We start from the raw sequence: 57,671 nt of genomic DNA, 5'->3' as shown, positions 1-57,671 counted from the left end.
ACGCTGTCGGTTACCCGTAGGGATTATGGTTCGTTTGGTACAAAAGTTTTGCCAAATTTGATTTCTACAAAAAAAGGGAACGAAAGTTTTATTGATTGGGGAGAATTTGATTATTACTCCAATGGTAATATCAAAACATCCAAACCTATCGATGGTCCGAGCACTTATTATATCTGGGGCTATGACAATCAATTGCCCATAATGACAATTACCAATTTTGATGATAGTGACGCATCTTCTTTACAGTCGTTAATTTCCGCTTGCCAGTTGGCATCCGATTCAGATGATGGGACAATAGCAACAGAAAATGCTCTTAGAAACGCTTTTGAGAACTTAAGGGCAGCATTACCAAACGGATCCTTAATGTCAAGTTATACCTATGATCCGACCATTGGGGTGACCAGTACTACGGACCCTAGGGGATACACCACATTTTATGAGTATGATGAGTTCAATAGGTTAGAAGCCACAAAGGATGATGACCTGAAAATGTTGAACGATTACCAATATCACTACAAAGGACAAAATTAAAATATACCATATGAAATTTTACAGTTTAACCACAACTGTATTATCCTATAAATGGGTAATACTTATAGCCCTATTATTTTCAATTTTAAATGGGCAAGCGCAAGATGGAAATGCCACGGATAACAATTTAATAGGTTCTTGGACACTAAACCTGTCAAGTTCTATGGCAGGAATGGCTCTTGAGGACAAGGAGTCCTTGGATGCTTCACCGGAGGTTAAAAATAAGATATTTCAAAGATTTTCTAACAGAACTTTGGTATTTGATGCAAACGGGAACTTTAGCCAAAGTGACGGATTGGGCAACCAAATGTCCGGAACCTGGAATTTGCAGGGACAGACTTTAGTGGTTACCAGTCCAACTGGAAATCAATGGGTTCAGCAAATAATACAATTATCCAGAGATCAACTTGTTCTTCAACAGCAATCAAAAGGAATAGCGACACCAATCTTCCCCCAATTATATCTAACCAAAAACCAATAAGATGTCAACCTTAAAGAGAATAGTATCAAATAATTTTTTTGGATGTGCCTTGTTGTTGGTTTTGGTATTTTTTATACCAAATGGCACAAGTGCCCAGTATAGCCTTACAGGTCCGTCCAGTGCAAATACTGGTGAGTCCAAAACATATTACGTCAATGGCCCCAATATAGCAACATTGAATTGGTCAGCCACTAACGGTGCTAACGTAGGAGGTCAAAATCCAAATTCGAATGGGTATCCAGCCAATGTTACATTTAATAATACAGGAACTACCTTGGTTTCTTGTCAAATTGGAGATGAGTTTTTTAATGTTTACAATGTCAAAAAATCTGTTAGTGTTTGTAGTACTGTAAATGCAGGTAACATTAATGGTGGAGGGCAATATATTTGTTATGGAGGAAATCCAACTACCTTGGGAAATGCCACTTCCGCTTCCGGTGGTTCCGGAAGAATAAGTTATCAATGGCAATCTGCTACGTTTCCTGGTTCGTGGAGTAACATCACAGGGGCCACTTCATCATCCTATAATCCTCCCAATGGGCTTACTTCGGATAGGTACTATCGAAGGGCCGCGTCTTCTTGCGGTAATGTTGCTTATACCAGTTATATAAAGGTAGATGTGTACGATGAACTCAATCCTGGTATTGTGGGCGGGGAATCTTTTATATGTTCTGGAGGAAACCCCAAGAATATTCGTCTCGCTGCATCTTCTTCAGGTGGGGATGGCAATTACAGCTATCAATGGCAATATTCGAATAATGGGACCAGTGGTTGGACAAATATAAGTAGTGGTGCAACGGGATCTACCTACGATCCTCCAGGTGGTCTTACCACGAACAGGTGGTACCGAAAACGGGTTCAATCCTGTGGACAGACGAAATATACAGGGAGTCACAAAGTAACCATATATCCGGAACTTTCCAGTGGAAGTATAAATGGTGGTCATACCATTTGTTATTCAGGTAATCCCTCGACTCTAGGCAGTAGTTCATTACCCTCTGGAGGGAGTGGAACCTATGCTTATCAATGGCAATATTCCGACAATGGCAGTAGTGGATGGGGGGATATCAGCGGAGCCACATCGACGACCTACAACCCGCCCAGCGGTCTTTCCGCTGATAGGTGGTACCGTAGGGAAGTGGTTTCATGTGGGCAAACAAAATTTACCTCTTCCATAAAAGTTACAGTTACGGCTCCACCAATCTGGTATGCCGATATCGACGGGGATGGTTTTGGTGATGATTCCGAAACCGTGGCATCCTGTACACAACCTAGTGGGTTTGTTTCCAACAATACGGATTCTTGTCCATTCGAATTTGGCCCATCAACTGGATGTGATTATCAATCGGTGACCTTTAGTGATGAAAACTATGTGTATTCAAGAACATATCAACGGGAAAAATCGAGTGCTGCACAAATCAATCGGAGTAGTGATGTTATGGAAGCCATTGCATATTACGATGGCCTTGGCAGACCAATGCAGCAAATAGCAATCAAGGGCTCCCCCGTAGGAAAGGATATTGTAACTCACATCGGATACGATGCATTTGGGCGAAGTGACAAAGAATGGTTGCCCTATAAAGCTTCCAACGGTGCTACGGGGACGTACCGCTCATCCGCTGAATCAGATACAGAGGCTTATTATGTTGCAAATTATGCATCAGATATGGGAAGTACGCCAAATCCATTTTCACAAAAGGAAATGGAGTCCTCTCCATTGAACCGCATAATCAAACAGGCATCACCTGGCGAAGATTGGCAATTGGGCAACGACCACGAGATCGAATTTGAATATAGTACCAATATCACCAATGAGGTCAGGCTTTTCAGCGTAACGACCAGCTATACCAACAATATCTATGAGCCTTCACTGATTGATGGCTCAGGTAACGTCTATTATAATGCAGGTGAATTAAACAAGTACATTACCAAGGACGAAAACCATGACGGTACCTTGAGCAAACTGCACACCACAGAAGAATTTACCGATAAGCAAGGAAGGGTAGTGCTCAAGCGGACCTATGCTCCTTTTGACACCAATGATAACAATAATACCTTGGATCCTGGGGAGGACGAGGTGGCGCATGACACATATTATGTATATGATAACTTTGGAAACCTTACCTATGTACTGCCACCAAAAGTAAAAACATTCGATGGCGTATCCATCGCCGAACTCAATGAACTAAGCTATCAATATAAATATGATGGCAAAAACCGATTGGTGGAAAAGAAGATACCGGGAAAAGGCTGGGAGCACATCGTATACAATAAAATGGACCAGCCGATAATGACGCAAGACGCCCGATTGAGCGGACAGGGCAAATGGCTGTTTACCCGATATGACGCCCTTGGGCGCGTAGCCTTTACCGGTATGGTAAATGGGGGTAGCAGGCAAGCAGAACAGAGTGCTGCAGACAATGCTTCTTTGCAATGGACAGAACAGTCGGGCAGTGGTACTACTGTGGACGGTGTTTCACTTTATTACAATGGCAACGGATATCCAACATTGGGCTCATTAACGGAGTTACATACTATTAATTATTATGACGGGTACGATTCCACCAGGGATGGAATCACCCAACCTGCAGGCCAGGTATTGGGCCAAGACCAAGCCACAGATGTTACCGGTCTGGCCATGGCTTCAAAAGTTCGTGTGTTGGAGAATTCCCTATGGATTACGACCTTAACCGTTTATGATAAAAAGGGAAGGGCCATTTGGGTGCAAACCGAGAATCCTTATTTGGGAACCACCGATGTTGTAAAAACTGAGTTGGATTTTGCTGGAAAGCCGTTGGAACAACAAACGGTGCATACCAAAAGTGGAATCCCTACCATAACTACAATAGATACTTTTGAGTACGATCATTCAGGGCGTTTGGTACTTCAAAAGCAAACACTTGATGGTAATACAGAGACTCTTTTCTTTAACGAGTACGATGCCCTTGGGCAACTGGTTACCAAGAATGTGGGAAATGCGTTGAGCAATCCGCTACAGAAGGTCGATTATGCTTACAATGTTAGAGGGTGGTTGAAGTCCATCAACGATTCAGGTTCATTGGGTAGCGATATATTTGCTTTTGGCATTAATTATAACCAGACGGAATACGGTGGTCAACCCCTCTTTAATGGAAATATTGCCGAGACAGACTGGAAAACGGGTAATGACAATGTATTGAGAAGGTATCGCTACGAATACGATGCATTGAACCGAATTCAATTGGCGGCCTTTAATATTGGTGATAATTCACAAGCTCACAGGTATTCTGAGTCTGATATTGCCTATGATAAAAATGGAAATATTGAAAAATTGAAGCGAATGGGCCATACCAATAGTGGGGCCACTAGTTTTGATCTAATGGATGATTTGGTCTACTCTTATGACAGTGGAAACAAATTGTTATCGGTTTCAGATGCCACAAGTGTTGGCTATGGTTTTAATGATGGAAACACCTCTGGTAACGATTTTGCCTACGATACCAATGGCAATATGATCATGGACCTCAATAAAGGAATACAAGCCAATGATATAACATATAACCATCTGAATCTTCCTACGGAAATTGTAACAGGTTTAGGAACAATTTCGTATGTTTATGATGCGATGGGTGCCAAATTGGAAAAATCTGCTGCTGGTTCTGTAACACAATATGCCGGTAATTATATATACTCTGGGGCTTTGGGTAGTGAAAATTTACAATTCTTTAGCCAACCTGAGGGGTATGTAACCCCGGACGGTCAAGGCGGTTACGACTATATCTATCAATATAAGGATCATTTAGGTAATGTAAGGTTGTCATACGTAAATCAATCTGTTGATGATCAATTTTATTTTGAAACAGAAACTGGTGGATGGTCCCCAAGCGGTACCACAACACTGAATAATGCCAATCAAAAACTGAACATCTCAATTACCAATCGTTGGAACAGTGCAAGCAAGTACTATAACATTACCCCAGGTATCCCGATTCACATCGAATTTGATTTTGAACAAGGGAATATGGTAACCCCGACTTTCTTTGTTCGAGAACGGATTAACGGTGTGTGGGAAAATAACGCTGACCGGGATAGGATAGTAGGTATGGAAGATGGACATTATGAATTGGATCTGACCTTGACAGGCGAATATATACGGGTTTATTTTGAGAAGTCCACAGCTAGTGATGATGGCACGACCACCACCTGTTATGTTGACAATTTCAAGATTTATCAAGAGGACATCGAGATAGTGGAGGAAAACAACTACTATCCCTTTGGACTTGAACACAAAGGATACAATAATGTCGTGAACGGTACGGAACATAAGTACAAATACAACGGAAAAGAGCATCAAGAGGAATTAGGTTTAAATATGTATGATTATGGAGCAAGAAATTATGATGCAAGTTTAGGAAGATGGTTCGGTGTAGATGGGTTGGCTGAAAAATATTTATCTAATTCGCCTTATCATTATGCTAATAATAATCCTGTATTGAACTATGATGTTGATGGGAACTACTTTGTGAATTTCCAATCTCTTTTTACAGCGATGTCTTTTCAAAGAAATTCTAGACAGCAGATGGATAAGAATAATAAAAGTATTGAACAATTACAAGGTTTAATTGATGATGGTGGACTTTCTGAAGATGCAGTTGCTAATTTAAACGGTTTAATAGGTGGTTTAGAAGGTGCTAATTCAGAATTGCAAGGTTCTATAGATGAAGTGAATACGTTAATGGGCTCTAATCAAGGTTATAATATTGAAGATGCAGGAGCTTTTGCATCAAGTGGACAAACTACATATAATTTTAACACAGGAGTTGTTAATATAAAAGCACCTTTAGGAAATGGATTTGGTTTATTAGGACACGAAATCAAGCACGCATACCAATTTGACCAAGGACTTACTGGATTAAATGATGGAAGCCCTACAACTACAAGTAAATTAATTGGTGTTGATTTGGCTGATGAATGGAATGCTTATAGAAGGCAAAATGCTATTGAGCCAGGAACATCTTATGACACGTATAATGAGTTAAACAATGATGCTAATTCTCCTTATGCTAATCATCCTAGAACACCACAAAGTGTAAGTGAACATGCTAGAATACAAATATATCTTAAACTTAAAGGAACTAAAAAACAAAAAAATGAGGCATTAAATAAACTAGCATCTAAAAATGGGCATGCCTTTAGAATTAATGGAAAAACATATGATGGTAAAAATTAAAATTTTTAGTCTAATCTTTTTATCATTACTTATCTCTTGTTGTAGTGTTAAAAAACAGATACAGGCTCAAGAAGATATACAAATTGATAATATATTAGGAAAATATATTAAAGATGATTCTCCATATAAAACCCCAAATAGCGAGGAAATTATTTTACTTCCTAACAATGTTGTTAGCTACAATCTAGAAGTAGAGTTTTATGGGAAGCAGTCATTTAAGGGTATTTGGAGTCTAAAAAAAGACACATTGAATTTATCTTTTAATATACCGCCCGAGAAAATTGATGGCAAAATTGATGTGTTGTATGGAGAGAGAGTAACGGATACAATCAATTTAACTTTAGTTGATAAAGAAAATGATTTTCTGGTAGGAGATTCTTTATTTATCAATAGTAAAGAAAAATATATTGTTCAGTTTTCAGGAGAAATAAAAACGAAACCACAGTTTATTGATAAAATAAAAATAGTTACTCCTACTTCGGAGATTTATGATAAAAAAATCGATAAGTATGTTAATACTAATATGAAAATAGTTTTAACACCTAATAAATACAGGAATGCTTTATATGATTTAATTAAAACAAAATGGTTAGTTCAAGGGCATAAATTAGTTGCGATAAATAATCATAAAGTTGACCAAAAGTATTTTTTAATAAAAAGTAAATAAGATATAAAATGAAATATAAAACCACTTCGGTAACGTAGTAAAATAGTTGTTTTATTTATTACTGAATTTAAATAATTAAAAGCCAGTATTTTGGAATCTCTCCAGATACTGGTTTTTGGCAATGTATGGGGTTCTTTGTACTAAGAAAATTCATTAAGCCTTGCTATATAATGCTTCATTTCATTATCGTGTGGTACATTAGTGGATGGAAAAGAAACGCTGCCCCAACTGTAATGGATATGCCATAAAGAATGGAAAACAAAAAGGCAATCAGCGCTACAAGTGCAAAATATGCCAAAAGTCATTTCAATTGCAATACAAATACAAAGCCTATGAGCCCCAAGTGGATTCACTTATTAAAACCTTGTTAAAAGAAGGTTGTGGCGTACGGAGCATTTCAAGGATCTTGGACATTTCGACCAAAACGGTACTCACCAGAATAATAAAAATAAGTAAGTGTATAAAGTCGCCATGCATAGCAAAGCATGGTGGTATTTACGAAGTTGATGAGCTATGGAGTTTTGTAGGGCAAAAGACCAACACAATTTGGGTGACCTATGCCATTGAAAGAGAAACAAAAAGAGTCATTGATTTTTTTGTTGGGAACAAAACCAAGGCAAATATTCAACCACTCATGGACAAGATACTATCATTGTATCCCAAAAGGATTTACACCGACAAATTGAACATCTACCCACGTTTAATTCCCAAAGAAATCCATAGACGTTTTCAGTATTGTACAAATCGTATAGAACGGCATAACCTAACCATACGAACCCATATCAAGAGGTTGTCAAGAAGAACTATTTGTTTTTCAAAAAGCAAGATTTATCTAGAGGCACATTTACGGATTTATTTTTGGGGATAAGCCATTTCTTGCATGTAAAATCAATGGCGCTGTCAGCTGCTTTTCAATGTCTTGTTTCTGCTTGATCTGTATGCCTATAAAGGGCGCATTATATAGAAAAACTTTGGGACATTGAAGGAAAAATCCTATTTTGCTTTAATAATACTAACCATATCTACTTGAACCTACGAAAAATTACATTTTGCTCCTCTCTTTTTTTGTTGCTATCATCCGTTGGGGCACAAGCACAGAATAGGGCCAACCATTGGTATTTTGGGTATAATGCAGGTGTGGATTTCAACAGCGGATCTCCAGTTGCCGTTACCTATGGTCAGCTGTTTACCGACGAAGGTTGTGCCACAATTTCAGACAATGGGGGCAATCTACTTTTTTATACCGATGGAATCAATGTTTACAACAAAGACCATCAACTTATGCCCAATGGTACAGGACTGTTTGGGGATTCCTCCAGTACCCATTCCGCAATAATTGTGCCCGTTCCTGGTAGTCTTACACTATATTATATCTTTACCGTGGATGTTATAATAGTTGGGGCAACAATTGTGCCCACGGATGGTTTACAATATTCAATAGTGGATATGTCCTTGGATGGAGGCCTTGGAGATGTTTCCGTTAAAAACATCCAACTTATGGACAAAATTCCTGAAAGGGTAGCTGCGTACAAAAAAAAGGATTCTGATGATTATTGGGTGATTTCGCAAAGGTATGACAGTAATGAGTTTGTGGCATTTGAGGTAACTGCTACAGGCATAAGCAATACACCAGTGATAAGCGCAGTCGGAGCTGGAAACGGTCCGTATTACAGGATTACTGGGCAAATAAAGATATCGCCAGATGGAACCAGGCTCGCGACAGCCAATGGATGGGAAGTGGAAATTTTCGATTTTGATGAGACCACTGGCGAAATATCAAACCCTGTTACCGTACCAGTAGTTAATCCTTATGGTGTGGAATTTTCGCCAAACAATAGACTGTTATATGTTAATTACTACGAAGGTGTTTGTCAATTTGACCTAGAAGCGGGCACTGAATCTGATGTTCAAAACTCCAAAGTAATCCTCAAGGAGAGATTGGGAGAATCCTTTGGTTCCCTCCAGTTGGGGCCGGATGGCAAAATATACGGGGTAAAGGTGCGCAAAGAGTATTTGGATATAATTCATAATCCAAATGCGCTGGGAACGGCTTGCGATTATAGATATGATGATTTGTACCTGAATGGTATGAAGGGTTTTTTGGGACTGCCCACGTTTATCTCCAATATCAGTTCACTTAAAGGAAATATTGATTTTGAGAACACCTGTTTGGGAGAGCTGACCGAATTTTCTACTGCAATAGACAACCCTTTGGCAACGTTTCTTTGGGATTTTGGTGACGGTAACACATCTATCGATACCAATCCATCCCATACCTATGCCGCTACGGGAACCTATGATGTCACCTTGACTGTTACCGAGGGCGCACGGATCAATACGGAATCCATAAAATTGACGATTTCCGAAGTCCCTGAGGCAATTGCCGTCACTGACGTCGAGGTATGTTCGCTATCAGACACACATATATTTGATTTGAGCACTTTGGATGCACAGGTCTTGGACACCCAGGATGCCAATGCTTACCAAGTTACATATTTTGCCAATCAGAGTGATGCGGACAACAATGTGAACGCCCTTCCATCTGAACTGGAATTTGACCGGGGCACAATAACCGTTTTTGCACGTGTGTCCAATGGCAATGATTTTAGCTGTTTTGATACCACAAGCTTCGATGTCATTGTAAAACTAGCCCCTCAATTGTTCAATCCTACGGACTGGATTGTTTGTGATGATGACTCGGACGGGACATACTCCTTTGATTTGGCAGCCAAGGACGTAGAAATTTTAAACGGGCAGGATAAAAGTGTTTTCAATGTGTCCTATTACGACTCACAATCCGATGCGGATAACGGAACCAATCCCTTGAATGCCGATCATAGTGTTTCGGTCATGAGCGAGACCATTTTTTACCGAATTGAAAATACGACCTATCCCGAATGTTTTGAAACGGGGAGATTTACCGTAGGGGTCATCGACCAAGTGGTGGCCAACAAGCCAACCAATTTGGAAATTTGTGACCCGGACAATGATGGAACCGCTCAATTTAATCTTTCTGATGTCGATAGTGAAGTTTTGGGAACGCAAAGTGCAAGTAGCGTAATTCTAAGTTATCATGAATCCCAAGCAGATGCAGATGGCAACATAGCCCCGTTACCTAACGTAATTACAAGCAATCAATATCAAAAAACGATATATGTCCGTGTGTCCAATGCCCAGAATATTTTGTGTTATGATACAAATTCGTTCCAATTGAACATTTATGATGTGCCGGAAGTGCCAGAGGTCTCCAATTGGCTGGTCTGTGACAATGACAACGATGGCCAGTACACTTTTGATCTGGACCAAAAGGCCGATGAGATTGCCGCAAGTCTAAGCGGTACCTCACATGCTTTTTATGAATCAGAAGCCGATGCAAGCTTGGAACAAAACCCCATTTATGGCAATTATCAAAATACCTCGAATCCACAAACCGTATATTTTAGATTGAACAATTCCAACAACACTGCTTGTTATGCAGTGGGCAGTTTTGATATAGAAGTGTTTGATGCACCAACGGCATATCCACCTTCGGATATAGTTTTATGTAACGATGCTGAAACGGGAAGTTTTGCAATCGATTTATCCCAAAAGGATAGTGAGGTGTTGAATGGACAGGACATATCCACCTACGAAGTTACTTATTATCCCACCGAACAAAATGCGATAATCGGGGGGGAGAAGCTTGCCAAGGAGGAATATTTCAACGTGGCCATGACGGAAACGATTTACGCAAGGGTAGAACACAAAGATTTGTCCTCTTGTTATGACATCACCAATTTTGATCTTATTGTAAATCCTTTGCCCAGCTCTAATTTGCAGGAAATATTCGTGATATGCCCTGATAGTCCCGATTTGGTATTGGATGCAGGTACGTTCGAAAGCTATCTATGGGAATATGCAGATGGAAATGTAATCGGGAATGGACAAACGCTCAATGTGAACCAATTGGGCACCTATTTTTTGACAGTAACCGAAACGAAAAACGGTGTAAGTTGTTCCAGCACGGTATCATTCGAGGTTTTGTCATCTGGTGCCCCAGAAAGTTTTGAAGTGACTACTGATGGTTTTTCAGATAGGGTTACCATGACGGTGGAAGCTTTTGGCACAGGTGATTTTGAATATTCCATCGACGGTTGGACCTACCAAAGCTCAAACCAATTTGAGGTGTTCCCCGGGGAGTATACGGTCTATGTTCGAGACCCCTTGGGTTGTCGAACAATCAGTGAGGAGGTCATTGCCATAGGATATCAGAAGTTTTTTAGTCCCAATGGGGATGGCATCAATGAAAACTGGAACATCATAGGCGGTGAACTCTATTCAGATGCCCAATTGTTTTTGTATGACAGATATGGCAAACTTCTTGTGCAACTATCCCCCCAAGGCTCGGGTTGGGATGGAACCATCTTGGGAAGGCCTATGCCCTCAACCGATTATTGGTTCAAATATGTGTATGATAACGGAAAGACCTATACCGGGCATTTTTCATTGCGAAGATGAGGTAGGAAGCTTAAGTCTTTTCATACAACAATCTAGAGAATAATACGTTAAAACCTTACCAGAATCTTATTTTATGAGACCTACACTAACCATAATCCTAATGGCATTATTGCTACAGGCCTGTGGCCCTTTGCGTCAAGCGCAAAAGGTGCAATCACAAGTCCCGATACTGGGCTCCGTTGGCCTTTACCAAACGACACTTTTTGAGAAAGGTTTTCAAAAAATGGGTGAACCGGAATTTGGGCGGCCGATAAGCGTGGCCATAGAGCCCACTTCCTTTTCCGGCAATATGAGGTCGAAATATGACAAGTATCGCGAACATATTGGTAAAGCACCTTTGGCGAAAGCTATGGATAGCACTCAAATGGAGGACCTAAAATACTATCAACTCAGCATAAGCGATGTGGTGTCTTTGGTAGGGGAGCTTAATAAGGAAAGTAATTCCAATCTTAAAAAATATCTTCAAGAGGATACCGGCTTGGTGTTATTATCGTCCATGTCCTTTGTTGCCGTAGCTGAATTATCCATGAAATTGGATACTACTGAGAAACTGTATTTAACAACCGATAGAACAGGGGCTTTGGTCTTATTGATTGGAGGAGCTAATAGCGGTTACCCCATCAAACAGTCAGCATTGGAAATTTTTGATTTTGAAACATCCGCTTTTTGTTGGCAAAAGGATAAAAGAGGGAAATTGGATATCGCCCATATTTTAATGGACGGAGGCAAATGCCCTGGCACTACAGAAGCCAATCCCGAAAAGTTGAACAAAACACCGGATTATTTAAAGCTATGAGTCTAAAAAAATTTATAATTGCCCTAGTTTGTTCGATAGGATTTTTGAGTTGCGAGGATATTTTGGAGGTTCCTGATATTTCTCAGCAGTCCGTGAATCTTTTGGCCCCTTCGGACGGGTCAATTTTGGACGTTAACGCTATAAGTCTAAACTGGGAAGATGTCGATGAAGCTACGGGTTACAGTGTTCAAGTGGCAACCCCCAATTTTGAGAATGCCGCTCAAATAATTCTGGACAGTGTTATCGAAATAGATACTTTGGGATATTTGCCCACACAGTTACAACAAAGCCTTTTCAACGGTTCTTATGAATGGCGCGTAAAAGCTTTTAACAGTGGTTTTGAGACACTATATACAGGCAATGCATTTCAAGTGAATGGGGATGAGGATTTGGATTTGACCCCTCCCAACACCCCACAATTGGTATCCCCTGGTAATGGGAGCGATACTTCGAATACCGAAGTGGAATTTACTTGGAACAGGGAAGATGTTTCAGGAACAACGGAACGTGACAGCATATTCATTTATTCCGATGAAAGTCTACAGGACCTGACCACAAAGGCATTGGGAGCCAACAAAGCACATACAGGGAGCTTATCGGCCGGGACGTACTATTGGTTTGTACAGGCTTTTGATGCAGCCGGGAATGAAAGCAACGCAAGCAACACTTTTAATTTTACAGTTAACAATTGAGCAATAATATAAAAACATATCTGCTTTTGGGTGTGGTACTTCTTGTATGGGGCATCATTGGTTTCAAGCTGATCAAGGCTTTATCAAAAGAACCGGAGTTGCCAATGGTTCAGCAACCGATATCCGCATTGCCAAAAAGCATCAAAAAGAGGGATACTTTCGAGTTGATGGCCAATTACCGGGATCCTTTTTTGGGAACACTTCCCGCAACCAAGAAAAAAGCCGTAAAACGAGCTGTTAAAAAGGAACCTGTTTCGAAAAGGAACATTATATACTCGGGGCTGGTTGCACAAACAGGATCGGGAAACACCATGTTCTTTGTAACTATAGAAGGCCAGCAGTATATTATGTCCAAAAGTGAAGAAATCAACGGGGTGAGACTTTTAAATGGAAATGGCCAAAGCATCAAAGTTCGCTATGATGGCAGGACTGAAACCATTGTACTCCAATGATTCTTTTTTCAAAAGTAAAGGCCGGCGCACTACAGTTTGTACTTTTCATAGGGACAATCATTGTTCTATTCCTTTTTGCCTTTATCCTGATGAACCAGAGCCATTCGCTGTTGGGCAAAAAAACGGATATCATCGTCGACCTTGTTCAAACCTCGGATAAGGTATTGATGAAATCCCTTTTAAAACCTATGAAAACGGGTGAAAACATAAGTATGCCGGATAATGATTTGGGGATCCAGACCAAGGTTTTTAAAGAGTATTGGGGGCTTTTGGAAAAAAGAACCGTCACCTCTGTAAAAGGAAAACTTCGATTTCAGAAAACAGGCTTGGTCGGAGCTATATACCAAAATCGTCCCGCACTGTACATTAAGGATGATAATCGCCCCATGGTCATTGTAGGCGATGCCAAAATATCAGGCGATGCCCATTTGCCCGAACGAGGCATCAAAATGGGAAATATCCAAGGGTATGGATATATAGGAAGCCAATTGGTGTACGGGAAGATACTCAGAAGCAAGAATCAATTACCGAAACTACATAACGAGGTTTTACAACGGTTGAAAATGCTGACAAGTACCGCTTATATGCCCAAAGGAAACACGGTTCCTCTAAAACGGGAATTGTTGTTAAAAAACAGTTTTCAAGAGGAGACCATCGTTGTTCAAGGTACCTCTATTGCTCTGGAAAATGTGTCTCTCACAGGAAATATTGTGGTGTGGGCAACTGACAAGATCCATGTGAAATCCACTTCCCGTTTAAGGGATGTGATTCTTATTGCCCCAACCATCGAAATAGAGGAGGGGGCACGAGGTTCTTTTCAGGCGATTTCGGGCAAAGAAATTTTGGTCGGGAAGAATTGCGAATTGGATTACCCGACCATTTTAGCGGTACAAGGCAATACGGTATCCCAAGAATTTGTAAACAAATTCAGAGAGCCGAGAATTAATATTGGGAAGGGAACAAGCATATCAGGTAGCGTTCTCTATTGCGACAAAAGGGAACCCAAAGGGCAGCCTTTATTTATTACAATTGACCAAGGAGCAATAGTACATGGAGAACTGTACTGTGAGCAAAGTCTTGAACTTAAAGGCAGCGTGTATGGAAGTGTGACCACAGGTTCTTTTGTCGCGTTTGAAAATGGAAATACATATTTGAACCATTTGTTCAATGGTAAAATTGAGGCTCAAAGGTTGCCACAGGAATACTGTGGCCTCGCTTATGAAAATAAAATTGCAAACGGTGTGGTGAAATGGCTCTACTAAAAAAAATAAAGGCCTCGACCCTAATGGAAACCTTGGTAGCCACGGTATTGATCGTGGTTGTCTTTATGATGGCCAGTATGACCTTGAACGCATTGTTTGCCACTAGCATTCAAAACAACGATGGCCCGGCACGACAGGAGTTACTGTTTTTACAATACAGGTATGGATATGGAAAGCTATCACTTCCCTATTATGATAAACTGGATGCATGGGACATCAAAGTGGAAGAACGCGTTTGGCAAGGGACGGAACAGGTGATTTTTTCAGCTGTGAATACATCGAACGATAGGGAACTAAAATTTTCTGTGAACCATGAGTGATGCAACCAAAAAAATAAAGGCATTTACCCTGCATGAAATGTTGGTCGTACTGTTAATCACTGTCCTTGTCGTTGGAATGGCCTACAGTGTTTTACGATTGGTGCAAACACAAATGAACGGGATTTCATCAAATTATGAAGAGATGACCGAGGTGCGGCTTTTAAAGCAGCGTCTTTGGATCGACTTTAACCAATATGATAGGGTTTGGTACAACGCAGCAAACAGGGAGCTCCTCTTATGCAATGAAATAAGTGAAGTCGAATATCAATTTCAAAAGGAATTGGTCTTGAAAGGGCAGGATACCTTTCATTTAAAAACCAAGGAACTATTGGCCTACTTTGAGGTCGGCATAATCAATGAAGGAGAAATAGATGCCATAGATCTATATGTTGGAGGAGGAAACGGAACACGACTTTTTGTATTTAAACGAAACTCGGCAACAAGTTATATCAATCGATAATGGGATTCAAACTGGACCAAACACTGGAGAAAACGACTACCATCCCTTCCCAAAAGGAGGGGCTGGATAAGTGGCTGAAAAAAGAGATAACCTTATTTGGGTCCTTTTTTAATTCCAAGAGAAAAGAAGGGTTTTACAGTGAATTGGCCATTTTGATAAAAGCAGGACTGCAATTGCGTGAAGCTTTGGAATTGTTGTCGGGCAACCAAAAAAAGGAAAAACTGCAACTTTTTTTTGAGGACATGGTCAAGGAATTGGATCACGGTCTGAGTTTTTCAGAAGTTTTAAAGAAACGACAAGAGTTTACGGAATACGAATATTACTCAGTGGAGATTGGAGAGGAAAGCGGCAATTTGGGAACGATTCTCCAAGAATTGGCGACGTTCTATTCGCAGAAGAACGAGCAACGTAGAAATCTTATAAGTGCCCTTACCTATCCATTGATCATACTTTGTACCGCTATTTTGGTGGTTGTTTTTATGCTCAGGATGGTGGTTCCCATGTTCGAGGATATCTTTAAACAGAATGGGGTGGAATTACCGACCATTACCCAGTGGGTCATTGGTGCCTCCAATGTCATTGAGCGTTATGGTTTGGTTGTGCTTCTGGCAATTTTCACTTTGATATTTTTGAGAAAACCGTTGATGAAGAGGGAATCCATCAGGAGAAAGTGGGATTATTTTACTTTGAAAATCCCATTCCTGGGCAATTTTATACGATTGGTCTATATGGCCCAATTTACCCAGGCCGTTGCCCTGTTGACCACTTCCAAAGTGCCAATGCTGAATAGTGTACAAATGGCAAAGAAAATGTTGCAGTTTTATCCATTACAGGATGCATTGACGACCATGGAATCGAGAATCCTAAAGGGAACAAGCCTTCATCAGAGCCTACAGGGAAATAAGATGTTCGATCATAAAATCATCTCTTTGGTGAAGGTAGCCGAAGAGACCAATCAAACGGAATATATATTCAAAAAATTGAACCAACAATATGTAATTGAAGTGCAACAGAAATCCAAAATGTTGTCGACCATTATGGAACCTATAATTATAATTATCATCGGTGTTTTTGTTGGTGTGATTTTAGTGTCCATGTACTTGCCTATGTTCAGACTCAGTAGTGTTTTGGGAGGATAGTAGGTGTGTTGAATCTGATTAATGATATTAAAAGAAAATAGTTGCTTTTAAACACTCAATGCATGCCTTTTAAACTATTGTCCGGAAAGGAATGAATTCTAAAAGCTTGGAAATAAAGTGATTTTTTCAAAAATTTCATTAATTTTACTTTGTAAAGCTCCCATAAGTTTTGCCACTGAATGTACTGTTTTGACGACAGTTTAGAGTTCGGTTAATCAGCTTTTCAGGATAGTGTAAAATATTGATTGTTAGATAGTTATTTAATCGACTTTCTTCCTGTCATCCCGACGAACCATGGTTTTATGACACTAAGTAAAACCTTAATTAATTGAAAACCAGAAAATTAATTTTTTCTGGTTTTTTTTATTTCCATCTGAAACCATCGATGAGGATGTCCTATAGAGTGTCCTATTTTTGTCGGGAAAAATTCCCTAAATTGTACTTCCGTAATTGATTTTTCGTGTGATTTGACTTTCGCTTAATCCAAAGTTTAACTTAAAGCGAGAACACATGAATACCTCTAACGCCTTCAGTATCAGTTTTTGGCTGAAAAAATCAGGAAGAAAAAAAGATGGACGTTTTCCAATTTATGTCCGAATCAGATGTAAAGGAAAAAATGCAGATCTCAGTGTCCATCGATCAACTTTTGAAGAACGATGGTGTCCTATTTTGGGAAAAATGGACCATAGGGCCAGTGAATCCGTTGTTGTCAACAAATATTTGGACGACGTCCGGGCAAAATTACTGGAATGCCATCGACAACTCTGTGCGGAGAGCAACTTTATAACGGCACAATCCATCAAGCTTAGATATCTGGGGAAGGACAAGGTGATGCTCACCCTATTGGACCTTTTGGAGTATAACCGAACCTATGAGTTGCCCAAACTGGCCAAAGGGACAGTCAAGAACTATTCTTCTACAGAGACCTACCTGAAACGTTTCATTGCCAAAAAATATCGGGTGCCCGATATTGGGTTGGCCTCCATTGACTATGCCTTTTTGATTGAATTTGAAAACTTCCTGCGGAACTGCGAACCCATCAAGTCGTTCCAAACATTGAACAACAATGGCATCATGAAACATATGCTACGGTTCAAGAAATTGGTGACCATGGCCTATAAATTTGATTGCATCCCCAAGAATCCCTTCAACCTCTATAAAGTGAAAATGGAGGATTATGACAGTGCTTTTCTGGAAGAGGAGGAAATCTTGGCACTGGGCCAATTGAAATTCGAGGAAAAGGGGATGGAACTGGTCCGCGATATTTTCCTTTTTGCATGCTATACTGGACTGAGCTACATTGAGATCAAACTTCTCAAACCCAACGGTATCGTATCCGGCATCGATGGGGAACTATGGATCGATGTAAAGCGCCAAAAGACCAAGACCGAAGTCAAGGTCCCCCTATTGACCAAAGCCAAGAAAATCTTGGAGAAGTATGCGGATTTTCCCAAAAATGAAGATATTGTTCTTCCTGTGTACTCAAATCAAAAGGTGAACCAATACCTAAAGATCATTGCACAAAGGGCAAATATTGATAAGCACCTAACGTTCCATGTGGCCAGACATACCTTTGCAACAACAATCACCCTTATGAACGACGTACCCATAGAGACCGTTTCCAAGCTCTTGGGGCATACCAAGCTTTCCACGACCCAAAAGTATGCAAGGGTGGTGGAAAAGAAAATCAGTAAGGACATGGCCCAATTGAAAAACATATTGGATGAGAGCAGCCATAAAATTCAAGATAACAGTGGGGTTCCCAATTTGAGAATTGTACGGTAGAGCTGTAGGGGTATTGTTATTTCTATTTAGAATACCTTTTTAGGAAAGCAGTTTTTGCTGATTTTCGGGTTGTTTTATGCGCAATATCGAATGCAGTTCGACTTCAACATATAAGACAGGACACTTAGTTTCAAGGGGTCAAAAGTCAGCTGTCGCGGAAAGGGACTCTACTTCAACGCTACTTTAACATTTGAGTCCTGTTTCTGGGCTATTTGAGAACAATTGGAATCAAAATGAACTAGGCTGAATTAAACCTATCTCTCAAGCCGGTCAGCTTGTTGATTAAATCTTTAAAGCTTTCCGTTTTACCATAGAACATGCTCTCTTTCATCTCCGCATAATCTTCTTCCCATTCCGCCATAACTTCTTCAGGTGGAATGAAATTCAAAGTTTCATAACCATGCTTTGAATAATCGATCCAAGATATTCGTGCATATACTTCTCGGTGTGCCACAATTTTGTCGTACAATGCTTTGTCCTTTATTGCCGATTCCCCAAATCCTGTATCCATCATTCTGGATACATCATATAAATGCCTTGTCATTCGATGACCTCTTATTGGTCCCCGTTCTTTTGGTTTCTGAAATTCCTCATGCAATAGGAACAGTTTTTCCAAAAATGTGCGTTGAGGCAAAACTGTGGGTATATTAACGGCTTTATCAGCAAAGGATAGGCCTCTGTACATTTCCCCAATAAACGATATAACTTCTCTATTTTCAAAGGGTCCCCGAAGTGACCTGGAGCTTATTTCAACCAGTATTCTTGGTTCTAAATAGGGAACCTTGTCGACCAATGACTTATAGCGGATTTCAATGGCCAAGGGATCAGTATCTGATTCTTCAAAATCGCGGACATGGATGGTAAAATCCTTGATGCCCATTTCATGAAGCTTATCCTCTAAATCTTGCGGCAGTATCTCGCTCACAAACTTGCATGATGCCTTTCTAAGTTTTTTAACCTGTTTTCGGGAAAGATCTCCCTCAAATTCAAAAAAGGATTTATCCATACCCAGATCTATGTCCTCCGAAAAGCGCTCAATAAGTCTCCATGCTTTGCTCAAGGATGTACCTCCTTTGAAAACCAGGTGGTTTGAATATTTGGTTTCGAATAGGGTGCGAAGGACAGCGACCACCCACCAATCCTTTTCTATGGCCGCCTGTGAAAGGCCTTTTAAAATACTTGTTTGAACAATCACTTCTCTTCTGTCCTGTTCGGATAAATCAAACCATTCCTTCATGTCGGTTCCCTTTTTGATAGTGAATTTTGCATAATTTCAGAAATCCAAACAGGAGCTAGTTTCATATCATGAACTATTGATTCTCTGTCAACCTTTTGGAGTATCATATTTATTTTTTCCAAGGTTTTGTCATCTATATTGTGTTTGCCCAATTGGCGCAGGGCTTGCATGATAAGGATATTGGTCTCACTCTTGACGGCTAGAATTTTAGGGGAAGCCTTTTTAAACTTTATTGTATTTTCCCCAACGGATATGGTACGGGAAGTTCCGTCCGTTAAGTAAACTAAATTCAAAGGTACCTGTGTGGAAAGCCCCAGTTGGTTGAGTGCCTGAATCCCAGTGGGAATAATTCTGGCCTTATCCCTTTTAGAGATTGCTTTGGCAATTTCTTCCAAAGACGGATATAACGTCCCAAGTAGCTTGTGTTCTTTGGGATATAGATAAATGCCTTGGGCCAATCGGATCAAAAAACCTTTGTCCTCTAACCTTTTCAATGCTTGCCTTATCGCTTCAGATGTACCGAATTTGGAAAAGTTTTTCGGGAAAAAAATTTTTCCACGCTTATGGTTCGAAATTGAATTTTTTATAAGTTTTTCAGTGGGTATGGGCATTTTGTCACTTATTTTCCGTCACAAATTTAGTAAAAAAATGTGACGAATAAATTTTTGGGGAGACAAGAGTGAAAATCACAAAAGATGGAGGGTGTAAACCTAGTGCTGTTGGTCTTGACCAACAGCACTAGGCAAATTTTCCACATGGTAAACATCGGTGTTCATGAGCTATTTTGATATTTCAAGTGAATTGTGAACACCGATGTTTACCATGTAGTGAAGTTAGTTTTTTCCAGGAAGAAAGTCAATGGGGTAGGGGCTTTGTCGACGGTGTGTTATAAACAAATTAATGAACAGTGTGCTCTTGGGCCAAAATTCTTAAACTTGTCTATATGCATGGTAAGGGCAACCATTGGGTTCCCAAGGAGCGCTTTTGAAACCATTATAAATCACATCAGGTACCAACGCTTGAATTTTGCCTTATAACTTTTATTTTCTTACCAATATTCCCGAAAGTTAAGCTCGCACTATTTTCTCGGACAAGGGACGGCATAAAACCGTTCCGATGGTCACTGTTTATTCCGTTTCCTTGCCGCTCCAAAATTTTGTCTTCCGCTTGGTTTCCGCTCAAATATTGTTTAACCAAAAATCCAAAAAATCATGGAAACACAAACAAAACAAAGAGCGACAAGCAAAAGGAATGCGGACCAATCATCAAAAGCAGAGCGACCCACACCGCAGAAGGAACGGAACTCTGTTCCACAGATCCAGATGTTGGAAATCGGTTTGGTTTCGCCAGATCCGACACAACCCAGAAAAACCTTGGATGAACAAAGTCTCAATCATTTGGCACAGAGTATTGCCGAGCATGGTGTATTGCAGCCCATCACTGTGAGAAAATCTGATGACGGCTATATCATCATCATGGGTGAAAGGCGATTTCGAGCCAGTAAATTGGCAGGATTGCCTACTATTCCAGCCATGATAAGGGAATATGCGGGCTCTGAAATTTTGGAAGTCCAGATCATCGAAAACCTCCAAAGGAAAGATGTGGAACCTACTGAGGAGGCCGAGGCCATCCAATTTTTGTTGGACCGTTACGAACCCGTTGAGATTGCCAAACGTCTCGGGCGTTCGGAGAACTATGTCCGCCAGCGTATCAAATTGGCCGGTTTGATCGAGGGATTCAAGGCCTTTGTCCGAAATGGGGAAATGACCTTGTCCTTGGGAGTCGCAGTGGCACTTTTTGAGCCCGGCGAACAACAGATGTTATTGGAAAGCCTGGAAGGGAAATTTCAGGAACATCGGATTAAACGGATGATCGAGAGCCGAACCTTTGACCTGACCAAGGCCGGCTTTGATGTGACAGATAAGACCTTATTGCCCAAAGCAGGGGCATGTGTTGCCTGCCCTTTCAACGCTGCCAACCAAGGCAACTTGTTCGGGGAAGGGAAGATGGTCTGTACCCGGACCTCCTGTTTTGAGAACAAAAAGACAAAGACCTTTTTGCAACTCCTGAAAAGAGTAAAAAAGGAAGGATTGAAACTGGTGCCCAACATCAACAAATATTGGGTGGACGAGGAACGCAACCAGTGGGTCATGGCCCAAATGGAAAAAGAAGGTCTAGAAGTACATTTGACCAATGAATTCGAAATTTTAAAGGAGCCTGTTGAGCCTACCATGAAAAGCATTAAAGAAGAGCACCGGCACTATGAATACACCGAGGAAGAATTGGCTGAATTCCTTGACGAAGCTTTGGAATCCTTCACCGAGGAAAAGGAGGCATGGGACAAGGCCGTGGAAAATGGATTTGAAAAGGGTATTCTACTGGAAACGGATACCTACTTGACACAGTCCATTTTTGTAAAGGTCAGGGAAGAAACCAATAATGGAAGTTCAGGTGCCAAGTCCTTGGAGAAACGGAAGATGGCTGAATGTTCCCCAGAGGAACAGATCATCAAGATTCATACACGGGAACTTAGGAAAAAACAGATCGAGAACAACCACCAGTTCAAGGAAGTGGTGGATATGATCCGGGAAACGGATTACATCAATAGGAACAAACCTTTGACCACGGATGAAATGGTGGCCATCTCCATCTCACTGTTTGAGAACAACATTGGATATTATAGTCAAAGGGAACATTTTGAGGGGTTCATTGGGGAGGATTCCAAATTGTCCCGAGAGGAGCTGGTGGCCCGGTTCAAACAAAACTTCAAGAAAGAGACCTTCTATAAACTGATACGGTTTTTGTTGACCCGACAGGTACACCTTGGGGAAAGCAACCATACCAATGACCTGACCAACCAATCCTTCTATGTGGCGATGCTATCCTTTTACAAAAAAAAGATCTCGGCCATTGAAGAAACATATGCAGAAAGTCGTCAAAAGCGTGAAGCACGGATCAAGGAAAGGATTATAGTTCTGGAACGGCAGGCCAAGGCAATTGAGGATTAACAAAGATTGATGGAAGGGGCCTGTCACCAGGCCTCTTTTTTTTTTGGACATCCATTGTTTATCTACATCGTTATGTAAGCTATAATGTCCAACTGATTATTGTGCTCCCAGGGTTCTACTGAATGGACCAAGGTAATGGGATAGCTTCCTTTATCCCTTCCCTTAATTAAACCTATGGTTCCATTATGGGCATGGACACCAAAAAAAGAGTGGGGAACATGTTTTTTATCTAGGGTATTACTTTTAAAATTCTTTTTTGCCAAACTCACTATCAATGAACCGCGATTTGTTCTTAGCCTTACTGAAGGAATAGGATAGACTTGGGATAATTATGTCCACCACAATGATATATTTGATGGTGGTAAAAAATTCCCCTTCCCCAAAGGTCGTGAAAGCTACTCTTTGCTGCCCAAAAGCAAAAGATTGATATTTTGCCACCGCAAGGTGGTGCTCAGGCGATTGTCCAAAAAGGTCTTTCGAAACGTTAGGTCGAGGGAATTTGGTTTAAAAATAAACGGGACAAGAGCATACTATCCTTTTTTATCTGCCGTTGGGTAAATATGGAATTACATGTAAGAAAGAGATTTTGTTCCATTTGTTTAATGGGATTGCTTGGTATTTTGGGTCTTGGCTGCAGTGCCGACTCGGGACAAGCGGATGATGGAAATGGATTGAACGACACAATGGATGTTTCACAGAACCGTAAGTCCGTCGGGGATTCGGCCGCAGATCTGTTGGATGGTTCCCGTTTTCCAGCACTGCACCTTGAAATATTCTATGTGGAAGGTCTAAAGCCCAGTGCAACAACCTTGGACAATTTTGAGTCCTTCTTGATGGAACGGCTCCATAAACCCGATGGGGTTACCATTGCGCTTACAGAGATTTCATCCCCAGGGCAGGCCGTTTATTCCATTACGGATATCAGGAACTTGGAGGATGATATACGTACAGCCTATAACCAAGAGGGTATCCTAAAGGTTTTTGGCCTTTTTATTGATGGGGAATATTCCGAGAACACGGAAAACGGTTCCGTATTGGGGGTAGCCTACAGGAACACCTCCTTTGTCATCTTTGCGGATACCATCCGGGAATTTAGCGGACAACCCTTGGCCCCGAGCACTGCGGTTCTGGAGACCACGGTCCTTGACCATGAGTTTGGACATCTATTGGGATTGGTAAATGCCGGTACCCCATTGCAAAGTACGCATCAGGATGAGCCACACGGAAAGCATTGTACCACTGAGGATTGTCTGATGTATTGGACAGCGGAAACCGGTGAGGGGCTCATCAATATGATCAGTGGCGGCACCATTCCAGGATTGGATGCCGCCTGTTTGGCAGATTTACAGGCCAATGGTGGCAAATAAAACCTTTGACAATAAAAAAAGCCCCGTTCTGGGGCTTTTCTTGTTATAATCGATGGGATTGCCTATAGCGAAGCGGTCCCGGTCACGGTGACATTGGCGCTCAACTGTAGGGCCGATGTGATATTGATGGCCCCCAGGTCGAGACCTGTGGTGGACTCCACTTCCAATTGTGAGTTGAAATAAAACTCAGTACCATCTTGGGTATAGGAAGCAAAGATGAGTTCATACTCCCCTTCGGCCAAAAAGTTAAGGCTATAGGAGTTGTTGATTCCGCCCACTTCAGCACTGGTCACGGCATTGGCGAACCTGATACTGCTCTCACCCTGGCCCTGGGTCTCCACTTCGGCATTGTATGTGCCCTTTTCATAGGCATACACCACAATTTTATCGGAAGTATCTTGGGAATCGTTGACCGTACCCGAAATCTCTCCCGTCGCTTCTTTGTTTACGGTCCGAATACCTGCGGAAAGCTCTGAAAGCGTCACGAAATCAAAGTCTGATTCCAAGGTCCCCTGTTCTTCCTTTATGGTCTTTCGCAGGTCGAAATCGATGATGATCTCATTGGTATTGGTGGCAAAGACCTCGAAACTATCAGTGATATTGATGGACTGTGAGGTCGACGCGATCTTGTCCTTGGTCCCATCGGCCATTTCCACATAACATCCCGGGGCATTGCCATCCATATCGGAATCATAGTCCAGTACAAGTTCCAAATTGGAATAGGTTCCCGCTTCCATGTCAAGATTGCCCAAAGTTTTGGTCTGCCCGTTGACCAAGGCCGAAAGGTCAAAAGTGGTCTTGGAGAACCCCTCAATGGAGTTTCCGTCCACCTTTACATCGGAGACCGTGATGAACACAGCTTCCACGTTCGCATTGTCAATGGGTGCATCGGTCATTTTAAGGGTTGTTTGATAAGATTCCTTCTCTACATTGTCATTTTCATTGTTGTCACTACAGGATACTATCAAAAGCATTGTTCCAAAGATAATTCCCAAGTTTTTCAAAAGGGTCTTCATAAAAATTAAGATTTAAGGATTTATTATTTGTTTCAGTAATATAACAATTGGCATACGTCAAACCCTACTTGGGTCAAACAGGCCCAATACAATGCCGACTTCATGGAATGATGGTTCGGACTCCCTACGATAGGGCTCACAGATGATACGGCATACTTAGAAACACATTGGATTTTTTTGATTAAAGAGGTCAAGGGTCCTGGTCCGTATACGTAGAACAATGGTTCTGATATTTTAAATCAATGAAGGTTCGATCATTTACGTTTTTCGATTGGATTGTTCAAACAACAAGCGGGAAAGTGAACCTTGAAATTTGGGACAAAAACATGATTCTGGGAATCTTGTTTTCAGTAATGGCTTAATCGGTTTCCCGCTCAGTTTAAAGGATGGTCGTTTTGTAAAGCGAACTTTTTAAGGAACAAGTGAATTGTCCAATGTCCCCACTATTTTCTGGACCAGATTAAAATTGCGTTCTCCTTAAAATTCGTGCTGTATAGGTATTCCCCGTCGAATTGCACATCCGTTGGATACTTGATGCTTTCGGTCAAGACTTGCCGCAATGATCCATCAAAGTTGTAAATCAACACCCGGCCATTTTCTTGGTCGGTAATTGCGAACTCCCTTCCCCCCATTGCAATACCGGAAGCGACGTTCATTTTTTCATTTCCACCAATGGTTTTTAGGTGTGTTCCATCGAACCCGAAGACCTGTATTCTGCTGTTGTACGCATCGGCCACATATATCCTGTTATCCTTCATCTTTACGTCTATCGGATAGTACAGCTCCCCATCTTTGTGCCCCTGCCTACCAATAGTGAAGCATTCATTCGGTGTCTGTACGATGATTCGGTGGTTATAAAAATCGGCTACAAGAACTGTATCTCCGTAAATGGAAACCCCTGCTGGGGCCTGTGGTCTTTTGGATAGTTTCAAAGGCCATCTTTTGTCATCTCTATATTGCCAGATGGTGTCCGTCAAAAATTCGGGAATAAACAGGGTGCCATTGTCAGTATGGATGTTCATTGGTCGCTGGATACCAGTAATCGAATCCAACAGCTCTCCGTCCCGGTCGATCTTGTAAAGCCTAAAATAATCAGGATCGGAAAACCATATCGCATCACCATCTTTGGCCAAAGCCAAGGGTCGGGCTTTCTCGGGCAGCATGATCTTCCGTTCGAACTGCCATTGTTTCTCGGGCTGCTCACAACTTGACATAAGGGACAGTAAAAAAACAACCTGAATAATATGTGCGGGTCTAATATTCATATCCATAGTTTACTATCGTAAGTATTAAAACCAGAAATGTAACGGTCCAAAGCGTCCACGAATTAATGTGGTGCTTTTGTCCATGGTTTTGACAAGGACCTGCATTCCCACATTTCCTTTCATTTTTGATGTTTTTAAAATGGGCGAACCCAAGCGTTCCTGCCGAAATAGTGGTCAGATAGGGCTGCACGGGATGTACCCATTCAAAATTCCCACCCAAGAAACCCAGTCCCGCCACGACCGACAACAAGGTCGGGGCCAAACAGCACATTACCGGAAGAAGGGCCGCTACCAAGCTGGTGCCCAATACCATTTTGAGAATTACTTTCATAAGGCCTATTCTATTTTGGACAGTATGATCTCCCATTGGTCCGAGAGATTATCATCATCTTCATCCTGTACCGTGCCACTTAGCGTTGTCCTGCCCACCGCCAATTTTTGAACCAATTCGATTGATGTATCCTGCGATACCGCAAACCGTTCGTTATCGGTCTCGATGTACCATTGGCCATCCTCTTTCGTTGCGTTACCCATTAGAACCACTTCGGCTTTCTTTGCCGAAAAACCGTTCTTTTTGACCTCTTCCTGAATGCTACGTAAGGTAAGGTCATTTTTTTCGGCCAATCCCAAATACGCTTTTCCATCGTTCAGGCTGACGCGAACCTCCTGAAGCCCGTCCATCTTTTTCAACCCGCGTTCCAATCCATAGGCACAGGGCGCGCAGTCCATTCCATAGACTTCTTGGTCAACCCTGGCGATTTGGCCGCTTATCGTGCCTATTCCAAGAATACCGATCAGGGCCATCATTTTGATGTTTTTCATTATATGTGCTTTTTAATTTATACTGTGTTTACAACCAATAACTTAAATTTACGGCAATCCGATACCTTTCTTTTACCCAACCGGGTGTCAAATCCTGTACTACTGGAACCATCGCACCAAAGGATATGCCCCAAGCACCGTAAAGTCCTAGGAAAGAAGGTCCCACCAAAACCTTTGTACTGCGCGTATCGCTCAAATCCAGTTGTCCATCAATTTTATTGACTCCAGGGAATTCGGCCAATGATTCGATAAAGATGCGCCAATCGGGTTTTGGGTAATCACCCAAAAAGATATTGGGCCGGTACCCCACAACGGCACTCGCATAGGGCAGGTCGCCCAATCGTTCGTCATCTCTTTCAAAATAATATTGGTAACCGCCACCGATCCATGCATACCAAGTGCGTGAGGCATAGCCCGTGGAAATGGCTGCATGTATAGCGTTGCCGACATTGACCTGTCCCCTGACATTATCGGTAGGAGTGGAAACACCCACGATGGCAGTGGACTCAAACCGCTTTCCCACACCAAAGGCGTTCGAGAAAAAACGGTACCAAAGGGAAGCCTCGATATCCCCATTGGCGGGCATATTGCTATTGCCCCGTGTCCTTGGCGTCTCGCCCAACCGTTCTATCAGTGTGGGCGTGGTAAGGTTTACCTGTAGATCTTCTGTAATGCCATAGGAAAATAGGTAGCGCAACATATAGGAGGTTTCGGTTTCTGTGCCTAGGCTCATCCCGGCCACGTTCAAATCCACACCGCCTTTGGCAAGGGTCGGTGTCTGTAGCCCATAGAGGGGGCCGTGGCCCTGGGCCATCACCGATCCTGATATGGCCAATAGCAATATCAATTTGACATAGCGAATGTTCAGGGATATTCTGCAAATCATATGCAAACACTTTTCAATTATGACTGCCCAATTCCTGCTTCCACCAATTCCATTTCGGTAATGGCCGAATCCTTACAGCATTCCAAGAGCTCACCGTTCACGACCACAGCAGGCACTTTCTTGATGCCGTATTCATCCAACTTATCAAGACAGGTCTTGTCCTCACATAGCCTGACCAGATCATAGGTCGTTACCTCACATGTATCGCAGGCCAGTTCCTTTATCTTTTTGACCACGGGGTCACAGACCGGACAATTGGCCGTAAATACTTCTACTTGACGTTTCATGTTTCTGTTTTTTAAATAGTTTAAAATTTCCTGTACGCGACATGGAATTCAAACAATGCATCAAAGGTAGAATGGTGGGTAGGGTGGTCTCCAAATAAAATTTCAAAAAAAAAAGCCCGCATCGTGCAGGCCATCCAATCGGTAGTGATTATGGGGAGGTCAAGCATTTTTGTAGTTTTCGAGTTTGGCCTTGAGCGCATCTATTTCCTTCATCTTTTCCGTTAGGCTGTCCAATTCCAAATCTGGAAATTGCTTTCGTATAAATTCGATACGTTCTTCATTGCCGCAATTTCCTGGACAGGCCTCGACAGTCTCGGATATCTTGATGGCGAGGGTCTTTCGATAGGTCTCATCGAGGAGCAGGTGATGTGCCTTGTCCAAGGCGTTCTTCACTGCTTTGAACTGTACCAAAATCTTCTCGGGGTCGGAACTTTCGTCCAATAACCTGACCAAACCGTTTACCTGTCCATTGATGCTTTGAAGTCTCGTTTTGATGTCCTGGCTTAAATCTTTTGGTATCATAATTTATATTTTATCTGCAATATATGGTTGTGAAAAGGGTGGTCTACCACTATTCTCGTCAACAACAGGAAGATTTATTCTGTATGGGTGGACAGGCGACAGAGCCATAGGAACAAAAAACACAGCAATCGCCTTCTTTAGGTCGAATTACTTCGTGACAGTTTTTACATTCATAAAAGTACTGGCAAGCATCGGTTGGCATTTCTTCCTCTTCTTGGTACCCACATTTGGGACAGGTAATGGTAGATAATATTTTTGTATCCATATTATTCGGAAACGTTATAGCCCGTATTGTTGATGGCCTTTATGATTCGTTGCTCCGTAACTTTGGTACGGTCATATTTAACTGTAGTATTGCTTTTTTCATAGCTTGCTTTTACTGAAACGATACCGTCCAATTTGTTGACCTCGCTCTCAATGTGGTTTTCGCAGCCGGAACAGGTCATTCCTTCCACTGTAAAGGTTATATCTACCATGTTGTCCTGCTGCACATATATGATTTCCTTGGTCGGTTGGGCATAAAAAAGCCCTGAGAAATATGGAAATGCCAGCATCAGTCCCGCAAAGAGGGTAACAAATAGCAGGAACCTTTTTGATTGTAGAAAGGAAGGTTTTACATCATTTTCACAGGCACAATCAATTTCTTGCTGCGATTTTGACTTTAGCTTCTGGTACCAGGCAAATCCAAGTACCAATACGGTCAGGCCTATAAAAAATGGTCTGAAAGCTTCCAGCCATGCAAAGGTAGATGCCATTCCGCTGGTGCCCGCAATCAATGCAAGCACAGGTGTGATGCAGCATAATGAAGCTGTGATCGCTGTAAAAACTCCAGTGAACATTGCTGAATATGATGATTTTTCTATGTTCATTCTATGCAACTTTTTTGTTTTCCTGAAGCCTGCTGAAGATGCCTTCCAACACCTCGCTTTGGCCTTTTACCAGTGAGTAATACAAGGTTTGACCTTCCCGTCTGGAGGTAATTAGACCAGCATCCTTCATCTTACGGATATGCTGCGAAATTGCGGGTACGGTCATTTCCAGTATATCTGAAAAATCACAAGGGCAGAGCTCACCTTCCTTGTTCAGCAGGAAAAGAATCTTCAATCTGGTCTCATTTCCTGCTAGGGCCAGTACCTTACCAATAGTGTTGATTGAATTCGAACTCATCCGTAGTGTCTCGCGACAGCGCATCAACTGCTTTTGGTCCGCCTCGGCGCGGGTGCAACTTAATTCAAGGGCCATGATAAAAATTTTATTAAAGATAAGGTTATATCATTATATAAGCAAATGCTTAAATAAATTGTGTTTTTTTATGACCGGTTTATGGAACGACTGGCTTATCCTTCAAGGAAGCATCCCATTACAGGTCAACTTGCCCCTTTTGAATAGGACTTTTATACATCCGACGTGGCCTTTAGTACTGCCCGCTACATAAATTGAATCTTTTAGGCCACCATTTTGTACTATGATTAAGACCGTTTATTACGGTCAGTTGGACACCTGTCCATTACAAGGAACGTTTGCTTGTTCCACTTGCCAACTGTACTTTGTTTCGTGTTGCATGGCAGTTGTAGAGGCTTGTTCCAGAAGTGATTTATTTTTTCGGTTATATGAGCGTTCTTGGATACTTTGATTTTTTCCAGACGAATTGGGATTGGGACGTACTCTGGTAAAGCGATAGCCTTTTGGGGCGTTGGAATGGATTGGAAATTTCCTGTCTTGAATTTTGGATGGTCCGGATTGCCCCATTTGATCATCCCTTGAAATTTGAAATGGAATGCTCTTGGTTCCATACACTAAATCTTCAATAGGTCCTTTCCGGATTTTGCAATGCAGTTGCACCAAAGTTCTGTTATCTTTGCAAAGTGAAATTTTTTACCGTCATATTATCCATCTACATGTTGGCACTCAATGTGGTTCCTTGCAGTGATGCGGGTAACGTAACAGAAGACTCCCAAGGTGTTTATCTGGTTCAATTTGATGGTGAACACAGCGAGAATTGTGAACTATGCTCACCATTTTGCCACTGCCATTGCTGCCATGTGCACACGGTGGATTTTGGTATAGCTCGATTCCAGCCGCTTCAAGAGACTTACCTTGAAGATGATTTCACCCATTTTGAAGGATTGGGCAAGGAATTTACCGACCCACTATTTCAACCTCCACAGGTTTAATTCAGTTTTACAGGATAGCTATATCCGATTATGAGGTTTATGGACTTTGAACTTTTCAAAGACCTGTTCCCTCATACTTGCAACCCTATTGCATTGGTTCAACTGAATTAAAACACATTTTATATGATCAACAGAATCATTGATTTTTCAATCAATAACAAATTTATTATAGGTCTGCTGACCCTCGCATTGATTGGTGCGGGCATTTATAGCATGACCCAAGTTCCCATCGATGCCGTACCGGATATCACCAATAATCAAGTGCAGGTCATTACCCAATCACCTAATCTGGGAACAGAGGATATTGAGCAATTCGTGACCTATCCCGTGGAAGTTGCGATGAGCAACCTACCCAATGTCAAGGAAATCCGCTCTGTTTCCCGTTTTGGGCTTTCTGTGGTGACCATTGTATTTGATGACGAGGTGGGCACTTATCTGCCGAGACAACTTGTAGCCGAAAAACTGCCCGAGGTTCAAGAACAGATCCCTTCGGGCTTTGGCAAACCCGTTATGGGTCCAATTTCAACGGGATTGGGCGAAATCTATCAATATACCCTTGAAGTAGATGATGAACATCAAGGTGAATATTCGGCAACGGAACTTCGTACGATCCAGGACTGGATTGTACGGAGACAGATGGCCATGGTTCCCGGCGTGGTCGAGGTAAACGCCTTTGGTGGAAACAAAAAGCAATACGAAGTGGCGGTTGACCCGGACGAACTTCGCGCCATTGGTATAACCATTACAGAAGTGTTCTCGGCCCTTGAAAACAACAACCAAAATACAGGTGGGGCCTACATCGAGCGTAACCACCAAGCCAACTTCATTCGTGGTGAAGGGCTGGCCAGGACCATATCGGATATTGAAAACATGGTGGTCAAGGCCGTTAATGGCATTCCCATCAAAGTTAAGGATATAGGTAAGGTAAGCATGGGAAGTGCGGTACGCTATGGTGCGCTTACCAAAGATGGAAAGGGCGAAACCGTGGGCGGAATGATCTTGATGCTCAAAGGGGCAAATTCCAACGAGGTGATCGAAAACGTGACCCAACGTGTGGAACAGATACAACGGTCCCTTCCTGAAGGAGTGTCCATCAAATCTTTCCTTGACCGCAGCGAATTGATTGCCGAGACAACAGGCACGGTAACGGGGAACCTTTTGGAAGGTGGGCTTATCGTGATCTTCGTGTTGGTCTTGCTGTTGGGGAATTGGCGTGGCGGACTCATTGTGGCTTCGACCATACCCTTATCCCTATTGTTTGCCTTTATTCTGATGAATGTTTTTGACGTATGGGCAAACTTGATGAGCTTGGGGGCAATCGATTTTGGAATCATTGTGGATGGTGCGGTGATCATCGTAGAGGGCACCGTTTTTTTAATGTACTCCTATGTGGTCAAAAAGAATGGCGTTAGTGCGGAAACACGGGATGACATCGCCGCCAAGGCCTCCAAAAAAATGATGAACGCCGCTTTCTTTGGCCAGCTGATCATTCTAATCGTGTTCCTGCCCATTTTAGCCTTGGAGGGCGTCGAAGGGAAAATGTTCCGGCCCATGGCCCTCACCTTCATTTTCGCCATGATCGGGGCCATGCTATTGTGTCTTACCTATGTGCCCATGGTTTCGGCATTGTTCCTACGGCCGCCAAAATCCAAAAAACAATCCTATGGCGATAGGTTCGTGCATTGGATTGAGCAGAAATATGAACCGTTGTTGACCAAATCACTTTCCAAGGCCAAAATGGTCGTAAGCATTGCCCTTGGCCTTTTTGCCATTGCCATTTTCGCCTTTACGAGAATGGGCGGTGAGTTTATCCCGCAATTGGACGAAGGTGATATTGCCTTTCACGCGATCTTGAAACCCGGCAGTTCCCTGTCGGAAACCATCGAAACCACGACAAAGATTGAACGTATCGTGAAGGCCGAATTTCCCGAAGCGGAAACCGTTCTCAGCCGTATCGGTGTCGCCGATGTACCAACGGACCCGATGCCCATGGATATCGCCGATGTCTTCGTTATCCTCAAACCAACGGATGAATGGACATCTGCAGAAAGCAAGGATGAATTGGTGGAAAAAATGAAGGAGGCCATCAGTATCGTTCCCGGTGTGAATTTTGAGTTTACCCAACCTATAGAAATGCGCTTCAACGAACTACTTACGGGTGTTCGTGAGGATGTGGCCATTAAATTGTTCGGGGAAGACCTCGGCATATTGGCAAGCAAGGCCGAGGAAATGGGGGAAATCATTGCCACCGTTCCCGGTGTGGCAGATATGAAAGTTGAGGCCACGGACGGCCTGCCACAAATCACCATTGACTATAACCGCAATAAATTGGCACAGTACGGTCTAAAGATCGAACAGCTCAATAAAGTGGTACAGGCCGCCTTTGCAGGAGGAAAGGCGGGCGTAATCTTCGAGGGTGAAAAACGGTTTGACCTGGTCGTAAGACTTCAAAAGGAAAACCGGCAAGGCATCGAGGACATCCAGAACCTGTTCATCAACCTGCCCAATGGTTTGCAAATCCCATTACGGGAAATTGCCGAGGTAAGTTATGAACCCGGCCCGATGCAGATAAGCCGTGACAATACCAATAGGCGGACCTATGTGGGCATCAATATTCGCGACCGTGATGTAAAATCCGTTGTAGAGGATATCCAAGAAAAATTGGATGCCCAGTTTGACCTGCCCACAGGATATTACATTCGGTATGGTGGTGCTTTCGAAAATCTGGAACGCGCCAGCAATAGATTGCAAACTGTTGTCCCTATTGCCTTGTTCCTGATTTTCATATTGATTTATTTTGCGCTAAAGTCCTTTCCACAGACCTTGATGATCTACCTCGCCATCCCGATGGCCACCATTGGCGGTGTGTTCGCCCTCTGGTTAAGGGATATGCCCTTTAGTATTTCCGCGGGGGTCGGCTTTATCGTGCTTTTTGGCGTGGCCGTTCTGAACGGACTCGTCATGATAAGTGGTCTCAATGAACTGAAGGAAGAAGGCGTGACCAATCTTAAAGGTAGAATTATAGAAGGCACCAAAAGACGGATTCGTCCCATTATGCTCACGGCCTTTACGGATATTTTAGGGTTTCTTCCCATGGCCGTTTCGGCTTCGGCCGGGGCAGAGGTACAGCGACCTTTGGCCACCGTGGTCGTTGGTGGCTTGATAACTTCGACCCTCTTGACCCTCTTTATCCTACCCATCTTTTACCAATGGGTCGAGGGACGTTCGGAACGGATGAGGAAACCCGACCCGAAATGGGTTACCCCTGTGGTCATGGTCCTTCTTTTGTTCGCCACCGCACTGCCTGCCAAAATGCATGCGCAAGAAGGTTTTGAAAATGCACGGCAGATCCAGCCTAAAGATTCACTGCCCGCTATTTCATTGGAAGAGGCGGTGGAAGTTTCCAGGAAAAACTACCCGCTGTTGAAAGCGAAACAATGGGAGGTCCAAAAACAAACCGCCCTAAAAGGTATGGCTTACGACCTTGGCAATACCCAAGTCTTCACAGGTGGCGAAGAAATTGCGGACGGACAAGGAATTTATACCTTGGTTGGGGTTGGACAACAGAATATCGACCTGTTGGGCATCAGTGCAAAAAGGCGTTTGCAGAGACAACGCATCGCTTTGGCCGAGACAGCTCTTGACCTTTCCGAACTGCAAGTGGAACAGGAGGTCAAAAAGGCTTGGTCAGAAGCCTATCGACAACGACAGAAATTTGAACTGTACCGTGAACTGGATTCCATTTATTCACAATTTAAAAAAGCAATAGAACTCAACTTCAAGGTAGAGGCCATTTCCCGGCTGGAATATTCATCGGCCACAAATCAGGCCTTACAAATCAACAATCAACTGCAACAGGCCGAAAGTGATTATGCCATCGCCCTGCAAAAGCTCAATCTTTGGTTGGTTTCGGACATCTACTATTCCGTTCCAGAAAAGCTTGATGAAAGTTCGGTAACGGTTTTGGGATGGGACGGGGATTTGGGAAAACACCCAGCGCTGGAACTTTCACAAAGGAGCATCGAGGAGGCCGAGGCGACATACGATGCGGCACGTGCCGACCTGCTGCCTAAGTTCAACCTTCAGGGCGGACTGCAACAGGTCAATGGCAATAGCGGGTTCTACACCTATCAAGCCGGCATTTCGGTTCCTTTGTTTTCAGGTGGACAGCGTAGTCAAGCCAAGGCCGCCAAAATTGAAAGTGAAATCGCAAAGACCAATGCAGATTATACCAAACGCCAGCTGCAATCCGAATATCGGCAGGCGGTGCAAGCCTATCGGAAATGGAGCGCATCGTGGCAATTTTATAGGGACAAGGCCTTGCCGCTTGCCCAAGAGCAGCGCAGGGGAGCGTTGTTGGCCTACGTGGAGGGTGCGGTGGACTATGCAGCGTTCACACAGATTATTCGGGATGCCATAAACACGGAAATGGATGCACTTGACGCTCTTGACAACTATCTAGAATCAGTATTTGAATTACAATATTTTAAACAATAGACAAATGAACAATCTTTTTAAATATAGCGTTATCGGGCTCGTGACGATGCTCTTGGTTCTTACTTCCTGTGGGAATTCCAAAGCCGATACTGAGGAAGCAAAGCAAAAAAATCCTGAAGTGGGTGAAATGCACAAAGAAGGTGAAGCCAAAGAAGCCATGCTAACGGAAACGCAATTCCGCAACCTTAACATGAAAATCGATACCGTTGCCCCACGTGTTATGAAGCAATATGTGGAGGCCAATGGCCAACTGGAGGTCCCACCACAGAACGAAGCGACCATTACTACCGTCGTGGGTGCCAATGTGGTGTCCATAGAGGTCATTGAAGGCGACAAAGTAAGCAAAGGTCAAACGGTTGCCTATCTGTCCCACCCCAATATCATCCAGAAACAGACCGATTTCCTGAACGCCTACAGTAACAGCCAGTTTCTTAAGAAGGAATTTGAAAGACAAAAAACCCTGTATGATGCCGGGGTGGGCAGCGGGGCCAACTTTCAAAAGGCCGAAGCGGAATACCGGGCCTCCCAAAGCCTAGCAAAAGGATTGGAAGCACAGTTGGAACAATTGAACATTAGTGCATCCGGGGTCAGAAACGGTACGATTTACCAACGGGTGGCATTGCGAAGTCCCATTGAGGGATTTGTCCAAAAAGTAGCGGTCAAAACCGGGCAGTACGTAGAACCGCAGACCGACCTATTTGAAATCGTTGACACCCATCACGTCCATGCCGATTTAATGGTGTTTGAAAAGGATGTGTACAAAGTAAAGGTAGGCCAGCAAGTATCCTTCAATGTGCAATCCATTCCCGGAAAGGAACTTACTGCGAAAATTTATTCCGTAGGGAAAACTTTCGAGCAAAATCCCAAAGCGATACACGTCCATGCTGAAATCGAGAACAAGGAAGGGCAGCTGATTCCAGGGATGTATGTTGAAGGACGGATTGAAATCCAAAAATCCGAGACCGTTGCGGTGCCTGAAAGTGCAATAAGTTCAAACGAAGGAAAGAAGTATATTTTTAAAGCGGAGCGTGAAGGCAATGACTGGAGCTTCAAACCTGTCGAAATTAACACAGGCCCAAATGACGGGGATTGGGTCGCCATCGATTTTGTAGATTCCGTTGGGCCATATACTACATTTGCATACAACAATGCCTACTATTTAATGGCCCAAATGAAAAAAGGGGATGCGGGACATAGCCATTGATAAAATTACAATATGATGACAGAAATTGAAAAAACATTGGAAAACAAAGGTGTACGCCCAACGGCGATGCGTATTTTGATCTATAAATATTTGGCTGAAAAGGAAGTGGCCATTGCCCTGACCGATATGGAGAACGCTTTCTCAAAAGCGGACAGAACCACATTGTACCGGACCCTGAAGACCTTTGAGGAAAAACGCATTGTGCACCAAATAGATGATGGCACCAATATTTCAAAGTATGCCCTGTGCGAACCAGGTTGCAATTGTGAAATGGAACAAGATCTGCACCTGCACTTTCATTGCGATAACTGTGATGAAACGGTCTGTCTCACTGAGCATAAGATTCCCCATATCAATCTACCTGATGGGTATGTGGCAGAAAATGCCAATTTGGTCATTAAGGGAATCTGCGACAAATGCAGCGGTCAATAAATGCACTTCCGTTGCACGAAACTAATTACGACCTTACCGTCTATGAAAAAGAAAAAAGTAAAACTACGTGATCTAGGTTCAAAGGAACGCCAGGGCGAAAGTGGCCATAACCATGGTGGTCCTGAAGGTGTATCTAAATTCAAGACCTATTTACCGGCCATTTTCAGTTTTGTAATGCTCATCATCGGCATTGCAGTGGACTATTTTGATGCTTTCCCGTTTTTCAAGGGCTGGATAAGGATTATATGGTACACCCTTGCCTATTTGCCTGTTGGTTTCCCTGTCATCAGAGAAGGTTGGAACAGTATAAAGCATGGTGATTTCTTTACTGAATTTTTCCTGATGTCCATTGCCACTCTAGGGGCCTTTGCCATAGGCGAATACCCAGAGGGCGTGGCCGTAATGTTGTTTTACGCCGTGGGCGAACTGTTCCAAAATGCAGCAGTCAATCGGGCAAAGGGAAATATTAAGGCCCTTTTGGATGCGCGACCGGACGAAGCTTTGGTGCTTCGTAACGGGAATTTCGTTACCGTAAATCCCCAAACCGTCGAGATTGGCGAAAGGATACAAGTACGTGTGGGGGAGAAAATCCCCTTGGACGGCATTCTCTTATCCGAAAGAGCTTCTCTCAATACGGCGGCAATTACTGGCGAAAGTAAGCCCGATACGATAAATAGAGACGAAAAAGTCTATGCCGGAAGTATTAATCTCGAGGGTGTTATCGATGTAGAAACCTCCAAAGAATTCAAGGATAGTTCCATCACTCGAATCTTGGATATGGTACAAAACGCTACAGCCAGAAAATCAAAGACAGAACTGTTCATCAGAAAATTTGCAAGAATTTATACGCCCATTGTAGTTTTCCTTGCCATTGGATTAACGTTCTTGCCCTACTTTTTTCTAAATGACTATGTATTTAAGGATTGGCTTTATCGCGCTTTAATATTCCTTGTCGTTTCCTGTCCCTGTGCCTTGGTCATTTCCATTCCGCTCGGCTATTTTGGTGGTCTGGGAGCGGCATCCCGAAATGGGATTCTTTTCAAAGGTGCATCTTTTTTGGAAGCAATCACCAAAGTGAACACGGTAGTGATGGACAAAACGGGAACCGTTACCAAAGGGGTTTTTAAAATCAAGGAGATCAAGACCGCGCAATTTGAGGAAGCCAAGTTTATGAAATACCTGATGGCCATGGAGGAACAATCTACCCATCCCATAGCAAAAGCAATTTTGGAATACAAAGCCGAAGGCACGGATATAAAGGCAACCGATGTATCGGAAGTTGCAGGAAAGGGATTAAGGGGAACGGTCAATGGGAAAACAGTGCTGGTGGGCAATAAAGCCCTAATGGCCTCAAACAACATTGATGTACCTTCAGAAACCGATGATATTGTAGATTCTATTGTAATGTTGGCCATTGATGAAAAATTTGCAGGCTATGTTACCATTGCAGATGAACTCAAGGAAGATGCCCATCAAGCCATCCAACAAATCAGGGATGCCGGGATTTCGAAAATCATAATGCTTTCGGGTGACAAAGATTCCATAACGCAACAAGTCTCGAAAAAGTTGAACTTTGATTGGGCAAAGGGCGGCCTGTTGCCAGAAGATAAGCTCGGCGAAGTCGAAGAACTCAAAAAACAATCAGACACCAAAGTGGCCTTTATGGGCGATGGCATTAATGATGCGCCCGTTCTGGCCATCAGCGATGTGGGCATTGCCATGGGAGGCTTGGGTAGTGATGTGGCCATTGAAACAGCAGATGTCATCATTCAGACCGACCAACCGAGCAAGATGGCACGAGCCATTAAAATAGGACGCTCCACCCGAAAGATAGTTTGGCAAAATATTGGGCTCGCTTTTGGCGTGAAGGCATTTGTGCTCATCCTTGGAGCGGGAGGCCTAGCCACGATGTGGGAAGCAGTTTTTGCTGATGTGGGGGTTGCCTTATTGGCAATATTGAATGCTGTTCGACTTCAGCGGATGAAGTGGAACACTTAGTTTCAAAGAGGAACCATTTTTTGGGCTAACTTATATTTCAGCCGTTGTTGGCAGCCCCATGGTTCGCCAAGACCTTCAATAAAATTGTACATGAGAGGCTTCGCAGGTTGTGTCACCCAAACAACTGTCCGTGTATTGGAGGGGACTTCAGGAAGGTTAGGGGTCTGATTCTTCGAGAAACGGCGACAGGACTTATGAGACAATATGAAAGCTTCCGGGCATAAAAAACCGTATCCGAACAATTACGAAATGCTTATCACTGTAGATGATAAATAATCCGGTCGTAGGGTAACTCCAATACGTTTGTTCCCTTATTGTCGTAATGTTTGATGAAACTTCATTTGGTCAAAACGGAAGCCGTCCAAACGGATCTTTGGTGCGCCCTTCCTTAGCAAACCCTTCTTGGGGCTTTGCCGGGAAAGGCCGCAAATCCGTCCGTCCGCCCAACAAATTTTAAGGGGTCCATAATAAAAGAAGCCCTCGTTGTTTTTCGGGGCATCGAAAAACAGGGCAGTGCCCAAGGACTTCCTATCAGGACACCATCGCCTGCACTCGCTTAACTTCCCGTACGCTCCCTTGCCAATGGGTCGGATGGAATTCCTAAGGCCCTTATCGAACCTGTCAAGGCCAAGGCAGGTTTTGTCCATAAATAGGGTTTCCACTTCCTTGAAAACCTTAAGGTTTTGCTACGTCGCGGAGCCTCCCGATTTCAGTCCAAAAGCCTTGACAGAACCCCCTTCTTTTATTGTGCTACGCACGTAAGAAGCAAACAAACGCCCCTTAAAATTTGGGAAACAAAAACCAAAAAAATAAAGGGGAAATTTTTAACCCTGTTTGCTGATTTATCCATACTGGAAGATAGCAGGCCTTTAAAACTTTTTATCATGAGTACATTGAGAAACAAAGTGCAACTTATTGGAAACGTGGGGCAAGACCCTACCATCACAGACCTTGACAAAGGCAAACGTGTGGCACGGTTCACCATGGCCACCAACGAACATTACAAGAACTCCGAAGGGGAACGGGTGACCAATACCGAATGGCACACCATCATCGCATGGGGGAAATTAGCCGACATCATCGAAGGCTTCGTGACTAAAGGAAAGGAAGTTGCCATCGAAGGGAAATTGACCTCCCGATCCTATGAGGACAAAGAGGGTACTAAAAAGTATGTGACCGAAGTGGTGGCCAGTGAGATCCTGCTCTTGGGTGGTGGTGATAACAATAGCACCGAGTAAAATGGATAGGGGGTGTCCAGTCTTTGGGCATCCCTTTCTTTTTTCATCCTTAACACATTTGAAATGGAACACCGTGTCAATGAAATACAGATCAGTTATCGGGAAAAGCTCAGTACCCTGAAATCCCTGTCCGTGACGAACTCCAATGAGGTGGCGAATCTATTGTTCAAAAATTGGGACAACAAGACCATAGGCCTGCACGAGACCTTTAAGATCGTGCTGCTCAACCAGTCCAACAAGGTAAAGGGTATCTATCCACTATCCCATGGGGGCATCACAGGTACCTTGGTAGATCTGCGCATCCTTTTTGCCATTACGCTAAAGACCCTTTCCGTGGGGATCATCCTCGCCCATAACCATCCTTCTGGACAACTCAAGGCCAGTTATCAGGACAAACAATTGACCCAAAAGATCAAAGAGGCGGCACAGCTTTTTGACGTTAAGATTTTGGATCATCTTATCCTAGCGCCCGATGGTAGGTATTACAGTTTTGCCGATAATGGAATTCTTTAATCCAATGGTCATGGAAGCGAATACAGCGAATACAGAAATGACGGAATTTGAAAAATGGTTGGAAGAACAATATGACCCAAGGTATTACCCCGATGGGTTCGATCCAAGCCTATATGATCTGTGAGCAATGAACTATCAAAGTTTTGAATAATGGTCTATTTGAACTTTACCAACCTTGATAGCGAGACCCAGGAACGTTTGCTTTCCGTATCCAAAGAAGATGTGGAAAGCCGTTCCGGGACAGAATTGCGCCAATTTGCAGAAACCCACGATAAGGACTATGATATCCTCTTGGAAGATGCCTGCCCTGAGCGGAGTCGAAGGGAAGCTTTGCGAAACCTATACCATTATGATTTCGTATTCAATATGTGAACCCTTAAACCCACCATCCAAGCCCATCCATCACGATGGGCTTTTTTTATGGGTTCATGGTTGGTTTTTAGGTGGGTCGAACACCCAAAAACCAATTTGGGAAATTCTTGTTTGCAAAGTATTGGGCAACCCCAAAGAATACCTATCCCTTATTTGACCGCAAGTTAGCCCTTCAAAAATGTTCCCATCAAAAGACTACGGCATAAACCGTTCGTACCTCACTCCTTATTCCGTTTCCTTTTGAGCTGAAATTTTTGGGAAGTGCGGGGATGCCCTCAAATAATCGATAATTTAAAATCATGTATTATGAAAGCAATTGTAAAAAAGTCATTGGAAATCCCTGCAAAGAAACATCCAAAGAAAAGCGTTGTCAAAAAGACAGCGGATGCCACGGTGGACAAAACCTACTCCCTGGTGGTCAATCTCTGGATATTTCGGTATGAGTATTACAGGGAACAGACCAATACTGTTCCATCGGAGGACTGACGGGAACAAGACCCTTGAAAAAGGGTCTTTTTTTTGGCGTTCCCGTGGAACTCCTGACGTTGTGGAAACCCAAAAATGGCAGTTTTATTTATGTTGCGGGCAAATGATGTCATTTGCCCGCAGAACGCATTTTTGTGCCTGATGGAATGTGGGTATATTTAAGAGGCTACATCGTAGCAAAGTTTGCACGGCAACCCAACTTGATCTGACTTTCCAAAAGTCCGTGCTCCATAGGGTAAAATAGGATAAGGGACGGCTGTCTTTTTAAGATGGTTTGTGCGATGCTTTTTGGGCCTTTGGCGCAAAAAGGAGAAGCAAGAGGATAGCGTGCTGGCGCAGCGCTACCGATCATGATTGCTCCGCAAGGCCCTGTTTATAGGGGGCTTGGACATTCTATAAAACTTGGGGCATTCGGTTTTTGTTGAAAAAATGGGCCTAGCCCAGTAGAACCAAGGATTTTTTGTTGAAAAAATGGATAGAGGATACGAAAAAGAGATGTTTGCGGGACTGAGGATCAAAATCTCGGTGGCCATGAAATTTCGGAGCTTTTCCAAACGACAAGGGAAGTCCCATTCCATGACCTTGTTGGCCATGGTAGAGTTCTTTGACCATAATGGTATATCGCCCGATGAACGGATGCACGAGACCATTGCAAGCCTTAAATATTTGATCAAACGGCGATTCAACGCCATGGTGGCGATCATGCGCAGTATCGAAAAAGAGCAGACGCTGCCCACGGTCAGTATGATACAGGCCCTTTTTCAGCAGGAACTGGAGTCTGAAGAAGGCGAGGAATGGGAAGGAGACTTTGAATTTTTTGAAAAGCAACTCACCGAGATCAACACGCCCACCAATCCCGAGTTGTTGGATAGGGAGACCACAGTGCCCAAGATCGTCCATGAACGGCTGAAGGAACAGTTGGAAGAACTTAAGGAGGATTTTGGCCATGTGCTGGACCATGTGTCCGTGGCCAAGAACCGTTTTGGAAAGGACCACCTCAGAGTGAATCTCAAACCCGGGGCCATTGAACAGTACCGCACAAAACTCAAAAATCTATAAGCATGTATATCGCCATTACAAGACAACACTTGAGAGATAACTATCATGGCAGCGCCAGTGATTTTATCAATTATCTGGAAAAGGAGAACGAAGGAAAGGCCTTGGAAGAGCAAGAACTTTTTTTCAATCAGACAGAGAATGATATCGATGCCCAAAGGGTCATTGCCGAGATCGATGCCAATACTTCCAAGTTGTCCAAACGGGATCCCAAGTTCTATTCCATCATGGTCAGTCCATCCCAAGCAGAGTTAAAACATATCGGAAACGACCCCGAAAAGTTGAAAGAGTACACCCGGGAACTTATGAAGACCTATGCGGCCTCGTTTTATCGGGATAAGGAAGTTTCAGTGAAGAATGTGCTGTATTTCGCGAAGTTGGAGCGGGAGCGTACCTATTCCGAAAAGGATAAGAAGGTCAAGGAGAACCAAGCCTATGCCAGCAAGATCTTGGAACTGCAACACCAGATCAGGGCCATCAAAGAGGGTAGGGAGCAAGGGGACATGGCCAAACTTCAGGAGAAAATCAAGGCTCTGGAAATGGAGGCACCCCATAAACAACACGGGAAACGTATCGTTCCAGGCATGGCCAAGGAGGGCCACCAGAGCCATATCCATATCATTGTGAGCCGAAAGGATATCACGAATTCTCATAGCCTCTCCCCAGGATCCAAGTTCCGCACCTCGGAGACCACCCTCAATGGGGAAAAGGTCAAACAGGGCTTTGACCGGGACAAATTCTATCGGGCGGCTGAGAAGAGCTTTGACAGACAGTTTGGTTATCGCAGGAACTTTGTGGAGACCTACCATGCCCGAAACCTTCTGGACAAGGATCCCAAACAGTTCTTTGCTGCCCTTTTGGGGCTGCCAAGCAATGAAAAACAGGCAGCCAAACAATTGTTGTTCAAGGCAGGAATCAAAGTGCCGAGCATCCCCACCAATAAAGCGCAGTTGGCCTATAAAGCGTTGATGCAACTTAAAAAAGGCATCGGAAAGGCTATGGAATCAGGATCAATTGGAATTTAAACAAATCAAATATGGAAAATTTAGGATGGATTGAAATAGTATCTGGTATTGTAATCGGGGCAGGAATCTCGGTTGTAGTAAATCGATTTCTCAAATATGGGTTTGTGATATGGTTTTTGGGCATAGTTCTTCTGGCGGTGGCCAATGGTTTTTTTTGGGGTTGGGATGACTTAATAAAAGGATCTATGTCCCTTTGGTTGCCCCTGTTTTTTGCCCATATAGTAATCTATGGTTTGGTGGACCACTACAAAGACGATAAGAAACCCTCCAAGGTCTTTGAGGTGAGAATGAAGGTAAAGGGGAGGCCTCTGGTGTTGGGAAACATCAGAAGGGGGGTGTCCGTGATGGCCTCTGCAGGGAGTGGAAAGACGGAGAGTGTCATCTATAATTTTTTAAAGCATTTTCAAAAAGAGCATTTCTCTGGGGTCATCCACGATTACAAGGATTTTGAGATTACCGAAATGGCCTATCCCTTATGGAATGGGGAGCAGATACCCTTTAAGATTGTTTCCTTTGGACCTATTTATCATCGTGTCAATCCCATTGCTCCCCGATATTTGCCCGATGAGGAAAGTGTGCATGAAGTGTCCCGGGTGCTTTTGGAGAACTTGATGGAACATAGGGACTCCGATGAGAATAGTACTTCCCGTTTTTTTAAAGATGCTGCCGAAGGTTTGATCAGTGGATTGATTTGGCGGTTGAAGACAGATTATCCGCACTATTGCACTTTGCCCCATCTCATGGCTGTTTTTCAACAATTGGGTACCAAGAGCCTGATCAAGTTTTTAAAAGGGAACATCACTTCGCGGGCCATGGCGGATGCCTTTATCAGTGGCATAGGGTCAGAGAGACAAACGGCTGGAGTGCTCAGTACCCTGGCCAATGGTTTTAAAAAGATCAGTACCCGAAAAATATTTATGGTGCTTTCCAAGGATGAGATTTCCTTGGATATCAATAATGAAGACCATCCATCCGTCATTGCCTTGGTGAACAACCCCCAAAAGGATGCTTCCCTTTCCCCGGTGATCGCCACCATTATCCATACGATATCCAAGCAGATGAGCCAACGGAACCGGAAACCTTCCTTTATGTTGTTGGAAGAGGCCTCTACCTTACGTCTCCTGAACATGCATCGGATACCGGCCACCCTGCGCAGCTATGATATTGTGAGTGTGTATGTGTTGCAGGACAAGATTCAAAATGATATGATGTACGGGGAGAAGGCGAGCAAGGCGATACTCTCAAATTTGTCGTACCAGTTCTTTGGTAAAGTGAATGACCCAGATACGGCTAGATATTATGAGCGGTTCTTTGAGTTGGTCAAGATACCGACACGGAGTGTGAGCAAAAGTTCAGGGTTGAACCTAGAACGACGGATAACGGAAGGGGAGAAGGAGGTGTCCAAACGGAGGGCCGAGGTGTTCTTTCGGTTGAAACAAGGGGAGTTTGTGGTGTTTGCGGATGGGAAGGACCGAAAGGTGCAGTTTCAAAGGCCTGATATCCCAAAAGGGTTGCCCAAGCCGTTGGAGATTTCAGAATCGGAACTGGAGCAGCATTATCTAAAAGTGCACCATGATATTGGGAAGATTTTTCAATGATCAAAATTGTTTTAATTTCTCTTGATGAAATCCAAGCTAAGGCCCGGGCTAATTTCTATTGAAAAAATTGCAAAGTTTTGGTAAATCAGGTATTGATTCAGCTGGAGCAATTAATTGTTTTATTGCTCTAAGGTTTTGATTTTTTTTATCATTTAATCCTCAAGTGGAGGGTAGGTTCCATATCAACCCACTCTTCGAAAGAGCTAGTTTTCTTGTACTGAACAACTCTTTCATAATTAACCAAACCTGATCGGTCAATGAAAATGATTTTTTGGATTGACTATCAATTTTCATCAAAAATCCGGTGATTGCTATTTTTTCAACAGAAACCTCCTTGTCAGCCAATTTCAAGAAGAGTGGGGAGCTAACGGGATAAACTATAGTATCGGTTCTCAATAGTTTACCTCTGCGTTGCATTTCTTCCGAGAATTCCTTCAGATAATTGACAAAAGGTATTTTTCTTCCTTCCAAATCGTACAATTCGGCATAGTACATTGCCATTATTTCCCTTTCACTAGCAATGATGGAGCTGCCCAGATCAATGCTCGTAACGTTCCCGCGTAAGACCTCAATATTGAAATGAATGTCCAAAGTGCCAATCTCCATCGTTTTTTGGAATTCTCCATCATTTTCCTCGGCTTCTCTTAGTTCAACAAGTTTTATACCTTCATGCTCAGCAAAGGTTTGTGAATCCGGGGTAAACCCTGCCTTACAAACAATTATTCCGCTAGTTATATCTGAATCCTCCATTATCTTGGAAAGCTTCATGACAACATCTTTATTGACCTTCCTATTCCAATATTTACATTCGATCGCGGTAAGTAATTGACCCTCGCAATTGGATTGTTCAGTTAGAACGTCTACTTGATGGTGCACACCCGATTTCCCTTTAACTCTAAATTTCCGTCCATAACCTATTACCTTAATCCCATACTGTACCCCAAGGGACGCATAGATGTATTTTGTGATGGCTTCATAGTGTTCCCAATCTAGCTCGTTTTTGGCCATAGTTTTCGGATTGATGACAAAATTACCTAAAACACCTGCTGGTTAATTACTTGAGTAACATATCTTCCTATACATTTGTCCTGCAAGCCTCATCAATCAATCACGGTCATTTTTTTAGGCTTGTTGGTAACGGTCTCAGCAATGAGTAATAGTATGGTTTAGAGGTTAACTTTGGAAATACGCACCAAATATTTTCAGAAGTCTTCGGGAAAAAGCGGTTTCAACTAGCCAATTCTGGCAATGGTTTTTATTCATTTTTCCACTTATCATAAATTTTAATGGTATTTCTGTATCTTGAACTAACTCCAAAGTTTTCTTTATATGAATCAACCGCATCAAAAATAGTATCTCGATACTCAGTTCTCCAATCTCTGTCAGATAGGTAGTCGTGTAAAATACAATACGAAAGTCGGTCGAGAGAATTCAAATAATTTTCTTTTGCGACATCGATTTTGTCTCTGTAAATTTCCAAAAGTTCTTTACTCAATTTTTTCTTTGAGTTTTCCACTTCAAGACTGTATTCTCTTAATTCAAAGTTTGATTTGTCGAAATTTTCTTTCCGCTTGTTTAATTCGCTTTCTAGTTCAAGAACAGTCATTAAAGTGCTATTTTTTTGATTTTCTGATAGTCCTTTTAATTGTTTTTTGACTTGTTTAATTTGATGATAAGCAACCCACAAAACACCACCAGAAATTAGCATTGTCATAGAACTTGAAATAGCAGAAATCCAATCAGTTGTTGAATCCATTAATTTTTAAGTTTAGCCATAAGTTTTTGTAAAATTATTTGAGCTTTACCTGCATTCGAATTGGTCATTCTGTGGTCTTGAGTTTTTGGAACAAAATCAAAATCATTTCCACCCATTTTGAAATACATCATAATTTCAGTAGGTGAAACTCCCTGACTTTTCAAAATTGGTACTATTTCGTCCAAAATACCATCGACTTCGGATTCCGTTTTTGCGTACTTAAGTTTTTCTAAGTATTCTTTCATTTTTTCTTTTCTGTTCGGTTGTCAAATTGCGCCACATCGAGCTCGGCTATGATTAGTTGCGTGGGTTATGGATTAACTTTGCTAGTACACACCAAACTGAGAATCCGCGAGGATTTTCAGGAATAGACGAGAGCATGCAATTACTTATAGCCATCTTTGCTGGCGGAAGTTATTTTTTTAAAAACCCATTTAATTTTAGTACTTCGTCAGGGTTGTCTTTAAAAAGTAGGAACAAAAAGTAAAACTTTAAATTCGCTTCTAGTGATATTCCCCACGTTTTATTTTCTTCTATTTTTTCCAACCTTTTTATTGAGTCATCTTTATTAAATGATTCGACTTCCGCTGAAACTCCTCCGTGAACGTATGAAGATAGATTATTGTATTTTTCTAAAAAGTCAAATAGCATTGTATGAAGTATGCCTTCTTCTTTTGTTTGATTTTCTGAATTGAATAGATATTTGATTACGTTTCTTACGTTACTAAATTGAGATGCTTTTTTATGGATATTGTCAATTTCCACTTGAGTTAAATCAGTAAATTCTTCTCCATATTTTGATAAGTATCCATTTATATTTTCCGCTTTCAAATCATCTTTTATCTTGTCGAGTTGGAAATAATAGTTTTCTCGCTTAATAATTTCAGATTTTAGATATTCGTCATAATATGCTTCTCCGATTGAATCGTCTTTTTCTGTTGATGTTTTATAATAAGCATAATATCCAATAAGATAATGCTCCAATAATGTTCTCAATAATACTTGTGAAGAATAGAAATTCTTATCAGTTTTTTCTAGAATTTTTCTCAGCGATTCAATCTGTATAACTTTTGAGTAAAGACATAACATTGACTTAGGAAAAGAATGATTTTCAATTAGTGTTTCAATTCCGTTTACGTGTTTCTCAAAAACTTGATTAATAAATTTAAACCTATCTTTTATATCCATTTTTAAAATTACCGCCAACGGGATCGGCTATGGCCAATAGGGCAGTAAGGGTCCGTCTGCGACGTAGCCAAAGCGTTTAAATTTGATAATTTAGGCCCTATTTGTTATTGCCAATGTCAGCAATTGTATTTTCCCTTAATTTATTATTTAGTACCTGAAACATTTCGTCAAACTCCTTTATTATTCCCACTAATTTAATTGAATAAAAAACAGGTTTTTCCGACTTATCGTTGTATTTCAAATCCAACGCGAACAGAACAGGTTCAAAGCTACCTCTCAAGTTCATTGTTTGTCCATTCAGAAAAGAGTGTTTGTAAGCGTTGCTTACTTGGTTTAGTTTTTCAAGAAAATTTTTAAATGGACCATATTCCGCTAAATATTCAGTCTGGGTTTTTAAGTATTTTCCAATACAGTCAATTTTAATTTTTTTAGGGTACTTTCCATTAATCCGTTTGTAATTCAGCACGTATGACAAGCATATTAATTGGTCCGTACTTACTCGTAAATCATAGATAATTTGTTCAACTTTATGATAGTCATAACAATCGTCTAATTTTGGATAGACAATAGGGTTTTCATCGTAATAGTCAATATTTTTAAAGTCCTTATACAATTTTTCCAGTTCCAAATTGACCTTTGCTATACGTGTTAAGATTACGAAGTACTTGATCGTTAAATTCCCAAAATCTGAGTCCGGATCTAATACAATTATGTCGTCATTGTGCATTAACTGCCCTTTTGACTGAATTAATTTTATTTGCGGAATGTTCATTTAATATAATTGTTAACGGTCTAGTATAAGAATAGTAGCGGATTTTCAAGCACTAGCTTTTCAGTTAAACACAGACCTTTTTTATATTGACTTACTTTCGTTTTAGCGATTAAACCGCTATTATTTTTATACATTGTTAGCCACTGGCTTTACTTCTTTTTATCTTTTTTAGAAGTTTTCTTTAATGGTTTAATTTCATCAAGGGTGCTTTCAATTCCTTGCTCTTTAAATTCAGAGGAAAGTCCAATTTGTACAATATCCCTTTCCTTTCTCCAATAAATTACTGCTAAAAAGGCGATTGTGATTTGAACTTGTATTTCCGAATTATCTTTAAACTCTTTACTATCCCATTTTTCTTTTACCTTTTTATTCTCTGGATTACTTACATCTATTACCGAAGCATATATATTTAAATCTTCATTAAGTAATTTTAGTTGACTATCCGCTTTTTCCTGCTCTAGTATATCTCTGTGTTCGATACTAGGTAAATCCGTTTTATTTAGAACATAAATTATATCTTGTATTCGATATTCAGTTGATGGAATGTATTTTGTTCTTGCATCATATTCTTTCAAAATTTCTTTTAAACGATAACCTGCGTTTACAGCAACAATAACAACATCAGGATTTTCTCCAATTAATTTATTTAAACCTTCAAGGAAATTATCCTTATTTAGTAAATATCGTCTAGTTCTTGAAACTAAAAATGAATTTGGAATAAATCGCTTTATACTATTTTGTGCTACTTGACTTGCAAAAATTGAATCGTAGTTTAAATGAGGAATGTCATTATCTGTAAATGCAGATTTTGACATTAAAGTCTGCCCACCGGTGACGGTTAATTTTAACTCATCATCTTTTTCTTTATCATCTAGTTCAATGAAAATATTATTATAGCTTTCGAAAGCTTTTGAAATAATTTCGTTTGATTTATTCTCGAAATTTTCAATTTTATCTGGAGATAACTGTGCATTTAATTTTTCTTGACCAATCTTATCTTTTATTTTGTCTTTTAATGTTTTTGAGAAATTCTTGATTTCATCTGACTTTTCTGCAACGACTTCTGTATAACCTAAAACATTAATTAGCTCTTTATTTGATAATACATCATTAAGGCAATTTTCAAAGAATGATACAGTTGCCAACCAGTTGTTTAATTCAACGACATTATTGGGTAAATTTGGAAGTGCTGTAAAATCTTGGAAAGTATAATATTTATGTAGGGTCCACTGACGCAAAAACAAAACTGTTAAATAACTACATATCCAATAATTAACTTGTCTTCTATTACCTAAATTATCCAGTTCGGGAAAATAAAATTTGATGTCAATCGGTGTCTGAAGATTTTTAAACTCATTTCTAAATTCTTCAAACCACTCAAAAATTTCTGTCATTGTTTCGGGCAGAAGAACAAACTTTGGTGGTAATGATTGAGAATAATTTAATATGTATTTTAAGGTTTTATACTGGTTTCTATATATTAAAAGACCTCCTAAAGCGTAATGAAATTCAAGAAACGTTCTTCTCTGTTGTAATCGGTTTTGGACTTCTATTTTATTTTTGACCTCTCCAGATTCAAAATCGTAATCTTCTATAATTGGTCGTAATCTAAAATCTAGATACTGATGAGCATTTGACCAATACATTTTTACAAACTTCTCATTCTCGCAAATAACATACAGATTTCTCCAAAGCCAATTATATGTCTCTTCGGAAATTGGTATTTCTTCAAAATCTTCTCCAAGTAACCACCAACCACTAACAGCTCTATGTTCTATTGCAGGTAGTTTTAGGTTACTGCTATTTGCTAACTGTACATTCAGTTTATGTACCATTGAATATAAATCTGCTGGATAAATTAATGGTTTGGACTTATCGTGATTTTTTCGAATCGAAGAGAATTCACTATAGTAAAATTCAAGCAAAGTCTCTTGTAAATGCTCATCTTGCTTATCAATTGCGTAAAAAGTAAATTCATTGATTGTTTTTAGGAAGTATGGTTTGTCCGTAGATTCCTTTTTAAGTGATGTGTGTTTTTTAATTACATAGCTTAACAAAGAGGTTGGTTTACCATTGAAAAGGACGACCTTATTTAACCATTGGAAAAACAAAATGGTTAAGGTTGTGGTCAATGCAAAAACTAATAGTTTTGCGGAATTATTGATGAAAAAATTATCCCAACTAAAAGGTGGCTGAATTGGAAATATTAAAAATAGAAAAGAAATAATTGTTACATATAATGCTAATTGAAAGATTGATAATTCAATTCTTTTTTTTCCAAATTTTAAAATTACTGGTCGTTGAGGGATTTCTTTATTAAAAAGAACTGATAAATAGTTTGAATTGTATCTTTCTCCAATGTTTGATATTTTATCCACAATAATTGGATATGCAATACCCAAAATTGCAATATCAATTGCTATGCAAATTTCAACTATGTAATTTATTGTCATTCAGATTTTTTTTCAGCTTGTGGCTAACTAGCTTATATACTCAACTGTCTTGTATATATGCCACCAATTTGGTCATCTTATTCACAAGTTCTGCAATTGAATGCAAAGCATAGCTTTATTAGTATTCAATAAATTTTTTGGGGGATAATAGAATTTAAATGTAAGAATTTTCTAGAAAAAAAGAAGAGCTTGCTAAAGTAACCGAGTTATCAATCAAGTATCACATTAAAACTTTTAATCTCACTTTCATTAATTGAACAATAAAGCTTTGAAAAATCTCTAAGGTCGAATCCCATTGATTCTACGATTAGGATTAATGTGCCGGACCCAGGAGTAGATTTTGCATTAAAAGTATCGGAAACAGTACCTTTCCTTAGACCGGTAATAATTGCTATTTGATTGTAGCTCTGCGCAATATCGTCATCACTTTGAAGAAATTTTTTGCTGTTTTCAAGAAGTCTTCTTAAGCTAATAGCAATCTTTATTCTTATAAGCTTTTCTAACTCCTTTTTCATAGTCCCAAGTAACTATTTAGAAAACAATTTATCGGTACGTTTTGGCGTACCGATTATTTTTATATATTTGAGGTGATAACTGATAATACAATTCAGTTTATAGTAATTTTGCGATACTTCGTATAGACAATATTTGAAGCATTCGCTTAGATTCTCATAGTAGAAAACTGGTAATTTTATGCAGATGAGAGGATAAGTAGATTGCTCACGACCCGGGGCGTGGGCTTTCTTATCATCTGCAAGGTATACCAGTACCTCTACTATGGTAAGTTGAGTTCCGCGCCTTTTTTTTGGTATTGGTTCATTGTAACTTTCTTCTTAGCGCTTGATTCCTTTGTTTTTTTGAAGTGTCGCCTAACCATTTGGGTTATGGGAAACATTTGGCAACTTTTTTATGTTGGGTTCATTCTGTGTGATTCTCCTGTTTTTGGGACATCACACTCGGTGTTCGATATCCTTTTTAAAAAGAAGCCAAAGAATCCCGTATAATCCCAAGACTAGGGTTGTGGGATACCCGTTACACTGATCTTTCGGTTTACGATATCCTTTAGTCCCACAACTAACGACTACACTTTTTGGGTAACCGACCCTACACGAAATCACGGTCTTTTTTTGGTTTAGGAATCCATTTCCATGGGCTTTTTTCCCTTGGACAGGATGGCCTTTGTCCGAACCTTGATGCCCTTCTGGAAGTTACGGATTTCCCGTGGCTTTTTGGGTAGTGTAATTAATAACTAACAAAAAAATCAAACGAACTCAATTTATGCAACATTCAATAACAGGCATGCGCAGGGGATTCCTGCTCATGTTACTATATGTTTTTTTTATGCCCTTTATTTTTTTTCATGCGCAGGCGGGCACAGTCTTGGAACCACCACAGGCCACTGTTTCCGGCACCGTGACCGATACTTCTGGGAATCCCCTGGCCGGGGTGAACCTTGTGGTGGAATCCAAGAATATTGGAACTATCTCAGATTTTGATGGTTCTTTTTCTATCAATGCGGGTCCTACCGATGTGCTCATCTTTTCCATGGTGGGCTTTAAATCCCTCACTGTTCCCATTGCTGGTCGAGAGGAAGTTATCGTTCAATTGGAGGAGGATGTAACCGTTTTGGGGGAAGTCGTGCTCAATGCGGGTTATTACTCCGTGTCCGAGCGCGAACGTACGGGAAACATCGCCACCATCAAGGCCGATGTGATGGAAAAACAACCCGTGGCCAATCCCCTGGCAGCCATGCAGGGACATCTGTCCGGAGTGAACATTGTACAGTCCACAGGGGTTCCGGGAGGTGGTTTTTCCATTGAGGTGCGCGGACAAAACTTTATCAACGGGGTGACAGACCCTTTATACATTGTGGATGGGGTGCCCTACGGATCCCAATCCTTGGGTTCCGAAGATATATCCAGGGATATCGTGAACAGCGATATCAGCCCCCTGAATGCCATCAATCCCAATGACATTGAGAGCATTGAAGTCCTTAAGGATGCCGATGCCACTGCCATATATGGTTCAAGAGGGGCCAATGGTGTGGTGCTGATCACCACTAAAAAGGGGAGGGCAGGTAAAACACGGTTCGATGCCCACCTGAGTACTTCCCTTGGCCAGGTTTCCCAATTTATGGATCTGATGGACACCCAGCAATATCTGGAGGTGAGAAGGGAAGGGGTCAGCAATGATGGACTTGATGGTTTTTTGGGCGTGCCCGCCTATGACTTTTATTGGCCGGATATTACCCTATGGGACCAAGATCGATATACCGATTGGCAAAGGGAACTTATAGGGGGAACGGCGTATCGGAACAATGCCCAACTTTCGGTTTCCGGGGGAAGTGAACGTACCCAGTTTTTGGTCAGTGGTGCCTTTTTGAAAGAAACGACAGTCTTTCCTGGGGATGCCAATTATAAAAGGGCCAATGTGCATAGCAATATCAACCACCGATCGGACAATGACCGGTTCCGGTTGAACCTTTCCACCAGTTATAGCCAAGAGGATAATCTATTGCCACGGTCGGACCTAAGCTTTCAAGCGTATACACTGGCGCCGAATGCACCTGCACTATTTGACGAGGATGGTAATCTCAATTGGGAAAACAATACATGGGACAACCCTTTGGCAGCCCTTGAAGAGAAATTTGGGGTCAAGACCAGAACTGTTCTGGCAAATGCCCTGATCTCGTATGAGCTTGTGAAGGATTTGGAAGTAAGGGCGAGCATGGGCTATACGGATTATAGTTTGGATTCGTACCGGACCCTGCCGAGTTCGGCAAGAAACCCAAGGTTCAACTTTACCCCACAAAGCTATTCCAGCCTGACCACAAATAGTTCCAAGCGGAATTCATGGATCATTGAACCCCAGTTGCAATGGAAAACGGATTGGAAAATGCTTTCCATGGATGTACTCTTGGGGACCACTTTCCAACAGGAAACTACCGAGCAACTGGTGATGCGGGGTACGGGCTTTCCCAACAATTCACTGATCTTTAACCTGACAGCTGCCGATCGTGTGGAGGTCCGCAACAGTGCCGACAGCGATTATAAGTATAATGCGGTGTTCGGGAGGGTCAACCTTAAACTTTTGGACAGGTATATCCTTAACCTGACAGGAAGGAGGGATGGGTCTTCCCGCTTTGGTCCGGGCAAACAGTTCGGGAATTTCGGTGCTGTTGGATTGGCATGGATCTTTTCCGAAGAGGCCCTCCTTTCTGATAGTTCCGTACTGAGTTTTGGAAAACTCCGAGGCAGTTATGGTACCACAGGGAGTGATAATATCGGGGATTACCGGTTCTTGGATACCTATACGGTCACAGGTTCCGATTATGACGGGGTCGCCATTCTGAGTCCTTCGGGCATTTTTAATCCCTTGTTCGGATGGGAGGTCAACAAAAAACTGGAGGCAGGGCTTGAACTTGGGTTTTTTAGGGACCGTGTATTTGTAAATGCATCATGGTACAGGAACCGTTCCTCCAATCAACTGGTGGGGGTGCCCTTGGCGGCCACGACCGGGTTTTCCGAGCTTACCGGTAATTTCGATGCCACGGTGGAGAACTCCGGTATTGAGTTGGATTTTCGTTCAGCCAATCTAAGTACGGAAACCTTTAAATGGTCCACGACTTTTAATATATCGGTTCCCAAGAGTAAACTTGTGCGCTATGATGGTTTGGAAACTTCCACTTTTGCCAATCGCTATGTCATAGGTGAACCTTTATCCATTGTAAAGCTGTACAGATCCCTTGGGGTCGATCCCGAAACTGGACAATACGTGATCGAGGACTATAACGGGGATGGGAACATCAGTAGCAGTGGGGATCTTCAATGGATTGAGGATCTGGCACCCAAATTTTATGGGGGTCTCGGGAATACCCTCAACTGGGGTAACCTGACCTTTGATGTTTTCCTACAGTTCAAAAAGCAAAAGGGTTATAATACCCTCCGGGACAACGCGGTTCCCGGGTTTAGGAGAAATGCCGGTGTCGAACTCTACCGCGATAGATGGCGGGAACCGGGTGATATGAACAACTATCAAGTCGCCTCGTCGGGATTGATTGCCGGCTCCAACAATGGAGACCTTCAGCGAAGGAGCAGTGCCGCCGTGTCGGATGCCTCCTTTATCAGGGTGCGCAATATTTCCTTGAACTACAAAGTGCCCCATCTGGAAAATGGTCTGGATGTCAATGTGTACCTGCAAGGGCAGAACCTCTTGACCTTTACCAAATACAAGGGGCCCGATCCGGAACAGACACTCAACAACCGATTGCCACCACTGAGACAACTGACCTTGGGGCTAAAAGTAGGGTTCTAACCATCTAAAAAAAAGTATCATGAAAACAATAACGAAGTATTTAATAATGAAATGGAACTCCTTGTCTGGGAAAAGGTGTCTATTGATAATACCCTTAATAGGAATTATGGGCTGTACGGCATTTGTGGAAGTCGACCCTCCAAAGAACATCATGGTCTCCGAGACCGTATTCAATGATCCATCTACGGTGGAATCCGCCATGGCCGACCTGTATTTTACCATGCGGGAATCTGGAATGGTCTCCGGCAACTATGGGTTTACCACTAGATTGGCCATATACAGTGATGAACTGGACTACTATGGCTTCAATCCCCAATTGTTGGAATTCTACCAGAACCGGGTGCTGCCACCCAATACCGAGGTTTTGGCTTGGTGGAGTGAAGCCTATAAGGTCATTTACGGGGCCAATGCCATTGTCGAAGGGATTGAAGGGGCCACCGATTTGGAAGAGAGTGAGCAAGACAGGTTTATGGGACAGGCACTTTTTGTCCGCGCCTTCATGCACAGTCTTTTGGTATCCGTTTTTGGGGATGTTCCCTATATCACAACCACAGACTATGCCTTTAACAATCAAGTCTCACGGATGTCCGAAGACTTAGTTTATGAAGGGATTATTTCAGATCTGGTGCGGGCTGTGGGACTTATGGAAAACAGTACCATCGAGAATGAAGAACGGTTGGTTCCGGACCGAAATGTGGCCAAGGCTTTGTTGGCACGGGTATACCTCTATACGGACCAATGGGACTTGGCCGAGGCCGAGGCAACCGATGTCATTGGGAACTTTGGTTTGGAGGATGAACTGGGAATGGTGTTCCTAAAGGAATCAATGGAAACGATTTGGCAACTGCAGCATGGAGAATTTCCGGGGAATACCCAAGAGGCCAGTCAATTGATCATCCCATTTGTACCTGGCCAGTCTTTTGCCTTGACCGATGGGCTCCTTTCCGCTTTTGAGGATGGTGATGGTCGAAGGTCGGCATGGATCGATAGCATCTCCAATGAAGAGCAGACCATCACGTTGTACTATCCCTATAAGTACAAGGCACGGTTTGATGTGACGGAGTCCCTTGAATATTCCATCCATTTTCGATTGGCGGAACAATATCTGATCCGATCAGAAGCAAGGACACGTATAGGAAATTTGATCGGTGCCAGTGAAGACCTTAATATGATTCGAAATAGGGCAGGGCTTGCCAATACCACGGCCAATTCGGAAAGTGAACTTTTGGAAGCCATTCTTGCCGAACGTAGGGTGGAACTGTTCACCGAACAGGGACATCGTTGGTTCGATCTAAGGCGAACGGGTAGGGCCACAGCGGTTTTGGGGATGTTCAAACCGGATTGGGAGGACACGGATGTACTTTTTCCGATACCTGAGATCGAATTGGAGGCCAATCCCAATCTATTGCCACAAAACCAAGGATATTGATCCGGTGGGCACTCTCTGGAAACAAGTCTGGAAATGTTCAGTACTGTGGTAGGGGAGTGCCTGTCCTTAAAAACCGAAAAACAATGAAATATTTTTTATGGATGGGGTTGTTCTTGACTGTTCCCTTTTTTGGAATGGCCCAAAATCCGATTGGAGGGACCGAGTTTAGGGAAGTCCCATCAACAACACAGACTTTTTTGAACCCATCCCTAGTGGAAGGTCAGCTTTTTATGGACCTCTCCAAATCTTACATGGGGCAACCCATGCTTCTTACCAGAATCGGTCGATTACATAGATATGAAACCAAACAGGTGGTGTTCAGGAAATATGGTAACCAGATTTATTTGGAGGAACCTAGGATTTGGTCGGAGGCAGGTATTTGGTTGCCTGTGGGAAATGATCCGGATGTGGAATCGAACATATTGGGTGTTTTTGATATCATGGAAGAAAACGAAGATAGGTTCC

General features: G+C 42.2%; 52 protein-coding genes (2 of these 52 only partly in view). 31 read left to right on the top strand and 21 right to left on the bottom strand.

What is annotated here, in order from left to right; genetic code table 11:
• The 14 genes from MWU56_RS05675 to MWU56_RS05610 form a co-directional block, all read left to right on the top strand.
• Positions 1 to 531, top strand: the final stretch of a protein-coding gene (locus tag MWU56_RS05675; protein ID WP_247042896.1) for an RHS repeat domain-containing protein. It extends 3,081 nt beyond the left edge of the window; the window shows 531 of its 3,612 coding nt (coding positions 3,082–3,612); its start codon lies beyond the left edge, outside the window; its stop codon occupies positions 529 to 531.
• A gap of 10 nt (positions 532 to 541) precedes the next feature.
• Complete coding sequence (locus tag MWU56_RS05670) at positions 542 to 1,012, top strand: lipocalin family protein (RefSeq protein ID WP_247042894.1); 471 nt, start codon at positions 542 to 544, stop codon at positions 1,010 to 1,012.
• Between the two features lies 1 nt (position 1,013).
• Positions 1,014 to 6,221 (top strand): DUF6443 domain-containing protein, encoded by a 5,208-nt coding sequence (locus tag MWU56_RS05665; RefSeq protein ID WP_247042892.1) that lies wholly within the window; start codon positions 1,014 to 1,016, stop codon positions 6,219 to 6,221.
• Complete coding sequence (locus tag MWU56_RS05660) at positions 6,172 to 6,888, top strand: hypothetical protein (RefSeq protein WP_247042890.1); 717 nt, start codon at positions 6,172 to 6,174, stop codon at positions 6,886 to 6,888. Before MWU56_RS05665 ends, MWU56_RS05660 begins: the two co-directional genes overlap by 50 nt.
• A gap of 205 nt (positions 6,889 to 7,093) precedes the next feature.
• A complete protein-coding gene (locus MWU56_RS05655; RefSeq protein ID WP_247042888.1) occupies positions 7,094 to 7,756 on the top strand; it encodes an IS1 family transposase in 663 nt (220 codons plus the stop codon).
• A gap of 158 nt (positions 7,757 to 7,914) precedes the next feature.
• On the top strand, positions 7,915 to 11,385 hold the full coding sequence (locus MWU56_RS05650) for a T9SS type B sorting domain-containing protein (RefSeq protein ID WP_247042886.1): 3,471 nt from the start codon (positions 7,915 to 7,917) through the stop codon (positions 11,383 to 11,385).
• A gap of 73 nt (positions 11,386 to 11,458) precedes the next feature.
• Positions 11,459 to 12,181 (top strand): hypothetical protein, encoded by a 723-nt coding sequence (locus tag MWU56_RS05645; protein ID WP_247042884.1) that lies wholly within the window; start codon positions 11,459 to 11,461, stop codon positions 12,179 to 12,181.
• Positions 12,178 to 12,873 (top strand): hypothetical protein, encoded by a 696-nt coding sequence (locus tag MWU56_RS05640; RefSeq protein WP_247042881.1) that lies wholly within the window; start codon positions 12,178 to 12,180, stop codon positions 12,871 to 12,873. Before MWU56_RS05645 ends, MWU56_RS05640 begins: the two co-directional genes overlap by 4 nt.
• Complete coding sequence (locus MWU56_RS05635) at positions 12,870 to 13,325, top strand: hypothetical protein (protein ID WP_247042880.1); 456 nt, start codon at positions 12,870 to 12,872, stop codon at positions 13,323 to 13,325. The genes MWU56_RS05640 and MWU56_RS05635 overlap by 4 nt, the downstream gene beginning before the upstream one ends.
• Positions 13,322 to 14,587, top strand: coding sequence for a hypothetical protein (locus tag MWU56_RS05630; RefSeq protein WP_247042879.1), 1,266 nt, complete (start codon positions 13,322 to 13,324; stop codon positions 14,585 to 14,587). The genes MWU56_RS05635 and MWU56_RS05630 overlap by 4 nt, the downstream gene beginning before the upstream one ends.
• Entirely contained in the window at positions 14,575 to 14,907 is a 333-nt protein-coding gene (locus MWU56_RS05625; protein WP_247042878.1) for a hypothetical protein, read from the top strand. Before MWU56_RS05630 ends, MWU56_RS05625 begins: the two co-directional genes overlap by 13 nt.
• Positions 14,900 to 15,367: a hypothetical protein gene (locus MWU56_RS05620; RefSeq protein WP_247042877.1), complete on the top strand. Its 468-nt coding sequence runs from the start codon at positions 14,900 to 14,902 to the stop codon at positions 15,365 to 15,367. The genes MWU56_RS05625 and MWU56_RS05620 overlap by 8 nt, the downstream gene beginning before the upstream one ends.
• The gene (locus MWU56_RS05615) at positions 15,367 to 16,506 is read left to right on the top strand and encodes a type II secretion system F family protein (RefSeq protein WP_247042876.1); all 1,140 of its coding nucleotides are present in this window, start codon (positions 15,367 to 15,369) and stop codon (positions 16,504 to 16,506) included. Before MWU56_RS05620 ends, MWU56_RS05615 begins: the two co-directional genes overlap by 1 nt.
• 510 nt (positions 16,507 to 17,016) lie before the next feature.
• The gene (locus MWU56_RS05610) at positions 17,017 to 18,291 is read left to right on the top strand and encodes a site-specific integrase (RefSeq protein WP_067036128.1); all 1,275 of its coding nucleotides are present in this window, start codon (positions 17,017 to 17,019) and stop codon (positions 18,289 to 18,291) included.
• Between the two features lie 238 nt (positions 18,292 to 18,529).
• Here the strand turns inward: MWU56_RS05610 and MWU56_RS05605 are convergent, their stop codons facing one another.
• Positions 18,530 to 19,528 (bottom strand): nucleotidyl transferase AbiEii/AbiGii toxin family protein, encoded by a 999-nt coding sequence (locus tag MWU56_RS05605; protein WP_067036131.1) that lies wholly within the window; start codon positions 19,526 to 19,528, stop codon positions 18,530 to 18,532.
• Complete coding sequence (locus MWU56_RS05600) at positions 19,525 to 20,139, bottom strand: DUF6088 family protein (protein WP_067036133.1); 615 nt, start codon at positions 20,137 to 20,139, stop codon at positions 19,525 to 19,527. Before MWU56_RS05600 ends, MWU56_RS05605 begins: the two co-directional genes overlap by 4 nt.
• A 600-nt stretch (positions 20,140 to 20,739) precedes the next feature.
• Here MWU56_RS05600 and MWU56_RS05595 point away from each other — a divergent pair.
• Positions 20,740 to 22,536, top strand: coding sequence for a ParB/RepB/Spo0J family partition protein (locus tag MWU56_RS05595; protein ID WP_067036141.1), 1,797 nt, complete (start codon positions 20,740 to 20,742; stop codon positions 22,534 to 22,536).
• Between the two features lie 62 nt (positions 22,537 to 22,598).
• Here the strand turns inward: MWU56_RS05595 and MWU56_RS05590 are convergent, their stop codons facing one another.
• Positions 22,599 to 22,805: a hypothetical protein gene (locus MWU56_RS05590; RefSeq protein ID WP_247042875.1), complete on the bottom strand. Its 207-nt coding sequence runs from the start codon at positions 22,803 to 22,805 to the stop codon at positions 22,599 to 22,601.
• A 291-nt stretch (positions 22,806 to 23,096) separates the two neighbouring features.
• On the opposite strand from MWU56_RS05590, the gene MWU56_RS05585 reads away from it, so the two are divergent.
• Positions 23,097 to 23,903 carry a membrane metalloprotease gene (locus MWU56_RS05585; protein WP_234414757.1) on the top strand — a complete coding sequence of 269 codons (807 nt, stop codon included), beginning with the start codon at positions 23,097 to 23,099 and terminating at the stop codon, positions 23,901 to 23,903.
• A 62-nt stretch (positions 23,904 to 23,965) separates the two neighbouring features.
• On the opposite strand, the gene MWU56_RS05580 is transcribed toward MWU56_RS05585, so the two are convergent.
• The 11 genes from MWU56_RS05580 to MWU56_RS05530 all read right to left on the bottom strand — a co-directional run bounded on the left by MWU56_RS05580 (position 23,966) and on the right by MWU56_RS05530 (position 30,543).
• Entirely contained in the window at positions 23,966 to 24,919 is a 954-nt protein-coding gene (locus MWU56_RS05580) for a DUF4382 domain-containing protein (protein ID WP_067036152.1), read from the bottom strand.
• Positions 24,920 to 25,362: 443 nt separating this feature from the next.
• Complete coding sequence (locus MWU56_RS05575; protein WP_067036222.1) at positions 25,363 to 26,184, bottom strand: NHL repeat-containing protein; 822 nt, start codon at positions 26,182 to 26,184, stop codon at positions 25,363 to 25,365.
• A complete protein-coding gene (locus MWU56_RS05570; RefSeq protein ID WP_067036155.1) occupies positions 26,174 to 26,515 on the bottom strand; it encodes a hypothetical protein in 342 nt (113 codons plus the stop codon). The genes MWU56_RS05575 and MWU56_RS05570 overlap by 11 nt, the downstream gene beginning before the upstream one ends.
• A 5-nt stretch (positions 26,516 to 26,520) precedes the next feature.
• Positions 26,521 to 27,006, bottom strand: a complete 486-nt coding sequence (locus tag MWU56_RS05565) for a heavy-metal-associated domain-containing protein (protein ID WP_067036158.1) — start codon at positions 27,004 to 27,006, stop codon at positions 26,521 to 26,523.
• A gap of 28 nt (positions 27,007 to 27,034) precedes the next feature.
• On the bottom strand, positions 27,035 to 27,892 hold the full coding sequence (locus MWU56_RS05560) for a hypothetical protein (protein WP_067036161.1): 858 nt from the start codon (positions 27,890 to 27,892) through the stop codon (positions 27,035 to 27,037).
• A 17-nt stretch (positions 27,893 to 27,909) separates the two neighbouring features.
• Positions 27,910 to 28,179 (bottom strand): thioredoxin family protein, encoded by a 270-nt coding sequence (locus MWU56_RS05555; RefSeq protein WP_067036165.1) that lies wholly within the window; start codon positions 28,177 to 28,179, stop codon positions 27,910 to 27,912.
• A gap of 159 nt (positions 28,180 to 28,338) precedes the next feature.
• Positions 28,339 to 28,701, bottom strand: coding sequence for a metal-sensing transcriptional repressor (locus MWU56_RS05550; protein ID WP_067036168.1), 363 nt, complete (start codon positions 28,699 to 28,701; stop codon positions 28,339 to 28,341).
• A gap of 58 nt (positions 28,702 to 28,759) precedes the next feature.
• Positions 28,760 to 28,966 (bottom strand): GDCCVxC domain-containing (seleno)protein, encoded by a 207-nt coding sequence (locus MWU56_RS05545; RefSeq protein WP_072882309.1) that lies wholly within the window; start codon positions 28,964 to 28,966, stop codon positions 28,760 to 28,762.
• A gap of 1 nt (position 28,967) precedes the next feature.
• Positions 28,968 to 29,570 (bottom strand): mercuric transport protein MerTP, encoded by a 603-nt coding sequence (gene merTP, locus MWU56_RS05540; protein WP_083158116.1) that lies wholly within the window; start codon positions 29,568 to 29,570, stop codon positions 28,968 to 28,970.
• Position 29,571: 1 nt separating this feature from the next.
• Positions 29,572 to 29,868, bottom strand: coding sequence for an ArsR/SmtB family transcription factor (locus MWU56_RS05535; RefSeq protein WP_369885153.1), 297 nt, complete (start codon positions 29,866 to 29,868; stop codon positions 29,572 to 29,574).
• 321 nt (positions 29,869 to 30,189) lie between these two features.
• The gene (locus tag MWU56_RS05530; protein ID WP_247042873.1) at positions 30,190 to 30,543 is read right to left on the bottom strand and encodes a hypothetical protein; all 354 of its coding nucleotides are present in this window, start codon (positions 30,541 to 30,543) and stop codon (positions 30,190 to 30,192) included.
• 23 nt (positions 30,544 to 30,566) lie between these two features.
• Here MWU56_RS05530 and MWU56_RS05525 point away from each other — a divergent pair, with 23 nt between their 5' ends.
• From MWU56_RS05525 to MWU56_RS05470, 12 genes are all read left to right on the top strand, one after another.
• Positions 30,567 to 30,875, top strand: a complete 309-nt coding sequence (locus MWU56_RS05525; RefSeq protein WP_108246677.1) for a DUF6660 family protein — start codon at positions 30,567 to 30,569, stop codon at positions 30,873 to 30,875.
• A 123-nt stretch (positions 30,876 to 30,998) separates the two neighbouring features.
• A complete protein-coding gene (locus MWU56_RS05520) occupies positions 30,999 to 35,372 on the top strand; it encodes a CusA/CzcA family heavy metal efflux RND transporter (protein WP_247042872.1) in 4,374 nt (1,457 codons plus the stop codon).
• 4 nt (positions 35,373 to 35,376) lie between these two features.
• Positions 35,377 to 36,576, top strand: coding sequence for an efflux RND transporter periplasmic adaptor subunit (locus tag MWU56_RS05515; protein WP_067036184.1), 1,200 nt, complete (start codon positions 35,377 to 35,379; stop codon positions 36,574 to 36,576).
• A 15-nt stretch (positions 36,577 to 36,591) separates the two neighbouring features.
• Positions 36,592 to 37,008, top strand: a complete 417-nt coding sequence (locus tag MWU56_RS05510; protein ID WP_067036187.1) for a Fur family transcriptional regulator — start codon at positions 36,592 to 36,594, stop codon at positions 37,006 to 37,008.
• 42 nt (positions 37,009 to 37,050) lie between these two features.
• Complete coding sequence (locus MWU56_RS05505; protein ID WP_067036191.1) at positions 37,051 to 39,006, top strand: heavy metal translocating P-type ATPase; 1,956 nt, start codon at positions 37,051 to 37,053, stop codon at positions 39,004 to 39,006.
• Positions 39,007 to 39,890: 884 nt separating this feature from the next.
• On the top strand, positions 39,891 to 40,244 hold the full coding sequence (locus MWU56_RS05500) for a single-stranded DNA-binding protein (protein ID WP_067036229.1): 354 nt from the start codon (positions 39,891 to 39,893) through the stop codon (positions 40,242 to 40,244).
• Between the two features lie 63 nt (positions 40,245 to 40,307).
• Positions 40,308 to 40,757 carry a JAB domain-containing protein gene (locus MWU56_RS05495; RefSeq protein WP_067036194.1) on the top strand — a complete coding sequence of 150 codons (450 nt, stop codon included), beginning with the start codon at positions 40,308 to 40,310 and terminating at the stop codon, positions 40,755 to 40,757.
• Between the two features lie 150 nt (positions 40,758 to 40,907).
• Positions 40,908 to 41,129, top strand: coding sequence for a hypothetical protein (locus MWU56_RS05490; protein ID WP_067036197.1), 222 nt, complete (start codon positions 40,908 to 40,910; stop codon positions 41,127 to 41,129).
• A 306-nt stretch (positions 41,130 to 41,435) separates the two neighbouring features.
• Complete coding sequence (locus MWU56_RS05485) at positions 41,436 to 41,615, top strand: hypothetical protein (protein WP_067036202.1); 180 nt, start codon at positions 41,436 to 41,438, stop codon at positions 41,613 to 41,615.
• Between the two features lie 471 nt (positions 41,616 to 42,086).
• Positions 42,087 to 42,674: a BfmA/BtgA family mobilization protein gene (locus MWU56_RS05480; protein WP_067036205.1), complete on the top strand. Its 588-nt coding sequence runs from the start codon at positions 42,087 to 42,089 to the stop codon at positions 42,672 to 42,674.
• A gap of 2 nt (positions 42,675 to 42,676) precedes the next feature.
• A complete protein-coding gene (mobB, locus tag MWU56_RS05475; RefSeq protein ID WP_247042870.1) occupies positions 42,677 to 43,696 on the top strand; it encodes a MobB family relaxase in 1,020 nt (339 codons plus the stop codon).
• 11 nt (positions 43,697 to 43,707) lie between these two features.
• Positions 43,708 to 45,294 carry a type IV secretory system conjugative DNA transfer family protein gene (locus MWU56_RS05470; RefSeq protein WP_247042868.1) on the top strand — a complete coding sequence of 529 codons (1,587 nt, stop codon included), beginning with the start codon at positions 43,708 to 43,710 and terminating at the stop codon, positions 45,292 to 45,294.
• 159 nt (positions 45,295 to 45,453) lie between these two features.
• Here the strand turns inward: MWU56_RS05470 and MWU56_RS05465 are convergent, their stop codons facing one another.
• The 7 genes from MWU56_RS05465 to MWU56_RS05435 form a co-directional block, all read right to left on the bottom strand.
• Complete coding sequence (locus tag MWU56_RS05465; protein WP_067036213.1) at positions 45,454 to 46,302, bottom strand: restriction endonuclease; 849 nt, start codon at positions 46,300 to 46,302, stop codon at positions 45,454 to 45,456.
• A gap of 247 nt (positions 46,303 to 46,549) precedes the next feature.
• Positions 46,550 to 47,050 carry a hypothetical protein gene (locus MWU56_RS05460; protein WP_067036217.1) on the bottom strand — a complete coding sequence of 167 codons (501 nt, stop codon included), beginning with the start codon at positions 47,048 to 47,050 and terminating at the stop codon, positions 46,550 to 46,552.
• The gene (locus MWU56_RS05455) at positions 47,050 to 47,295 is read right to left on the bottom strand and encodes a hypothetical protein (protein ID WP_067036219.1); all 246 of its coding nucleotides are present in this window, start codon (positions 47,293 to 47,295) and stop codon (positions 47,050 to 47,052) included. Before MWU56_RS05455 ends, MWU56_RS05460 begins: the two co-directional genes overlap by 1 nt.
• 169 nt (positions 47,296 to 47,464) lie before the next feature.
• Entirely contained in the window at positions 47,465 to 48,238 is a 774-nt protein-coding gene (locus tag MWU56_RS05450; protein ID WP_247042867.1) for a hypothetical protein, read from the bottom strand.
• A 97-nt stretch (positions 48,239 to 48,335) separates the two neighbouring features.
• On the bottom strand, positions 48,336 to 49,010 hold the full coding sequence (locus MWU56_RS05445; protein WP_247042866.1) for a hypothetical protein: 675 nt from the start codon (positions 49,008 to 49,010) through the stop codon (positions 48,336 to 48,338).
• Positions 49,011 to 49,159: 149 nt separating this feature from the next.
• Entirely contained in the window at positions 49,160 to 51,463 is a 2,304-nt protein-coding gene (locus MWU56_RS05440) for a hypothetical protein (protein WP_247042865.1), read from the bottom strand.
• A 209-nt stretch (positions 51,464 to 51,672) separates the two neighbouring features.
• Positions 51,673 to 51,978, bottom strand: a complete 306-nt coding sequence (locus tag MWU56_RS05435; protein WP_067029132.1) for a hypothetical protein — start codon at positions 51,976 to 51,978, stop codon at positions 51,673 to 51,675.
• Positions 51,979 to 52,741: 763 nt separating this feature from the next.
• On the opposite strand from MWU56_RS05435, the gene MWU56_RS05430 reads away from it, so the two are divergent.
• From MWU56_RS05430 to MWU56_RS05420, 3 genes are all read left to right on the top strand, one after another.
• Complete coding sequence (locus tag MWU56_RS05430; protein WP_067029128.1) at positions 52,742 to 55,777, top strand: SusC/RagA family TonB-linked outer membrane protein; 3,036 nt, start codon at positions 52,742 to 52,744, stop codon at positions 55,775 to 55,777.
• A 19-nt stretch (positions 55,778 to 55,796) separates the two neighbouring features.
• Positions 55,797 to 57,206, top strand: a complete 1,410-nt coding sequence (locus MWU56_RS05425) for a RagB/SusD family nutrient uptake outer membrane protein (RefSeq protein WP_083157927.1) — start codon at positions 55,797 to 55,799, stop codon at positions 57,204 to 57,206.
• An 83-nt stretch (positions 57,207 to 57,289) separates the two neighbouring features.
• On the top strand, positions 57,290 to 57,671 hold the beginning of the coding sequence (locus tag MWU56_RS05420) for a zinc-dependent metalloprotease (protein WP_141673188.1). Its footprint extends 1,925 nt past the window's final position; 382 of the gene's 2,307 nt are visible here — the first part of the coding sequence; its start codon is at positions 57,290 to 57,292; its stop codon lies off the right edge, out of view.

The sequence above is a fragment of the Allomuricauda sp. F6463D genome (genome assembly GCF_023015965.1).
Classification (GTDB): Bacteria; Bacteroidota; Bacteroidia; order Flavobacteriales; family Flavobacteriaceae; genus Flagellimonas.
The sequence above is the reverse complement of the archived record's forward strand: the minus strand, read 5'-3'. Positions and strand labels throughout refer to the sequence as shown.

Coding starts and splice junctions, on each gene's coding strand:
- MWU56_RS05670 (WP_247042894.1), top strand. CDS start 542: ATGAAATTTTACAGTTTAACCACAACTGTATTATCCTATAAATGGGTA.
- MWU56_RS05665 (WP_247042892.1), top strand. CDS start 1,014: ATGTCAACCTTAAAGAGAATAGTATCAAATAATTTTTTTGGATGTGCC.
- MWU56_RS05660 (WP_247042890.1), top strand. CDS start 6,172: ATGGGCATGCCTTTAGAATTAATGGAAAAACATATGATGGTAAAAATT.
- MWU56_RS05655 (WP_247042888.1), top strand. CDS start 7,094: ATGGAAAAGAAACGCTGCCCCAACTGTAATGGATATGCCATAAAGAAT.
- MWU56_RS05645 (WP_247042884.1), top strand. CDS start 11,459: ATGAGACCTACACTAACCATAATCCTAATGGCATTATTGCTACAGGCC.
- MWU56_RS05640 (WP_247042881.1), top strand. CDS start 12,178: ATGAGTCTAAAAAAATTTATAATTGCCCTAGTTTGTTCGATAGGATTT.
- MWU56_RS05630 (WP_247042879.1), top strand. CDS start 13,322: ATGATTCTTTTTTCAAAAGTAAAGGCCGGCGCACTACAGTTTGTACTT.
- MWU56_RS05625 (WP_247042878.1), top strand. CDS start 14,575: ATGGCTCTACTAAAAAAAATAAAGGCCTCGACCCTAATGGAAACCTTG.
- MWU56_RS05620 (WP_247042877.1), top strand. CDS start 14,900: ATGAGTGATGCAACCAAAAAAATAAAGGCATTTACCCTGCATGAAATG.
- MWU56_RS05615 (WP_247042876.1), top strand. CDS start 15,367: ATGGGATTCAAACTGGACCAAACACTGGAGAAAACGACTACCATCCCT.
- MWU56_RS05610 (WP_067036128.1), top strand. CDS start 17,017: ATGAATACCTCTAACGCCTTCAGTATCAGTTTTTGGCTGAAAAAATCA.
- MWU56_RS05605 (WP_067036131.1), bottom strand. CDS start 19,528: ATGAAGGAATGGTTTGATTTATCCGAACAGGACAGAAGAGAAGTGATT.
- MWU56_RS05600 (WP_067036133.1), bottom strand. CDS start 20,139: ATGCCCATACCCACTGAAAAACTTATAAAAAATTCAATTTCGAACCAT.
- MWU56_RS05595 (WP_067036141.1), top strand. CDS start 20,740: ATGGAAACACAAACAAAACAAAGAGCGACAAGCAAAAGGAATGCGGAC.
- MWU56_RS05585 (WP_234414757.1), top strand. CDS start 23,097: ATGGAATTACATGTAAGAAAGAGATTTTGTTCCATTTGTTTAATGGGA.
- MWU56_RS05580 (WP_067036152.1), bottom strand. CDS start 24,919: ATGAAGACCCTTTTGAAAAACTTGGGAATTATCTTTGGAACAATGCTT.
- MWU56_RS05575 (WP_067036222.1), bottom strand. CDS start 26,184: ATGAATATTAGACCCGCACATATTATTCAGGTTGTTTTTTTACTGTCC.
- MWU56_RS05570 (WP_067036155.1), bottom strand. CDS start 26,515: ATGAAAGTAATTCTCAAAATGGTATTGGGCACCAGCTTGGTAGCGGCC.
- MWU56_RS05565 (WP_067036158.1), bottom strand. CDS start 27,006: ATGAAAAACATCAAAATGATGGCCCTGATCGGTATTCTTGGAATAGGC.
- MWU56_RS05560 (WP_067036161.1), bottom strand. CDS start 27,892: ATGATTTGCAGAATATCCCTGAACATTCGCTATGTCAAATTGATATTG.
- MWU56_RS05555 (WP_067036165.1), bottom strand. CDS start 28,179: ATGAAACGTCAAGTAGAAGTATTTACGGCCAATTGTCCGGTCTGTGAC.
- MWU56_RS05550 (WP_067036168.1), bottom strand. CDS start 28,701: ATGATACCAAAAGATTTAAGCCAGGACATCAAAACGAGACTTCAAAGC.
- MWU56_RS05545 (WP_072882309.1), bottom strand. CDS start 28,966: ATGGATACAAAAATATTATCTACCATTACCTGTCCCAAATGTGGGTAC.
- merTP (WP_083158116.1), bottom strand. CDS start 29,570: ATGAACATAGAAAAATCATCATATTCAGCAATGTTCACTGGAGTTTTT.
- MWU56_RS05535 (WP_369885153.1), bottom strand. CDS start 29,868: ATGAGTTCGAATTCAATCAACACTATTGGTAAGGTACTGGCCCTAGCA.
- MWU56_RS05520 (WP_247042872.1), top strand. CDS start 30,999: ATGATCAACAGAATCATTGATTTTTCAATCAATAACAAATTTATTATA.
- MWU56_RS05515 (WP_067036184.1), top strand. CDS start 35,377: ATGAACAATCTTTTTAAATATAGCGTTATCGGGCTCGTGACGATGCTC.
- MWU56_RS05510 (WP_067036187.1), top strand. CDS start 36,592: ATGACAGAAATTGAAAAAACATTGGAAAACAAAGGTGTACGCCCAACG.
- MWU56_RS05505 (WP_067036191.1), top strand. CDS start 37,051: ATGAAAAAGAAAAAAGTAAAACTACGTGATCTAGGTTCAAAGGAACGC.
- MWU56_RS05500 (WP_067036229.1), top strand. CDS start 39,891: ATGAGTACATTGAGAAACAAAGTGCAACTTATTGGAAACGTGGGGCAA.
- MWU56_RS05495 (WP_067036194.1), top strand. CDS start 40,308: ATGGAACACCGTGTCAATGAAATACAGATCAGTTATCGGGAAAAGCTC.
- MWU56_RS05490 (WP_067036197.1), top strand. CDS start 40,908: ATGGTCTATTTGAACTTTACCAACCTTGATAGCGAGACCCAGGAACGT.
- MWU56_RS05485 (WP_067036202.1), top strand. CDS start 41,436: ATGAAAGCAATTGTAAAAAAGTCATTGGAAATCCCTGCAAAGAAACAT.
- MWU56_RS05480 (WP_067036205.1), top strand. CDS start 42,087: ATGGATAGAGGATACGAAAAAGAGATGTTTGCGGGACTGAGGATCAAA.
- mobB (WP_247042870.1), top strand. CDS start 42,677: ATGTATATCGCCATTACAAGACAACACTTGAGAGATAACTATCATGGC.
- MWU56_RS05470 (WP_247042868.1), top strand. CDS start 43,708: ATGGAAAATTTAGGATGGATTGAAATAGTATCTGGTATTGTAATCGGG.
- MWU56_RS05465 (WP_067036213.1), bottom strand. CDS start 46,302: ATGGCCAAAAACGAGCTAGATTGGGAACACTATGAAGCCATCACAAAA.
- MWU56_RS05460 (WP_067036217.1), bottom strand. CDS start 47,050: ATGGATTCAACAACTGATTGGATTTCTGCTATTTCAAGTTCTATGACA.
- MWU56_RS05455 (WP_067036219.1), bottom strand. CDS start 47,295: ATGAAAGAATACTTAGAAAAACTTAAGTACGCAAAAACGGAATCCGAA.
- MWU56_RS05450 (WP_247042867.1), bottom strand. CDS start 48,238: ATGGATATAAAAGATAGGTTTAAATTTATTAATCAAGTTTTTGAGAAA.
- MWU56_RS05445 (WP_247042866.1), bottom strand. CDS start 49,010: ATGAACATTCCGCAAATAAAATTAATTCAGTCAAAAGGGCAGTTAATG.
- MWU56_RS05440 (WP_247042865.1), bottom strand. CDS start 51,463: ATGACAATAAATTACATAGTTGAAATTTGCATAGCAATTGATATTGCA.
- MWU56_RS05435 (WP_067029132.1), bottom strand. CDS start 51,978: ATGAAAAAGGAGTTAGAAAAGCTTATAAGAATAAAGATTGCTATTAGC.
- MWU56_RS05430 (WP_067029128.1), top strand. CDS start 52,742: ATGCAACATTCAATAACAGGCATGCGCAGGGGATTCCTGCTCATGTTA.
- MWU56_RS05425 (WP_083157927.1), top strand. CDS start 55,797: ATGAAAACAATAACGAAGTATTTAATAATGAAATGGAACTCCTTGTCT.